The 57,671-nt window shown below is 53.1% G+C and carries 51 protein-coding genes (2 of these 51 cut by a window edge); 25 read left to right on the top strand and 26 right to left on the bottom strand.

Going from position 1 to position 57,671, the window contains the following annotated elements; translation table 11 throughout:
* Both gltB and EDC52_RS04690 read left to right on the top strand, forming a co-directional pair.
* Positions 1-3,240, top strand: the 3' portion of a protein-coding gene (gene gltB / locus EDC52_RS04695) for a glutamate synthase large subunit (RefSeq protein WP_131864192.1). 1,224 nt of this gene lie to the left of the window's left edge; only the last 3,240 of its 4,464 coding nucleotides appear in the window; its start codon lies off the left edge, out of view; the stop codon is at positions 3,238-3,240.
* A 10-nt stretch (positions 3,241-3,250) separates the two neighbouring features.
* Positions 3,251-4,669 carry a glutamate synthase small subunit gene (locus EDC52_RS04690; protein ID WP_131864664.1) on the top strand — a complete coding sequence of 473 codons (1,419 nt, stop codon included), beginning with the start codon at positions 3,251-3,253 and terminating at the stop codon, positions 4,667-4,669.
* An 88-nt stretch (positions 4,670-4,757) separates the two neighbouring features.
* Here EDC52_RS04690 and sspB read toward each other — a convergent pair whose 3' ends face one another.
* The 5 genes from sspB to zapE all read right to left on the bottom strand — a co-directional run bounded on the left by sspB (position 4,758) and on the right by zapE (position 8,407).
* The gene (gene sspB / locus EDC52_RS04685; RefSeq protein ID WP_131864191.1) at positions 4,758-5,243 is read right to left on the bottom strand and encodes a ClpXP protease specificity-enhancing factor; all 486 of its coding nucleotides are present in this window, start codon (positions 5,241-5,243) and stop codon (positions 4,758-4,760) included.
* 3 nt (positions 5,244-5,246) lie between these two features.
* On the bottom strand, positions 5,247-5,888 hold the full coding sequence (gene sspA, locus EDC52_RS04680; RefSeq protein ID WP_131864190.1) for a stringent starvation protein SspA: 642 nt from the start codon (positions 5,886-5,888) through the stop codon (positions 5,247-5,249).
* A gap of 316 nt (positions 5,889-6,204) precedes the next feature.
* Positions 6,205-6,597, bottom strand: a complete 393-nt coding sequence (gene rpsI / locus EDC52_RS04675; protein ID WP_131864189.1) for a 30S ribosomal protein S9 — start codon at positions 6,595-6,597, stop codon at positions 6,205-6,207.
* A 15-nt stretch (positions 6,598-6,612) separates the two neighbouring features.
* On the bottom strand, positions 6,613-7,041 hold the full coding sequence (gene rplM / locus EDC52_RS04670; RefSeq protein ID WP_131864188.1) for a 50S ribosomal protein L13: 429 nt from the start codon (positions 7,039-7,041) through the stop codon (positions 6,613-6,615).
* Positions 7,042-7,276: 235 nt separating this feature from the next.
* Positions 7,277-8,407, bottom strand: coding sequence for a cell division protein ZapE (gene zapE / locus EDC52_RS04665; RefSeq protein WP_131864187.1), 1,131 nt, complete (start codon positions 8,405-8,407; stop codon positions 7,277-7,279).
* Between the two features lie 216 nt (positions 8,408-8,623).
* Here zapE and zapG point away from each other — a divergent pair, with 216 nt between their 5' ends.
* The 3 genes from zapG (at position 8,624) to degS (ending at position 11,711) form a co-directional block, all read left to right on the top strand.
* Positions 8,624-9,025 carry a Z-ring associated protein ZapG gene (zapG, locus tag EDC52_RS04660; RefSeq protein ID WP_131864186.1) on the top strand — a complete coding sequence of 134 codons (402 nt, stop codon included), beginning with the start codon at positions 8,624-8,626 and terminating at the stop codon, positions 9,023-9,025.
* A 155-nt stretch (positions 9,026-9,180) separates the two neighbouring features.
* Entirely contained in the window at positions 9,181-10,557 is a 1,377-nt protein-coding gene (gene degQ / locus EDC52_RS04655) for a serine endoprotease DegQ (protein WP_131864185.1), read from the top strand.
* Between the two features lie 86 nt (positions 10,558-10,643).
* Positions 10,644-11,711 (top strand): outer membrane-stress sensor serine endopeptidase DegS, encoded by a 1,068-nt coding sequence (gene degS / locus EDC52_RS04650; protein WP_131864184.1) that lies wholly within the window; start codon positions 10,644-10,646, stop codon positions 11,709-11,711.
* Positions 11,712-11,773: 62 nt separating this feature from the next.
* Here the strand turns inward: degS and murA are convergent, their stop codons facing one another.
* The 7 genes from murA to mlaF all read right to left on the bottom strand — a co-directional run bounded on the left by murA (position 11,774) and on the right by mlaF (position 16,700).
* Entirely contained in the window at positions 11,774-13,033 is a 1,260-nt protein-coding gene (gene murA / locus EDC52_RS04645) for a UDP-N-acetylglucosamine 1-carboxyvinyltransferase (RefSeq protein WP_131864183.1), read from the bottom strand.
* Positions 13,034-13,087: 54 nt separating this feature from the next.
* Positions 13,088-13,342 carry a BolA family iron metabolism protein IbaG gene (gene ibaG / locus EDC52_RS04640; RefSeq protein WP_131864663.1) on the bottom strand — a complete coding sequence of 85 codons (255 nt, stop codon included), beginning with the start codon at positions 13,340-13,342 and terminating at the stop codon, positions 13,088-13,090.
* Between the two features lie 204 nt (positions 13,343-13,546).
* On the bottom strand, positions 13,547-13,855 hold the full coding sequence (mlaB, locus tag EDC52_RS04635) for a lipid asymmetry maintenance protein MlaB (RefSeq protein WP_131864182.1): 309 nt from the start codon (positions 13,853-13,855) through the stop codon (positions 13,547-13,549).
* Positions 13,848-14,480, bottom strand: coding sequence for a phospholipid-binding protein MlaC (gene mlaC / locus EDC52_RS04630; RefSeq protein ID WP_131864181.1), 633 nt, complete (start codon positions 14,478-14,480; stop codon positions 13,848-13,850). Before mlaC ends, mlaB begins: the two co-directional genes overlap by 8 nt.
* Before the next feature lie 12 nt (positions 14,481-14,492).
* Positions 14,493-15,095 carry an outer membrane lipid asymmetry maintenance protein MlaD gene (mlaD, locus tag EDC52_RS04625; protein ID WP_131864180.1) on the bottom strand — a complete coding sequence of 201 codons (603 nt, stop codon included), beginning with the start codon at positions 15,093-15,095 and terminating at the stop codon, positions 14,493-14,495.
* A 4-nt stretch (positions 15,096-15,099) separates the two neighbouring features.
* The gene (mlaE, locus tag EDC52_RS04620) at positions 15,100-15,882 is read right to left on the bottom strand and encodes a lipid asymmetry maintenance ABC transporter permease subunit MlaE (protein WP_131864179.1); all 783 of its coding nucleotides are present in this window, start codon (positions 15,880-15,882) and stop codon (positions 15,100-15,102) included.
* A gap of 8 nt (positions 15,883-15,890) precedes the next feature.
* The gene (gene mlaF, locus EDC52_RS04615) at positions 15,891-16,700 is read right to left on the bottom strand and encodes a phospholipid ABC transporter ATP-binding protein MlaF (RefSeq protein WP_131864178.1); all 810 of its coding nucleotides are present in this window, start codon (positions 16,698-16,700) and stop codon (positions 15,891-15,893) included.
* Between the two features lie 248 nt (positions 16,701-16,948).
* Between mlaF and EDC52_RS04610 the strand changes: the two genes are divergently transcribed.
* The 11 genes from EDC52_RS04610 to npr all read left to right on the top strand — a co-directional run bounded on the left by EDC52_RS04610 (position 16,949) and on the right by npr (position 24,946).
* Positions 16,949-17,905, top strand: a complete 957-nt coding sequence (locus EDC52_RS04610) for a calcium/sodium antiporter (protein ID WP_131864177.1) — start codon at positions 16,949-16,951, stop codon at positions 17,903-17,905.
* Positions 17,906-17,939: 34 nt separating this feature from the next.
* Positions 17,940-18,926 carry an arabinose-5-phosphate isomerase KdsD gene (gene kdsD / locus EDC52_RS04605; protein ID WP_131864176.1) on the top strand — a complete coding sequence of 329 codons (987 nt, stop codon included), beginning with the start codon at positions 17,940-17,942 and terminating at the stop codon, positions 18,924-18,926.
* A 13-nt stretch (positions 18,927-18,939) separates the two neighbouring features.
* The gene (gene kdsC / locus EDC52_RS04600; RefSeq protein ID WP_131864175.1) at positions 18,940-19,503 is read left to right on the top strand and encodes a 3-deoxy-manno-octulosonate-8-phosphatase KdsC; all 564 of its coding nucleotides are present in this window, start codon (positions 18,940-18,942) and stop codon (positions 19,501-19,503) included.
* Entirely contained in the window at positions 19,500-20,072 is a 573-nt protein-coding gene (gene lptC, locus EDC52_RS04595; RefSeq protein WP_131864174.1) for an LPS export ABC transporter periplasmic protein LptC, read from the top strand. The genes kdsC and lptC overlap by 4 nt, the downstream gene beginning before the upstream one ends.
* Positions 20,047-20,595 carry a lipopolysaccharide ABC transporter substrate-binding protein LptA gene (gene lptA / locus EDC52_RS04590; RefSeq protein ID WP_131864173.1) on the top strand — a complete coding sequence of 183 codons (549 nt, stop codon included), beginning with the start codon at positions 20,047-20,049 and terminating at the stop codon, positions 20,593-20,595. Before lptC ends, lptA begins: the two co-directional genes overlap by 26 nt.
* 13 nt (positions 20,596-20,608) lie before the next feature.
* Positions 20,609-21,334: an LPS export ABC transporter ATP-binding protein gene (lptB, locus tag EDC52_RS04585; RefSeq protein ID WP_131864172.1), complete on the top strand. Its 726-nt coding sequence runs from the start codon at positions 20,609-20,611 to the stop codon at positions 21,332-21,334.
* A 47-nt stretch (positions 21,335-21,381) separates the two neighbouring features.
* Complete coding sequence (gene rpoN, locus EDC52_RS04580; RefSeq protein WP_131864171.1) at positions 21,382-22,815, top strand: RNA polymerase factor sigma-54; 1,434 nt, start codon at positions 21,382-21,384, stop codon at positions 22,813-22,815.
* 23 nt (positions 22,816-22,838) lie between these two features.
* On the top strand, positions 22,839-23,126 hold the full coding sequence (hpf, locus tag EDC52_RS04575) for a ribosome hibernation promoting factor (RefSeq protein ID WP_131864170.1): 288 nt from the start codon (positions 22,839-22,841) through the stop codon (positions 23,124-23,126).
* Between the two features lie 106 nt (positions 23,127-23,232).
* Complete coding sequence (ptsN, locus tag EDC52_RS04570; protein WP_131864169.1) at positions 23,233-23,709, top strand: PTS IIA-like nitrogen regulatory protein PtsN; 477 nt, start codon at positions 23,233-23,235, stop codon at positions 23,707-23,709.
* A gap of 113 nt (positions 23,710-23,822) precedes the next feature.
* Positions 23,823-24,677 carry an RNase adapter RapZ gene (gene rapZ / locus EDC52_RS04565; protein WP_131864662.1) on the top strand — a complete coding sequence of 285 codons (855 nt, stop codon included), beginning with the start codon at positions 23,823-23,825 and terminating at the stop codon, positions 24,675-24,677.
* On the top strand, positions 24,674-24,946 hold the full coding sequence (npr, locus tag EDC52_RS04560) for a PTS phosphocarrier protein NPr (protein ID WP_131864168.1): 273 nt from the start codon (positions 24,674-24,676) through the stop codon (positions 24,944-24,946). Before rapZ ends, npr begins: the two co-directional genes overlap by 4 nt.
* A gap of 4 nt (positions 24,947-24,950) precedes the next feature.
* Here npr and EDC52_RS04555 read toward each other — a convergent pair whose 3' ends face one another.
* A complete protein-coding gene (locus EDC52_RS04555) occupies positions 24,951-26,273 on the bottom strand; it encodes an HdeD family acid-resistance protein (protein ID WP_230467958.1) in 1,323 nt (440 codons plus the stop codon).
* 498 nt (positions 26,274-26,771) lie between these two features.
* Positions 26,772-27,782 carry a class II fructose-bisphosphatase gene (glpX, locus tag EDC52_RS04550; protein ID WP_131864166.1) on the bottom strand — a complete coding sequence of 337 codons (1,011 nt, stop codon included), beginning with the start codon at positions 27,780-27,782 and terminating at the stop codon, positions 26,772-26,774.
* Between the two features lie 317 nt (positions 27,783-28,099).
* On the opposite strand from glpX, the gene EDC52_RS04545 reads away from it, so the two are divergent.
* On the top strand, positions 28,100-29,110 hold the full coding sequence (locus EDC52_RS04545) for a hypothetical protein (RefSeq protein WP_131864165.1): 1,011 nt from the start codon (positions 28,100-28,102) through the stop codon (positions 29,108-29,110).
* Positions 29,111-29,187: 77 nt separating this feature from the next.
* On the opposite strand, the gene aldA is transcribed toward EDC52_RS04545, so the two are convergent.
* On the bottom strand, positions 29,188-30,630 hold the full coding sequence (aldA, locus tag EDC52_RS04540) for an aldehyde dehydrogenase (RefSeq protein WP_131864164.1): 1,443 nt from the start codon (positions 30,628-30,630) through the stop codon (positions 29,188-29,190).
* Between the two features lie 658 nt (positions 30,631-31,288).
* Here aldA and EDC52_RS04535 point away from each other — a divergent pair.
* From EDC52_RS04535 to EDC52_RS04525, 3 genes are all read left to right on the top strand, one after another.
* Positions 31,289-31,870: a DUF2946 family protein gene (locus EDC52_RS04535; RefSeq protein ID WP_131864163.1), complete on the top strand. Its 582-nt coding sequence runs from the start codon at positions 31,289-31,291 to the stop codon at positions 31,868-31,870.
* A gap of 88 nt (positions 31,871-31,958) precedes the next feature.
* Positions 31,959-33,446, top strand: a complete 1,488-nt coding sequence (locus tag EDC52_RS04530) for a PepSY-associated TM helix domain-containing protein (RefSeq protein WP_131864162.1) — start codon at positions 31,959-31,961, stop codon at positions 33,444-33,446.
* A 161-nt stretch (positions 33,447-33,607) separates the two neighbouring features.
* Positions 33,608-38,056, top strand: a complete 4,449-nt coding sequence (locus EDC52_RS04525; RefSeq protein ID WP_131864161.1) for a leucine-rich repeat domain-containing protein — start codon at positions 33,608-33,610, stop codon at positions 38,054-38,056.
* Between the two features lie 139 nt (positions 38,057-38,195).
* Here EDC52_RS04525 and EDC52_RS04520 read toward each other — a convergent pair whose 3' ends face one another.
* Positions 38,196-38,483, bottom strand: a complete 288-nt coding sequence (locus EDC52_RS04520) for a hypothetical protein (protein ID WP_131864160.1) — start codon at positions 38,481-38,483, stop codon at positions 38,196-38,198.
* A 448-nt stretch (positions 38,484-38,931) separates the two neighbouring features.
* On the opposite strand from EDC52_RS04520, the gene EDC52_RS04515 reads away from it, so the two are divergent.
* Positions 38,932-40,017 carry a DUF1615 domain-containing protein gene (locus tag EDC52_RS04515; protein ID WP_131864661.1) on the top strand — a complete coding sequence of 362 codons (1,086 nt, stop codon included), beginning with the start codon at positions 38,932-38,934 and terminating at the stop codon, positions 40,015-40,017.
* Between the two features lie 116 nt (positions 40,018-40,133).
* On the opposite strand, the gene EDC52_RS04510 is transcribed toward EDC52_RS04515, so the two are convergent.
* The gene (locus tag EDC52_RS04510; RefSeq protein ID WP_131864159.1) at positions 40,134-40,841 is read right to left on the bottom strand and encodes a phage antirepressor KilAC domain-containing protein; all 708 of its coding nucleotides are present in this window, start codon (positions 40,839-40,841) and stop codon (positions 40,134-40,136) included.
* 342 nt (positions 40,842-41,183) lie between these two features.
* On the opposite strand from EDC52_RS04510, the gene EDC52_RS04505 reads away from it, so the two are divergent.
* A complete protein-coding gene (locus tag EDC52_RS04505) occupies positions 41,184-41,699 on the top strand; it encodes a phospholipase D family nuclease (protein ID WP_230467957.1) in 516 nt (171 codons plus the stop codon).
* Positions 41,700-41,815: 116 nt separating this feature from the next.
* On the top strand, positions 41,816-42,178 hold the full coding sequence (locus EDC52_RS04500) for a YibL family ribosome-associated protein (RefSeq protein WP_131864157.1): 363 nt from the start codon (positions 41,816-41,818) through the stop codon (positions 42,176-42,178).
* On the opposite strand, the gene EDC52_RS04495 is transcribed toward EDC52_RS04500, so the two are convergent.
* From EDC52_RS04495 to EDC52_RS04485, 3 genes are read right to left on the bottom strand one after another with little or no spacing between them, the layout of a single operon-like run.
* The gene (locus tag EDC52_RS04495; RefSeq protein ID WP_131864156.1) at positions 42,163-42,990 is read right to left on the bottom strand and encodes a PfkB family carbohydrate kinase; all 828 of its coding nucleotides are present in this window, start codon (positions 42,988-42,990) and stop codon (positions 42,163-42,165) included. The genes EDC52_RS04500 and EDC52_RS04495 overlap by 16 nt on opposite strands.
* Positions 42,991-43,001: 11 nt before the next feature.
* A complete protein-coding gene (locus EDC52_RS04490) occupies positions 43,002-43,979 on the bottom strand; it encodes an SIS domain-containing protein (RefSeq protein WP_131864155.1) in 978 nt (325 codons plus the stop codon).
* Positions 43,980-43,982: 3 nt separating this feature from the next.
* The gene (locus EDC52_RS04485; protein ID WP_131864154.1) at positions 43,983-44,762 is read right to left on the bottom strand and encodes an ABC transporter substrate-binding protein; all 780 of its coding nucleotides are present in this window, start codon (positions 44,760-44,762) and stop codon (positions 43,983-43,985) included.
* Positions 44,763-44,998: 236 nt separating this feature from the next.
* On the opposite strand from EDC52_RS04485, the gene EDC52_RS04480 reads away from it, so the two are divergent.
* Positions 44,999-45,760: a GntR family transcriptional regulator gene (locus tag EDC52_RS04480; RefSeq protein WP_131864153.1), complete on the top strand. Its 762-nt coding sequence runs from the start codon at positions 44,999-45,001 to the stop codon at positions 45,758-45,760.
* A gap of 64 nt (positions 45,761-45,824) precedes the next feature.
* Here the strand turns inward: EDC52_RS04480 and EDC52_RS04475 are convergent, their stop codons facing one another.
* The gene (locus EDC52_RS04475; protein WP_131864152.1) at positions 45,825-47,207 is read right to left on the bottom strand and encodes a glycoside hydrolase family 28 protein; all 1,383 of its coding nucleotides are present in this window, start codon (positions 47,205-47,207) and stop codon (positions 45,825-45,827) included.
* A 328-nt stretch (positions 47,208-47,535) separates the two neighbouring features.
* Here EDC52_RS04475 and EDC52_RS04470 point away from each other — a divergent pair, with 328 nt between their 5' ends.
* Positions 47,536-48,888, top strand: coding sequence for a cation:proton antiporter (locus EDC52_RS04470; RefSeq protein ID WP_131864151.1), 1,353 nt, complete (start codon positions 47,536-47,538; stop codon positions 48,886-48,888).
* A 67-nt stretch (positions 48,889-48,955) separates the two neighbouring features.
* Here the strand turns inward: EDC52_RS04470 and EDC52_RS04465 are convergent, their stop codons facing one another.
* From EDC52_RS04465 to EDC52_RS04445, 5 genes are all read right to left on the bottom strand, one after another.
* Complete coding sequence (locus EDC52_RS04465) at positions 48,956-52,690, bottom strand: filamentous hemagglutinin N-terminal domain-containing protein (RefSeq protein ID WP_131864150.1); 3,735 nt, start codon at positions 52,688-52,690, stop codon at positions 48,956-48,958.
* A gap of 140 nt (positions 52,691-52,830) precedes the next feature.
* Entirely contained in the window at positions 52,831-54,435 is a 1,605-nt protein-coding gene (locus EDC52_RS04460; RefSeq protein ID WP_165911657.1) for a ShlB/FhaC/HecB family hemolysin secretion/activation protein, read from the bottom strand.
* Between the two features lie 618 nt (positions 54,436-55,053).
* Positions 55,054-56,490 (bottom strand): N-acyl-D-amino-acid deacylase family protein, encoded by a 1,437-nt coding sequence (locus EDC52_RS04455; RefSeq protein WP_131864148.1) that lies wholly within the window; start codon positions 56,488-56,490, stop codon positions 55,054-55,056.
* Positions 56,491-56,504: 14 nt separating this feature from the next.
* Positions 56,505-57,290 carry an SDR family oxidoreductase gene (locus EDC52_RS04450; RefSeq protein ID WP_131864147.1) on the bottom strand — a complete coding sequence of 262 codons (786 nt, stop codon included), beginning with the start codon at positions 57,288-57,290 and terminating at the stop codon, positions 56,505-56,507.
* A protein-coding gene (locus EDC52_RS04445; RefSeq protein ID WP_131864146.1) for a dihydrodipicolinate synthase family protein crosses the window boundary here: on the bottom strand, positions 57,290-57,671 show its 3' portion. 557 nt of this gene lie beyond the right edge of the window; the window shows 382 of its 939 coding nt (coding positions 558-939); the start codon falls outside the window, past its right edge; it ends in the stop codon at positions 57,290-57,292. The genes EDC52_RS04450 and EDC52_RS04445 overlap by 1 nt, the downstream gene beginning before the upstream one ends.

Raw genomic sequence — 57,671 nt, 5'->3', positions numbered from 1 at the left:
GCGGAAAACGATGATGATCTGAAGAGCCGCCATCCCTATAAAGAGTGGATGGAAAAGAACGTCCTGCGCCTGACGCCGTTCGAAGATCTGCCGGATGACCAAGTGGGTTCACGTCAGCTCGACGATACCCTGCTGGAAAGCTATCAGAAACAGTTTGCCTATTCCAACGAAGAACTGGACTCCATCATCCGGGTGTTGGGTGAGAATGGCCAGGAAGCCACCGGTTCGATGGGCGACGATACCCCCTTTGCCGTACTGTCTAGCCGTCCGCGCGTGATTTATGACTATTTCCGCCAACAGTTCGCCCAGGTGACCAACCCGCCAATCGATTCCCTGCGCGAAGCCCATGTGATGTCGCTGGCCACCTGTATCGGCCGCGAAATGAACGTGTTCTGCGAAGCCGAAGGCCAGGCTCATCGCTTGGCGTTTAAATCGCCGATTCTGCTGTATTCTGATTTTACCCAGCTGACCCACCAGGAAGAACGTCATTATCGCGCCGACAAGATGGATATTACCTATCAGCCTTCGGTCAGCGGTATGGAAGAAACTCTGCTTCGGCTGTGTGATGAAGCCGAAGAAAAAATTCGGCAGGGCACGGTGCTGCTGGTGTTGACCGACCGGGCAATCGCTGCTGACCGCATTCCGGTGCCGGCACCGATGGCGGTCGGCGCAATCCATGCCCGACTGGTGGAAAAAAACCTGCGCTGCGACGCCAACCTGATTGTTGAAACCGCCAGTGCTCGCGATCCGCACCATTTTGCCGTGTTGTTAGGATTTGGCGCTACCGCGATATACCCCTATCTGGCCTATGAATCCCTGGCGGCGATGGTCGATAACGGCACCATCGAAAAAGAATATCGCAGCGTGATGCTTAACTACCGTAACGGCATCAATAAGGGCTTGTACAAAATCATGTCCAAAATGGGCATATCCACTATCGCCTCCTATCGCTGCTGTAAGCTGTTCGAGGCGGTGGGCCTGCATAAAGAGTTGTCTGAGCTGTGCTTCCAGGGCGTGGTCAGCCGCATTGGCGGCGCCAGCTTTACCGATTTTGAACAAGATCTGATCAATCTATCCAAGCGCGCCTGGCTAAAACGTAAATCACTGGATCAGGGCGGCCTGCTCAAATATGTGCACGGTGGCGAATACCACGCTTATAACCCGGATGTAGTGAACAGCCTGCAGCATGCGGTCAAGTCCGGTGAGTACAGCGACTACCAGCACTATGCCAAACGGGTCAATGAACGACCGGCATCGACGTTGCGCGACCTGCTGGCTATCAGGCCGGCCACTGCCGAAGCGGTAGCGCTGGACCAGGTTGAGCCGGCAGAAAACCTGTTCAAACGGTTTGATACCGCCGCTATGTCCATCGGCGCCCTGAGCCCGGAAGCTCACGAATCCCTGGCTATCGCCATGAACAGCCTGGGTGGATTTTCCAACTCAGGCGAAGGCGGCGAAGATCCGGCCCGTTACGGTACCAATAAGGTGTCTCGCATCAAGCAGGTGGCATCTGGCCGTTTTGGCGTAACGCCCGCTTACCTGGTCAACGCCGACGTTATCCAGATAAAAGTCGCCCAGGGAGCCAAGCCCGGTGAAGGCGGCCAGCTGCCCGGCGACAAAGTTACGCCGTATATCGCGCGTCTGCGTTACTCGGTGCCTGGCGTTACGCTGATATCGCCGCCGCCGCATCATGACATCTACTCGATCGAAGACCTGGCCCAGCTTATTTTCGACCTGAAACAGGTTAACTCCAAGGCCTTGATTTCGGTCAAACTGGTGTCGGAACCAGGGGTAGGCACCATCGCCACCGGCGTTGCCAAAGCCTATGCCGATCTGATAACCATCGCCGGCTATGATGGCGGCACCGGCGCCAGCCCGTTGTCTTCGGTAAAGTATGCCGGTAGTCCATGGGAATTGGGCCTGGTCGAAACTCAGCAGGCGCTGGTCGCCAATGGACTACGTCACAAAATCCGGCTGCAGGTCGACGGCGGACTGAAAACCGGCCAGGATATCGTGAAAGCGGCGATTCTGGGCGCTGAAAGCTTTGGCTTCGGCACCGGCCCGATGGTCGCGCTGGGCTGTAAATACCTGCGTATCTGCCATTTGAACAACTGCGCCACCGGCGTGGCGACCCAAGATGAAAAGCTGCGCCGCGATCACTACCACGGTCTGCCTGAGCGGGTGACTAACTACTTCCGGTTTATCGCCCGGGAAACCCGCGAAATCATGGCTGAGCTGGGCGTCACTCGGCTGGTCGACCTGATTGGCCGCACCGATTTACTGGTCGAACTGGATGGTTTCACCGCGCGTCAGAACAAGTTGGATCTGTCGCCGCTGTTGAAAACCGCTACCCCCCTTGCGGGCAAAGCGCTGTATTGCACTGAAAAAAGCAATCCGCCATTCGACCCGGGCCTGATGAATAAAGCCCTGTTGGACCACGCCACGCCCTATGTCGAGGCGCGGCAGAGCAAAACCTTCTACTACGACATCCATAATACCGATCGATCGGTGGGCGCTTCGCTATCGGGCGACATTGCCGCCCGCCATGGTGATCAGGGTCTTTCCTCAGACCCAATCAAAGTTAACTTCACCGGCACCGCCGGCCAGAGCTTCGGCGTCTGGAACGCCGGCGGCGTAGAACTTACCCTGACCGGTGATGCCAATGACTATGTCGGCAAAGGCATGGCCGGCGGCAGGATTGTCGTGCGCCCACCGGTGGGTTCGGCGTTCCGCAGTCATGAAGCGACCATCATCGGCAATACCTGCCTCTATGGCGCCACCGGCGGCAAGTTGTTTGCTGCCGGACGCGCGGGTGAACGTTTTGCCGTCCGTAACTCGGGGGCGATAACGGTGGTGGAAGGCGTAGGCGACAACGGTTGTGAATACATGACCGGCGGGATTGTCTGCGTTCTCGGCCGCACTGGCGTCAACTTCGGCGCCGGCATGACCGGTGGCTTTGCCTATGTGCTGGATGAACAGGGTGATTTGGCCAAACGAGTCAATAATGAGCTGGTTGAAGTTATCGAGGTCGCCGAACTGGCTATCCATGAGGAGCATCTGCGCGGCCTGATCACCGAACACGCCCAGTTGACCGGTTCCAGCCGCGCCGAGGAAATCCTGTCCGACTGGCCGGCCTGGGCCTCACGCTTTGCCCTGGTAAAACCCAAATCGAGTGATGTGAAGGCGCTGCTGGGTCACCGTAGCCGTTCTGCAGCTGAATTGCGCGTGCAAGCGCAGTAAGAGGTCAATGATGAGTCAAAATGTTTATCAATTTATCGACTTGCAGCGCGTAGATCCGCCAAAAAAACCGCTCAAGATCCGTAAAATTGAATTTGTTGAAATCTACGAGCCTTTTTCTGACTCGCAGTCCAAAGCCCAGGCCGATCGTTGTCTGTCCTGCGGTAACCCTTACTGTGAATGGAAGTGCCCGGTACACAATTACATTCCCAACTGGCTGAAACTGGCCAATGAAGGCCGTATTATTGAAGCGGCTGAGCTTTCGCATCAGACCAACAGCCTGCCGGAAGTCTGCGGCCGTGTTTGCCCCCAGGACCGTCTGTGCGAGGGATCCTGCACCTTGAACGATGAGTTCGGCGCGGTAACCATTGGTAATATTGAACGCTATATCAATGATAAAGCGATCGAAATGGGCTGGAAACCCAGCGTCGCCGGCGTGCAGGCTACCGGCAAGCGCGTGGCGATAGTGGGTGCCGGCCCGGCAGGTCTGGCCTGCGCCGATGTGCTGGCGCGTAACGGCGTGCAGGCGGTAGTGTTCGATCGTCATCCCGAGATTGGCGGCCTGCTGACCTTTGGTATTCCGTCCTTCAAGCTTGAGAAAGAGGTGATGATAAAACGGCGGGAAATATTCTCTGAAATGGGAATTGAATTCCGTTTGAATACCGAAGTCGGTAAAGACATTCAGATGAGCGATTTGCTGGGTGAGTTCGACGCGGTATTCCTGGGCGTCGGCACCTATCAGTCAATGCGCGGCGGCCTGGATAACGAAGATGCGCCGGGAGTGTTTGATGCGCTGCCGTTCCTGATTGCCAATACCCGCGAATTGATGGGCTTCGGCAACATCGAGCCTGCGCCCTATGTCAGTATGGAAAGTAAGCGGGTGGTGGTACTGGGCGGCGGCGACACGGCCATGGACTGTGTGCGCACGTCGATCCGCCAGGGCGCCAGCCATGTGATCTGCGCCTATCGTCGGGATGAAGCAAACATGCCCGGATCGCGCCGGGAAGTCAAAAACTCGCGCGAAGAAGGGGTTGAGTTCATGTTCAACCTGCAGCCGGTCAGCATTGAAGTCAATCATGCCGGCCGGGTCAGCGGCGTCAAAATGGTTCGGACCCAGATGGGCGAGCCTGATGCCCATGGCCGCCGGAAAGCGGAAATCATCGCCGGCTCCGAGCAGGTGATCGCCGCTGATGCGGTAGTGATGGCATTCGGCTTCCGTCCCCACAAAATGTCATGGCTGGCTGACTTCAGCGTTGAGCTGGACAGCCAAGGTCGGATCATGGCACCCGAGGACAGCGAAACGGCATTCCAGACCAGCAATCCTAAAATCTTCGCCGGCGGTGATGCGGTAAGGGGCTCGGACTTGGTGGTGACGGCCATTGCTGAAGGTCGCAAAGCGGCCGATGGCATCATGAACTATCTGGAAGTGTAAAAGGACAGGCCGGCGTCCGCCGGCTGTCTTATTGCTATCTCTGCGGGAGTCGGCCAGGGGCGCAACTCCAGCGGCAAATCAGTGACGATTACTTAACCACCCGAAGAGACGGCCGGCCGCCACGCGGTGGCGTAGGTGGCTCCTCATCAACATGGTCATCCTCGCTTACGTCCGGACGGTCACCGTCAATGACCTGCATGACGGTTTCAGGCGCCTCTTCAGCCTTGTCCTGGTTATCCTGCTCATAGGCAACCTCAGGCTCAAACATGGTACCGGCACCGTTTTCACGGGCGTAAATCGCCAGCACCGCCGCCATAGGGACAATCACTTCCCGCTCTATGCCGCTAAAACGCGCGTTGAAATGCACGCCATTGTTGGTCATTTCCAGGTTCCCCACCGCACGAGGGGCGATGTTGAGCACTATTTGCCCGTCACGGGCAAACTCCATGGGGACCTCAACGCCGGCAATCGTCACGTCCACCACCAGGTGAGGCGTGAGCTCATTGTCCAGCAGCCATTCATAGAAGGCCCGCAGCAGATAGGGACGACGGGGAGAGAGTTGAGAGACTTCCATGCATCAACCCCGCGTTTGCAGGCGCATTTCGCGCTCAGCTTCGGTCAGAGATGCCAGGAATGCATCCCGCTCAAACACGCGGGTCATATAGCCTTTCAGCTCTTTAGCGCCGGCACCGGACAACTCGATGCCCATTTGCGGCAACCGCCAGAGCAGCGGAGCCAGATAGCAATCCACCAGGCTGAACTCTTCGCTCATGAAATACGGCGCTTCGTTGAAAACCGGGGCGACTGCCAGCAGTTCTTCGCGTAACTGGCGACGAGCGCTTTCGGCTTCCTGTTGGCTACCCTGCTCGATTTTATGCATCAGCGTATACCAGTCGCTTTGGATGCGGTGCATCATCAGGCGACTGGTGCCGCGCGCAACCGGATAAACCGGCATCAGCGGCGGATGGGGAAAGCGCTCATCCAGATATTCCATAATAATGCGCGATTCGTAAAGCGTAAGCTCACGATCAACCAGTGTCGGCACTGTGCGATAGGGGTTCAGGTCAATCAGGTCCTGCGGCAGATTATCCATTTCAACCTGCTCAATCTCGACACTTACCCCTTTTTCTGCCAGTACGATACGCACCTGATGGCTAAAAATGTCGGTCGGGCCGGAAAACAGCGTCATCACCGAACGTTTGTTGGCAGCGACAGCCATGAAAACCTCCAAGTTTATTAAAGAAAATACCGCGAATAGCCCTGGGAAACTGGCTATTATCCTGAAATGTCTGACCGTTACCTATTGTCAGTCCGCCTGGCGCATCCGCTCACAGTGTGGGAAACGGAACTAAGGCAGGACTTCAGTTAAGTAAACAGGCACTAAAGTGTTGGATAGTTTATCAGATTTTGCCCGTATTGTGGGACGACAAGTGGCAAATCATCATCAATACATGGGAATGAGACATGAAATTTTAAGCGCCAATAAAAAAGCCCGGGCCATGCCGGGCTTTTTGTAGCTGGAGACCAGCCAGAAATTAACGCTTGGAGAACTGAGGACGACGACGTGCTTTACGCAGACCGACTTTCTTACGTTCAACCTTACGGGCATCGCGGGTTACGAAGCCGGCTTTACGCAGTTCAGCACGTAAAGATTCATCGTATTCCATCAGTGCACGGGTGATACCGTGACGGATTGCGCCTGCCTGACCAGAGATACCACCACCTTTGACGGTGATGTACAGGTCAAATTTACCAACCATGTCGACCAGTTCCAGCGGCTGACGAACTACCATGCGGGCAGTTTCGCGACCGAAGTATTGATCCAGTGTACGCTGGTTGATGACGATGTTACCGCTACCCGGCTTAACAAAGACGCGTGCGGAAGAGCTTTTGCGGCGACCAGTGCCGTAGTATTGATTTTCAGCCATTGCCTATAATCCCGATTAAATGTCCAGAACTTGCGGTTGCTGAGCCGAGTGGTTGTGCTCGGTACCAGCGTAAACTTTCAGCTTACGGTACATTGCACGACCCAACGGGCCTTTTGGCAACATGCCTTTAACCGCGATTTCAATCACACGCTCAGGGTGGCGGGCAATCATCTCTTCAAAGGTCGCTTGTTTAATACCACCGATGTAGCCGGTGTGGTGATAATATATTTTGTCACTGCGCTTGTTGCCAGTTACAGCGACTTTCTCAGCGTTGAGAACGATGATGTAATCACCGGTATCCACGTGCGGAGTATATTCCGGTTTATGCTTACCGCGCAGGCGTGAAGCCAGTTCGGTAGCAAGACGACCCAGGGTTTTACCGCTGGCGTCAACAACATACCAGTCGCGTTTGACGGTTTCTGGCTTTGCTGTAAAAGTTTTCATTAAAAGCTTACCCAATTTAAGTTACACGTTGGTGAACACCCAAACGCTTCAATGAACAGTTATGAGGCTCACACGGCTATCTAGTCCAGCAAACCTACCCCTTCGAATAAGCCGTTGCTGGCACGATCGAAGTTTCCGGGAAACAAAAACTTCGTTGTAACGTGGGGTCGCAAGATTATAGAGAAGTCGCCCCTAAAGATCGAACACTTTTTACAGTTAATACGATGTCCATTGTTTAAGGATGATGCGGCAGGCTCAGATACTCCTCGCTTTGCATCTCCTGCAGGCGGGACAGGCAGCGCCGATATTCGAATTTCAGCATTGCGCCGCTGTACAGCCGGTCCATCGGCACATCGGCGGCAATCACCAGTTTGACCTGGCGCTCGTAGAACTCATCGATAAGCGCCAGGAACCGCCGGGCGGTATTCTCATCCTGATTGCCCATGGCGTGCACATCATACAGCAGCACGCTGTGGTAGAGGCGTGACAGCGCGATGTAATCGTTCTGGCTGCGTGCCTCGGCGCACAGCACCGAAAAATCCAGCGCCACCACGCCCGCTACCGCACCGATGGTCTGCAGCGGCCGGTGGTTGACTATCAGCGGCTCCGACTGCTGGGGCAGATGGCTGCCCGCCAGACGGGAAAAAATCGTATCCATTTGCTGCCGGGTGTCGGCATTCAGCGGCGTCAGGTACAGATTGGCCTGGGTCAGCGTACGCATCCGGTAATCGATACCGGCATCGACATTCAGCGTCTCGCAGTGCTGCTTGATAAGTTTAATCGCCGGCAGAAAGCGCGAACGCTGCAGTCCGTTATGATAAAGATTGTCGGGCGGTATATTGGAGGTAGTGATAAGAGTGATGCCGCGGGCGAACAGTGCCTGCATCAAGGTCCCCAACAGCATGGCATCGGTGATATCGGAAACAAAAAATTCATCGAAACACAGGACATCCGCCTCGTGGCGAAAACGATCGGCTATAATTTCCAACGGGTCCTGATGTCCCTGCAGTTCGTTCATTTCCTCATGCACCCGCAGCATGAAACGGTGGAAATGAAGTCTCATTTTTCGCTCCGGCGGCAGGCTGCGATAAAAAAGATCCATCAGCCAGGTCTTGCCTCTGCCCACTCCGCCCCACATATATAAGCCAGTGACCGGCGCCGGCACCGGGCGGCTTTTACCCAGCAGCGATTTGCCGATTTTCGCCAGCAGACCGCCGGATGACGCCGACCGTTCGCTGCGTCGCGCTAAAAGCTGATGGTAGATGCTGTCCAGTTTACCGACCGCCAGGGCCTGCACGGCATCGGGTTTATATTCACCTTCCGTCAGCATCCGCTGGTAGAGGGTCAAGGGTGATGAGGCACTCATAAGTCGCTGACATTCCCTGGTAACAAATAGAAAGATAAGGATTTTAGCAAAACAAGCCGTTAGCAGTGCAGTATCAAGTGACACAATAACAGCAAATTACCGCACTTTGCCTGCTGTCACATTATCAGGATTCCACACTGACGCGGTAAACGGTTATAGTGAGTATCATAAGTGTGAACCCCCCGCGGGACAACGAAGTCAAATATAGGAGTCATTATGACCTGGGAATATGCGCTGATTGGATTAGTGGTGGGCATCATCATAGGTGCGCTCGCTATGCGGTTTGGTAACCGCAAACTCCGCCAGCAGCAGACGCTGCAAAAGGAACTGGATACCAGCAAAGCGGAGCTTGACCAGTATCGCAAGGAACTGACCGGGCATTTTGCGCGCAGCGCCGAATTGCTTGATAACATGGCCGATGACTATCGTCAGCTGTACCAGCATATGGCCAAGAGCTCAAATAACCTGCTGCCGGATGTGCCGGGCGAGCAGAACCCATTCCGCTATCGCCTGACCGAAGCGGAAGCCGATAACGACCAGATTCCGGTCGAGATGCAGCCCCGTGACTATCCGGAAAGCGCCAGCGGCTTACTGCGCACCCCGCAATCCCGTAAGTAGCGGTTGATTGCCGGGCGTAGACTACATACCGGCATAACCCCGCGCTTTGACTGAACTTTTATTGCGCGGGACCAGTCATAGGAGTTATTGGTCAGGTTTTTCAGGGTCCATGATTAATGGCTTTTGTAACGGATAACGAGCGAGTTCACAGTCGAATGAAAACAACACCTCTTTTCAGCACACTAGCACTTTGTATCGGGCTCGGGCTGGCACCGCTGGCGCCGGCAACCGCGGCGCTGCCCGCCACCGTCCCCGGGCAGTCCATGCCAAGCCTTGCGCCGATGCTCGAGAAGGTCCTGCCCGCCGTGGTCAGCGTCCATGTTGAAGGCACCCAGAAGGTGCAGAGGCCTAACCTGCCGAAAGAGTTTAAATATTTCTTCGGCCCTAATTTCCCCGGCAGTGGCGAACAAGGTGATTCACGGCCTTTCGAGGGCTTGGGCTCAGGCGTTATCATCAATGCGGCTAAAGGCTATGTCATCACTAATAACCATGTGGTGAACGGCGCCGACAAGATCAAGGTCCAGCTAAATGATGGCCGCGAATTCGACGCCAAGCTGGTCGGTCATGATGAGCAGACCGACCTGGCGCTGCTGCAACTGCCCTCCCCCAAGAACCTGAGCGAAGTCAAAATGGCTGACTCGGACAACCTGCGGGTAGGCGATTTCGCCGTCGCGGTCGGCAACCCGTTCGGCCTCGGCCAGACCGCCACTTCGGGCATCGTCTCCGCCCTTGGCCGCAGCGGTTTGAATCTGGAAGGTCTGGAAAACTTTATCCAGACAGATGCCTCAATCAACCGCGGCAACTCGGGCGGCGCGCTGATCAACCTTAACGGCGAGCTTATCGGTATCAATACCGCCATTCTGGCCCCCGGCGGCGGCAATATCGGTATCGGCTTTGCTATCCCGAGCAATATGGTGCAGGGCCTGAGCCAGCAGCTTATCGAGTTTGGCGAAGTCAAACGCGGCCAGTTGGGCATCAAAGGCAGTGAAATGTCCGCCGATATGGCCAAGGCGTTCAAAATTGATACCCAGCGCGGGGCGTTCGTCAGCGAAGTGATCCCGGGCTCGGCGGCGGCCAAGGCCGGCATCAAGGCAGGGGACATTATTGTTTCCATTGAAGGCAAGCCTATCGCAAGTTTCGCCGAGTTGCGGGTCAAAATCGGTACTACGCCTCCAGGTAAAGCGGTCAAACTGGGCCTGTTGCGCAACGGCAAGCCTCAGGATGTCAGCGTTACGCTGGACGACAGTTCATCCGCCACCACCAGCGCCGAAATCCTAACGCCGGCGCTGCAGGGCGCGGCGATGAGCAATGGCCAGCTCAAGGACGGCAGTAAGGGCGTACGGATCGACGACGTCACCAAGGATGCTCCGGCCGCACAAATCGGTTTGCAGAAAGGCGACGTGATTATCGGCGTCAACCGTGAGCGGGTAGAAAATATCACCCAGCTGCGTAAGATACTGGATGCCAAACCTCCGGTCATGGCGCTGAATATCGTGCGCGGTGAAGAGAGTATTTTCCTGTTATTACGTTGATTTGAAAAAAAATCGGACACCGGCACTGCGGTGTCCGATCAACTCATGCTATCCTGCCGCTATTTCCCACTTCCCGTTCGGACATCATGCTGGTTAAGCTCATACGTGCCATTATCTTCGGCTTTATCATTGCGGGTGTGCTGCTGCTGACGCTTCCGGGGTTGCGTTCAACAACCCGAGACCTGCTGTCTTCACCAAACGTAAGCGAAGATGAAGCGCCGTTAAGCTATAACAAAGCGGTGAGGCGGGCAGCGCCTGCGGTGGTGAATGTGTATAACCGCAGCGCTAATGCCAATTCCCATAAAGACCTTGAGCTTCGCACCCTCGGTTCCGGCGTCATCATGAACCAAAAGGGCTACCTGCTGACCAACAAACATGTCATCAATGATGCCGAGCAGATTATCGTGGCGCTACAGGACGGCAGAGTATACGAAGCCCTGCTGGTCGGCTCGGACAGCCTGACTGATTTGGCGGTGCTGAAAATCGATTCCGGCAACCTGCCGGTGATTCCGATCAATGTCGACCGGGCGCCGCATATAGGTGATGTGGTCATGGCTATCGGTAACCCCTATAACCTCGGCCAGACCATCACCCAGGGCATTATCAGCGCCACCGGACGCATTGGCCTGAGCCCCTCTGGACGACAGAACTTTCTGCAGACCGATGCCTCGATCAATCAAGGTAACTCGGGCGGCGCGCTTATCAATACCCTTGGCGAACTGGTCGGTATCAATACACTGTCATTTGATAAAAGCAACAATGGCGAGACGCCGGAAGGCATCGGCTTTGCCATTCCTACCGCGTTGGCCAGCAAAGTCATGGGCAAGCTTATCCGCGATGGCCGGGTTATCCGCGGCTACATCGGCGTCGGCGGACATGAGGCCCCTCCCCTTCATAGCGCCGGCAGCAGCCTGGACCGGATCCAGGGCATCATTCTTAACGAGATAACCCCCGGCGGTCCGGCGGCTCAGGCGGGTATCGAGCCGGGCGACGTGATTCTCAGCGTCAACGGCAAGCCTGCGGTTTCCGCTATCGAGACCATGGATCAGGTCGCCGAGATACGGCCTGGTTCGCAAATCCCGGTCGAGGTGATGCGTAACGGCAACCGGCTGTCGCTGACGGTGACCATACAGGAATATCCCGCATCGGGCTGAAAATGGCCCTGATAAAAAAAAACGGTCAGCTGCGGCTGACCGTTTTTTATTGGCAGGCAATATTACTCGCCGCTGATACGCTCGATATTGGCGCCCAGCTTGCGCAGTTTGGCTTCGATGCAGTCATAGCCGCGGTCGATATGGTAAATACGATCAACCACCGTCACACCTTCGGCAATACAGCCCGCCAGCACCAGGCTTGCGGAGGCACGCAAATCTGTCGCCATCACCTGGGCACCACTAAGCGTCGCGACGCCGTAGCAGATAACGGTATTGCTTTCGATTTCGGCATGAGCGCCCATACGAATAAGCTCAGGCACATGCATGAAACGGTTTTCGAAGATGGTCTCGGTAATAACACCGGTACCCTCGGCCACCAGGTTCAGCAGGCTGAATTGCGCCTGCATATCGGTCGGGAAGCCCGGATGCGGCGCGGTCCGCAAGGTTATCGCTTTAGGCCGCTGGCCATGCATATCCAGGCTAATCCAATCTTCACCGACCTCGATATCCGCCCCGGCTTCACGCAACTTCGCCAATACCGCATCCAGCGTATCGGGGCGGGTGGCATGACACATCACCCGTCCACCGGAAATAGCGGCCGCCACCAGGAAGGTGCCGGTTTCAATGCGATCCGGCAACACGCGATAGACGCCGCCGCCCAGCCGCTCAACGCCTTCGATGGTGATTCTGTCCGTACCGGCACCGCTGATTTTAGCGCCCAGGGTGATAAGGAAATTGGCGGTATCGACGATCTCCGGTTCACGGGCGGCGTTTTCAATAATAGTGGTGCCTTCGGCCAGGGTAGCTGCCGACATAATGGTCACGGTAGCGCCGACGCTGACCTTATCCATGACGATATGGGCCCCTTGCAATCGTCCATCGACCATCGCCTTGACATAGCCCTCTTCAAGGGTGATGGTCGCGCCCAGCTGTTCCAGGCCGGTAATGTGCAGGTCTACCGGACGGGCGCCGATGGCACAGCCGCCGGGCAGCGAAACCTGGCCCTGGCCAAATCGCGCCACCAGCGGACCCAGCGCCCAGATAGAGGCGCGCATGGTTTTAACCAGCTCATAGGGGGCACAGAAAATATCGACGCCGCTGGCATCCACATGCACCGAGCCATTTCGCTCTACCTTTGCCCCGAGCTGGCTCAGCAGTTTCATGGTGGTATCGATGTCTTTCAGATGGGGAACGTTCTGGATCTCAACCGGCTCTTCAGCCAGCAGTGCGGCGAATAAAATGGGTAATGCGGCGTTCTTGGCACCGGAAATAGTGACCTCACCGCTTAAGCGGGTCGGCCCCTGGACACGAAATTTATCCATTAAAACTGCTCTCTGTATAAAAAAATAACGCCATTGTCCACCAGGGCCAACAGCTTAAAAACCGTTCAGTTTACGATCACGCTGCCATTCATCAGGGGTATAGGCTTTGATGGAAAGCGCGTGGATACGGTTGTCTGAAATATATTCCATCAGAGGTGCATACACCGCCTGCTGCTTTTTCACCCGACTCATACCGGCAAATTGCTCGCTCACCACGATGACCTGAAAATGACTGCCGTCACCGGAGACATGTGCTTCAGTAAGCGACAGGGCGCTCATTAACACATCTTTGATTTCTTGGTTTTCCATTAGGGAGTATTCACTGTCTTGGGTCATGAAACAGACCGCTATCTTAGATGAAACCGCCGCGCTCTGAAACAGGCAATCAGATAATCAGGAATTCTTTACGTGCGATTTTCGAGGAGGCGGGGAAAAACCCCGGCGGCACGGGTTGAAAGCGCCGTCGGCCCCGCAGTATCGTTGCGGGGACAACGACGAATTCCAGCGCTGGTATTAACTGGCCAGCGGAGTATCGGTGGGCAGGATATCGTGGAGATTGTAAAGCGTAATCAGCGTCTTGAGTCGGTCGGTGACGCCCATCAGGCTCAGGCCATGGCCATTGCGAACCTGCATCTCACAAAGATGCAGGATCATCGCCACGCCGGCGGAATCGACGCGTTCCAGCCGAGAAACATCCAGATAGCGTATGCCTGACAATACGACAGAACGTTGATCCCACAGATCGAGCAAGGTTACTCGATCCAGTTCTCCCTGCAGAATAAGCGTGCTGTCACTGACCTGCCAGCTGAGCGCATCAGCCATTGTTGTTATCCAGCGTGATTTTCTGGCCGGCAGCGGCCTGCAATTGAGCGGTCAGGCCGTCGATGCCTTTCTGGCGCAAGGTCGATGCCCATTCGTTCTGCTTGGTGGTAATCATACTGACGCCCTCGGCAATCATATCGTAGGCTTGCCAGTTATTGGTCCGGCTGTTCTTGCGCCATTGGAAGTCAAGGCGTACCGGTGGACGTCCGCCTTTATCGACGATGGTCACCCGAATGGCGATGATGGTGGCGTCTCCCAGCGGTTTTTCCGGGGCAATCTGATAGGTCTGATCACGGTACATCGCCAGCGCCTGGCCGTAAGCCTGCTCAAGATAGGCTTGGAAAGCCTTGAAATAGGCTTCACGCTGGGCCGGGGTGGCGTCGCGATAATAGCGGCCCAGTACCAGCGCACCGGCATATTTCACCTGGACATAAGGCATCAGCTCCTCGCGAACTACGGTACGAAGATATTCAGGATTCTGCCTGATCTGGCTTTGCTGGCTCTTCAGGCGGGTAAAGGTTTTCTCCGCCGCTTCGTCCATCAATCGGTAAGGGTTGGTCTGATCAACCGCCTGTGCCAGTGGGGCAATCGCCAACAGCGCCACCAGTAAAAAACGTGTAAACATGCTTATCTCCTATTATTGTCCAGCCGCATGGGCCGGTGTCTCGCCGCTGTCGGCGGCGGGCAGGTGTGAAGCGCCGTTGCCGGGCGCGGCATCAGCAGGCGGTGTCTCTGCGCCGGGGGCCGTGGCAGGGGAACCGCTATCATCGTTGCTGCCGCTTTTATAAAGGAACTGGCCGATAAGGTCTTCCAGCACAATAGCGGATTTGGTGTCCTGCAGGGTGCCGCCCTCTTTAAGGATAGCAGTGCCCATGTCAGGGTCGTCAAATCCCATGTTCAGGGCCAGATACTGTTCGCCCAGCAAGCCCGAGGTACGGATAGCCAGGGAGCTGGTGTCGGGAATTTTATCGTATGTTTGCTCGATATCCAGGGTAACCCGCGGCAGATAGGTCTGTGGATCAAGGGTGATATCGGCTACACGGCCAATCACCACGCCGCCGACTTTAACCGGCGAACGCACCTTGAGTCCGCCAATATTGTCGAACACTGCGCTTATGCGATAAGTGGATACGCTGCCCATCGAACGGATATCCGCTACTTTCAGGCTCAGGAACAGGATGGCGCACAGGGCGATAACCATAAATACGCCAACCCAGATTTCACTCTTTTTCGTTTGCATTAACTCAATTCCCAAACATCAGTGCTGTCAGCACAAAATCCAGCCCCAGTACCGCCAGGGACGCATGAACCACCGTACGGGTGGTGGCACGACTTATGCCCTCGGACGTCGGGATCGCATCATAGCCATTAAATAACGCTATCCAGGTCACGGTGATGGCAAAAACCACGCTTTTGACCAGGCAGTTGACGACATCTTTGTGCCAGTCCACCGCCCCTTGCATCGCGGACCAGAAAAAGCCGTTGTCGATGCCCTTCCAATCAACGCCGACAATCGATCCCCCCCAGATACCCACCGCGACAAAAATCGCAGTAAGCAGCGGCATGCTGATGACACCGGCCCAGAAACGAGGCGCCACTATCCGCCGCAAAGGATCGACCGCCATCATTTCCAGGCTTGAAAGCTGCTCGGTCGCTTTCATCAGACCGATTTCAGCGGTCAATGCCGAACCGGCACGACCGGCAAACAGCAGAGCGGTCACCACCGGCCCGAGCTCGCGCAGCAGCGACAGCGCCACCATCATGCCGAGACTGGCTTCCGCACTGTAAGTGGTCAGGATAATGTAGCCCTGCAATCCCAGCACCATGCCGATAAACAGGCCCGAAACAATAATGATCACCAGCGACTGGACGCCGACGCTGTAAAGCTGCTTTATCAATAGCGGCCATTGCTGGCGAAAAGCGGGTCTGCCGACCAGCGCATTGAACAGCATCATGCCCGCCCGCCCGAAGGCATAGCAGACATTGATTCCCTTGCGTCCGATTGACGCGAATGCTTCAGATAGCATGTAGAAGGTTAACTCCCTGAACCTAAAAGCTGGGTTTTGTAGTCCCTGGCGGGAAAGTTGAACGGCACCGGACCATCGGCAATACCATCGAGAAACTGGCGAACTCTCGGGTCATCGTTGGCGCGAAGCTGAGCCGGGCTGCCCTCTGCTATCACGTGCTGCTCGGCAACGATGTAGGCGTAGTCGGCGATGCTCAGCACCTCCGGCACATCATGGGACACCACGATACAGGTCACCCCCAGCGCATGATTAAGCTCATCGATAAGCTTGACCAGTACGCCCATGGTGATCGGATCCTGCCCGACAAACGGCTCGTCGAACATGATAAGTTCAGGATCGAGGGCGATAGCGCGAGCCAGCGCCGCCCGGCGAGCCATACCGCCCGACAGCTCCGAAGGCATCAGGGATGCGGCGCCGCGCAGGCCGACCGCCTCAAGCTTCATCATCACCGTGGTCCGCAATACCTCTTCGGGTAAGCGTGTGTGCTGACGCAATGGAAAGGCGACATTCTCGAATACGTTGATATCGGTAAACAGCGCGCCGGACTGGAACAGCATGCTGATTTTTTTACGAACTTCATACAGCCGCCGACGTGAAAGCGCAGGAATATTATCGCCATCAAACCAGATCTCGCCTTTATCCGGCGGCAGCTGACCGCCGATCAGACGCAACAAGGTGGTTTTACCGATGCCCGATGGCCCCATGATTGCGGTGATCTTGCCACGCGGAACCTGGAGGGTGACATTATCAAAAATTTGACGATCGCCACGTCGGAAGCTGAGCCCGCGAATGTCGACCAGGTTGTTACTCTGGTTCATCTTTTAATGCCTTTGTGTTCCATTCTCAAACCCATTGCTGCAGATATTAAAGCAATGGAGCGAGTTCTTAAAACGATATACACAAAAAACCTTGCTCTCATTTTATGTCTAACGATGGACCTTGTTTTACTTTTTGGCCGCAGCCAGTCAAAATCAACGCTCGGTTACTTAAGGTTACCCGCGCAGCGCCATGCACCGCAGGATCATTAAGCAGGGACCGGAATTATCGCCAGATCAAGGGAATCCACATGATTTTTGCCGTGTCACTGTTAATAATTGGCCTCATTCTACTTGTCTATGGCGCTGACAGATTGGTATATAGTGCCGCGGTGATAAGCCGCTCGCTGGGAATGCCGCCCTGGCTGATAGGTTGCACCATCGTCGCGTTCGGCACGTCGCTCCCGGAACTACTGGTTTCAGTCACTGCGGCGCTGAACGGCCAAATCGATATGGCGGTCGGAAATACTATCGGTTCCAATATCATCAATTTTTTACTTATTGCCGGCGGTGCGGCACTGATACACCCCATTTGCTTCCGATCCGAGATTCTGCGCCGGGAACTGCCGCTGCTGCTGCTGGTCACTCTGCTGTGCGGGGTGGTACTGGCAGATCACCAGTTAAGCCGGCTGGACGGGGTGTTGCTGCTGCTGGCAGCCGCCGGCTATCTTACCGCCATGGTCAAAATTTCACGGCTGGCGCAGCATGAAGGCAGCGATATCCTTACTCGTGAGCAATTGGCGGAACTCCCTCAGGATAGCAGTAATACGGTTGCCGTGCTGTGGCTGACGCTGGCTTTTATCATTATGCCTATCTCGGCGCGGATGGTCATTGACAACGCCGGCGTGCTGGCGCGGTATCTCGGCGTCAGCGAACTGGTCATCGGCCTGACCATCGTGGCGGCCGGCACCAGCCTGCCGGAATTGGCTACGCTTATCGCCGGTGCGCTGAAGGGCGAAAATGATATTGCGCTGGGCAATCTGATTGGCTCGAATATATTTAATAGTGCTATTGTGCTGGGCATTCCGGCCCTGCTCTCACCCGGGCCCTTTGATCCCGCCGCCTTTACCCGCGACTATTGGGTTATGCTGGCGGCCAGCGTGATATTGACCGCATTTTGCCTCACAAAGCGACGCAGGATAAACCAGGGCATGGGTGGTCTGTTACTATGTGGTTTCGTTGTCTACCTGGCCCTGTTGTTTATCTAACCCGGAATGTTGTCGGGAATATCAGGATTATTTTATGTCACATATCGCATTACCGGCGGACTTTGATTTTCCTGCCGCCGGCAAACAGGTCCTCGCGACCGAAAGGGAAGGACTGGCGCAGCTTGATCAATACATCAATGACGATTTCCGCCGCGCCTGTGAAAAGATATTTAACTGCACCGGTAAAGTAGTGGTCATGGGCATGGGCAAGTCCGGGCATATCGGCCGCAAGCTGGCCGCTACCTTTGCCAGCACCGGCACGCCGGCTTTTTTCGTCCATCCGGCAGAAGCCAGCCACGGCGATCTTGGCATGGTGTCGCCGCAGGATGTGATTATCGCCTTGTCCAACTCCGGCGAATCGCATGAAATTCTGGCGCTGATTCCGGTACTGAAGCGACTGCGGATTTCCCTCATCTGCATGACCGGCAATCCGGAAAGCACCATGGGCAAGGCGGCGGATGTGCACCTGTGTGTCCATGTACCGTTTGAAGCCTGCCCACTGGGCCTGGCGCCTACCACCAGCACCACTGCGGCGCTGGTGATGGGCGACGCTCTGGCGGTTTCCCTCCTGCAGGCGCGCGGCTTTACCGCAGAAGATTTCGCCCTTTCCCATCCCGGCGGCGCGCTTGGCCGCAAACTGCTGCTGCGGGTCAGCGACATCATGCACAGCGGCAGCGATATACCGGTTACCCCTCTCGATGCCTCACTGCGCGACGCCCTGCTGGAAATTACCCGAAAAAATCTTGGCATGACGGTTATCTGCGATGACGACATGAATATCCAAGGCATTTTCACCGACGGCGACTTGCGCCGGGTATTCGATATGGGTATCGATTTGAACCAGGCCCGTATCGCCAGCCTGATGACCGCCGGCGGTATTCGCGTCAGCCCGGCGATGCTGGCGGTCGATGCGCTGAACATTATGCAGTCTCGCCATATCACTTCAGTGCTGGTGGCGGAGCACGACCGGCTTCTGGGTGTGGTGCACATGCATGATATGCTGCGTGCCGGCGTCGTTTAATAAGGAAAGCCTTATGGTTACAAGCTCTGCCATACAAACCTGTTACGGCCCCGTCGACCAGGCAATTCTCCGGCGCGCAAGCGACATCAGGCTGCTGATTTGCGATGTTGACGGCGTCATGTCGGATGGCCTTATCTACATGGGAAACCATGGCGAAGAACTCAAGGCGTTCAACGTGCGCGACGGCTATGGAATTCGATGCTTGCTGACATCACAGGTTGAGGTGGCTATCATTACCGGCCGCCAGGCGACGCTGCTGGAGGATCGATGCCGTACGCTTGGCATCAGCCATCTCTACCAGGGACAGTCGGATAAGACTTTGGCCTTTAGGGAACTGTTGGGTAAACTGTCCTTGACGGCCGAACAGGTCGCCTATATCGGCGATGACCTTATCGACTGGCCGGTCATGTCGCAGGTTGGCTTGTCTGTCGCCGTGGCTGACGCGCATCCCATGTTGCTGCCCAGAGCCGACTATGTGACGCATATCGCCGGTGGGCGCGGTGCCGTCCGTGAAGTGTGTGATTTATTATTATTGGCACAAGGGAAACTGGATGATGCCAAAGGGTTGTCCATATGAGTAAGACAAAAAAGTGGTTGACCCTGTTACTGGGATTGCTGGCGCTTGTTCTTATCGGCTGGAACATGACCGACAGCGACAGCGAACAGAGCCCGGTCGCGGCCGACAACGGTGAACCCACCTATCAGAGCGCCCAGACGCTGACCGTGGTATATAACCCGGCCGGCGGACTGAACTATAAACTGGTCTCGGAACAGGTCAAACACTTTGCTGTCGAACAGGTAAGCTGGTTTACCAAGCCGGTAGCGACCATGTACGATGAAAATAAAGTGGCAACCTGGACAGTGAGAGCAGATGAGGCCAAGCTGACCAATGACCGAATGCTTTACCTGTATGGACATGTTCAGGTGGACAGCCTGACCGACACCTCGCAGCTTGAGCGCATAACGACGGATAATGCGACGGTCAACCTGGTCACGCAGGATGTTTCCTCCGATGACCTGGTGACCTTGTACGGCACCGGCTTTAACTCTACCGGCATGAAAATGCGCGGAAATCTGCGAAACAAGACTGCTGAGTTAATTGAAAAGGTTAAAACCTCATATGAAATCCAACCGCAAAACCGCTAATGTCATCGTGACGGCAGCACTGCTGCTGACCAGCACCGGCGCTCTGGCCCTGAGCGATGACACCAATCAGCCGATTCAGATCGACTCGGCGCAGCAGTCTGTAGATATGACGTCCAATGTAGTGACGCTGACCGGGTCGGTAGTGGTTAAGCAGGGCTCAATAGACATCAGGGCTGACAAAGTAGTTATTACCCGGCCTAACGGCGCCAATGGCAGCGAAGTGGTGGAAGGCTTTGGTAATCCGGTGACCTTCTATCAGTTGCAGGACGATGGTAAACCGGTCAAGGGCCATGGACAGAAGGTGCGCTATGAGCTGGCCAACGATTTCGTGGTGCTGACCGGCAATGCCTATCTGGAGCAGCTCGACAGCAATGTCAAAGGCGATCGCATTACCTATCGCGTGAAACAGCAGCAGATGGAAGCCTTCAGCGATAAAGGCAAACGCGTAACCACTGTGCTGGTGCCTGCTCAGCTGCAGGACAAAAATTCGGCTTCCAAGCCTGCCAACACCGCCAAACCCTAAGAGTAAGTGACCCATGGCTACATTGATCGCAGAAAATCTGGCTAAAGCCTACAAGGGCCGCCGAGTGGTGGAAGACGTCAGTCTAAAAGTCAGTTCCGGCGAGATTGTAGGATTGCTGGGACCCAATGGCGCCGGGAAAACCACCACCTTTTACATGGTGGTCGGCATCATCCAGCGCGATGCCGGGCGCATCATCATCGATGATGACGACATCAGCATACTGCCGCTGCATACCCGCGCCCGCCGCGGCATAGGCTACCTGCCGCAGGAGGCGTCGATATTTCGCCGCCTGAGCGTTTACGACAACCTGATGGCGGTGCTGCAAATCAGAAATGATCTCACCAGCGAGCAGCGTGATGACCGGGCCAATGCGCTGATGGAAGAGTTCCATATTTCCCATCTGCGCGACAATCTGGGGCAATCGTTATCCGGCGGTGAACGCCGACGGGTGGAGATCGCCCGCGCCCTGGCGGCAAATCCCAAATTTATCCTGCTAGATGAGCCGTTTGCCGGCGTGGATCCTATTTCGGTCATCGACATCAAAAAGATTATCGAACATCTGCGCGACAGCGGCCTCGGCGTGTTGATTACCGACCATAATGTTCGTGAGACGCTTGATGTCTGTGAACGTGCCTATATCGTCAATCAGGGGCACCTCATTGCCCACGGTACGCCAGCTGAAATCCTGCTTGATGAGCAGGTTAAACGTGTTTATCTGGGCGAAGAGTTCCGCCTCTGATATGGTGTCCGCAGAAGCTTAATCCGCGAGGATAATTGACGCATTTTATGAAGCAAGGTTTGCAACTCAGGTTCAGTCAGCAATTAGCGATGACACCGCAACTACAGCAAGCGATACGTTTGCTGCAGTTGTCTACGCTTGAACTCCAGCAGGAAATTCAGCTGGCTCTGGAAAGTAACCCCTTGCTTGAACAAACGGATGCCCATGAAGAAATAGATGCCCATGAAAGCCCGGACAGCGAAGCGCTGGACACCCGGGAGGCCATGGAACAGAAGGATATGCCGGAAGAATTGCCGCTGGATGCCACCTGGGACGAAATGTACTCGGCGGGTACGCCATCGGGCACCGGTACTGATTACCGCGATGAAGAGCTGCCGGTCTACCAGGGTGAAACAACCCAGACGCTGCAGGACTATCTGATGTGGCAGGTCGAATTGACGCCCTTTTCGGATCTGGACATTGCAATCGCCACCTCAATCGTTGATGCAGTAGATCAAACCGGTTACCTGACGGTACCGCTTGAGGAAATCCTTGAGGGAATCGGCGACGACGATGTCACGATTGATGAAGTCGAAGCAGTGCTCAAACGCGTGCAGCGCTTCGATCCGGTTGGCGTGGCGGCCCGCGATCTGCGTGATTGCCTGCTGATTCAGCTTTCCCAGCTTTCGGCTGAATTTCCTCATCTGTCCGAAGCCAGGCTGATTGTCAGCGACTATCTCGACCTGCTGGCCAGCCATGATTTCCGCAGTCTGCTGCGCGTGACACGGCTTAAGGAAGACGCGCTTAAATCCGCACTGGCTCTGATTCAGTCGCTTGATCCGCGTCCAGGCCAGTCTATCAATACCGGTGATTCCCAGTATGTCATTCCGGATGTACTGGTAAGGAAAACACAAAAAGGTTGGGTCGTTGAGCTGAATACCGACAGTATCCCCAACCTGAAAATCAACCAGCAGTATGCGGCGCTGGGCAATACCGTGCGTAACGATGCCGACGGCCAGTTTATCCGTAGTCATTTGCAGGAAGCCCGCTGGCTGATAAAGAGCCTGGAAAGCCGTAATGACACTCTGCTCAAGGTCACACGCTGCATCGTCGAGCAGCAGGAGGCATTTTTCGAGCAGGGCGAAGAGTTCATGCGACCAATGGTATTGGCTGATATCGCCCAGGCGGTAGAGATGCATGAGTCCACCATTTCACGCGTGACAACGCAGAAGTACCTGCACAGCCCGCGCGGCATTTTCGAACTGAAGTACTTTTTCTCCAGCCACGTCAATACGGAAGGAGGAGGCGAAGCGTCATCCACCGCTATACGTGCCCTGGTGAAAAAACTTATCGCTGCGGAAAACCCGGCCAAGCCACTGAGCGACAGCAAGCTGACGACGCTGCTTTCGCAACAGGGGATTATGGTTGCGCGGCGTACCGTAGCAAAATACCGAGAGTCTTTATCCATCCCGCCGTCGAACCAGCGTAAACAATTGGTTTGACCTACCCAGAGAAGGAAGACACTATGCAGCTGAATATCACTGGTCAACGAGTTGACATCACCGATGCGTTACGTGATTTCGTCAACGGTAAATTTTCCAAACTTGAACAGTTCTTTGACCGCATCAATCAGGTATATATTGTACTCAAGGTCGAAAAGGTACAGAAAATTGCAGAGGCAACGCTGCACGTGAACGGTGGCGAACTGCACGCTACCGCTGAGGCTGACGATATGTATGCCGCAATTGATTTATTGATTGATAAACTGACGCGTCAATTAAATAAACATAAAGATAAGCTCAAGCAGTACTAAAATTCACTGTAGCCCTCTACGCTACTCAACTTCGCATCGGCTCGTTACCGTCAAAAGTAACGGGCCGATGAGTCTTAAAGGTGAAACAGCGCCTAAGTGAACTGAAATGAACAACGATACAGCAATGCAAATAAATTCAGTGCTGAACATTGAATGCACCAAGGGATCGATACACTGCCAGAGTAAGAAAAGAGCGCTTGAAATTATCAGCGAACTTGCGGCCCGGGAGCTTAACCTGCCGTCTCAGGTGGTGTTCGATGCGGTGCTGACCCGTGAGCGCATGGGCAGCACCGGTATCGGCAGCGGGATAGCTATCCCGCACGGTAAACTTGAAGAGGATACGTTGCGCGCGGTAGGCGTATTTATCCGACTCGAGCAGCCTATCGCTTTCGATGCCATCGATAATCAGCCTGTTGACCTGCTGTTTGCCTTGCTGGTGCCAGCGGAGCAGTGCAAGACCCATCTTCATACACTGTCGCTGGTCGCCAAGCGCCTGGCGGATAAAACCGTTTGCCGTCGCCTGCGTGCAGCCCAGAGTGATGAAGAACTGTATGAAATAATGACGGAAACGCCAGCCGAGTGACCTCAAAAAGCCATTGTGCCTTTGGTCAGGCATGGTAACGTATTAAGTGCCAATTGGCGAAATGAAGGAATGCTCCGCCAATGCGTCGGGGAAATTGTCAGAGGGGTGTCGTCATGGTGCTGATGATCGTCAGCGGTCGATCCGGTTCAGGAAAATCAGTTGCATTACGCGCGCTGGAAGACATGGGGTTCTATTGCGTAGACAACCTGCCTGTGGTACTGCTGCCTCAGCTTGCACTGACCCTGGCGGATCAGAATATGTCTGCGGCAGTCAGTATCGACGTGCGCAATATGCCCGAGTCGCCGGAAATTTTCGACGAGGCGATGAACAACCTGCCGCAGTGTTTTTCTCCCCAGCTGCTGTTTCTCGATGCTGAACGAAATACACTGATCAGGCGTTACAGCGATACGCGCCGCCTGCATCCCCTTTCCAGCAAGAGCCTGTCGCTTGAAAGCGCCATCGATGAAGAAAACAGCCTGCTGGAGCCGCTGCGCTCGCGGGCCGATCTGGTTATCGACACCTCTGAAATGTCGGTGCATGAACTGGCCGAAATGCTGCGCACCCGCCTCTTGGGCAAGCGCGAACGTGAGTTGACCATGGTGTTTGAATCCTTTGGTTACAAGCACGGCATACCTATCGACGCCGATTATGTTTTTGACGTTCGTTTTCTGCCCAACCCCCACTGGGACCCCAAGCTGAGACCGATGACCGGTCTGGATAAGCCAGTGATGGCCTTTCTCGATCGCCACACCGAAGTCCATAATTTCATCTATCAGACCCGCAGCTATCTGGAGTTGTGGCTGCCGATGCTTGAGACCAATAACCGCAGTTACCTGACGGTGGCCATCGGCTGCACCGGCGGTAAACACCGTTCGGTTTATATCGCCGAACAGCTGGCCGACTACTTTCGCGCGCGTGGCAAAAATGTGCAGTCACGCCATCGCACATTGGAAAAACGTAAAACATGACGGTCAGGCAGACGGTAGAAATCAAAAATCGCCTCGGTATGCATGCCCGGCCGGCGATGAAACTGTTCGAGCTGGTACAGAGTTTCGATGCTGAGGTTCTGCTGCGTAACGACAGCGGTACCGAAGCCGAAGCCAGCAGCGTTATCGCCCTACTGATGCTGGACTCTGCCAAAGGCCGAAGGATTGAGGTAGAGGCCAGCGGACCGGAGGAAATCAACGCCCTGAAAGCGGTGATAGACCTATTTGACTCCGGTTTTGACGAGGACTGAAGGCCTATCTCTGAATTGGCGTTTCCCGCCGCCATTGCTGGCGCAGTTCGATCATCCGACGGACAGACCAGCGGAAGGTATCTAACCAGGACCCTGACGGTTGCTTGTCAACCAATATGCTCAGCACCCTGGCATAATCCAGGATCAATCCAGGCGTCCATGCCATAGTTTCAGCGCGTCGGCGGATCTGCACAGCAATCCATAATTCAGGCCGCACTAAAAATTTGAAAAAGGTTTCCCAACCGCCGTGATGTCCGTAAAGCCGTTGCGATGCCCCCGCTAAGGCCGCTTCCAGTGCTCTTGCGACGGTGCTGGAGCAGTTTCGATGGGTCAAATTATAGGTATTATCCTTCTGGTACTGTTGCCAAAACAGTTTTAATCGCTGTTCGTCATAGTTCCGAATATGCACTTTCACCGTCGAATGACACCATTCTTCTGACTCTGTGTGATAATCGGGCAAAAACCTGCCCGGGACATTATTTTCACAGGTCGCCCTTAACAGTTGGATAAACGCTTCTGGTGAATGCTCAATCTCATCCTTGGGGTATAAGCTGATGTAAATCCCTTCCGGAGATTCCAGCGCGGCATGTCCAGTTGAAATCACGCCATTGTTATCCACTGCGGCTATATAGCGGCTGGTAATAGGCTGCCGTACCACGGCGCTGGCTGACGTACCGACGGGTGTCCAGATATGAATAACCAGCGCGCGCGCCTCATCAGAGCCGAGTCCGCTATTTGCACCGTCAACCGGGCCCTGCAACGAGCACGCTGTACCGCTAGGCGCGGTGGTTGTCTGTTCCGACATGCGGCACACCTTGTACGCCAGCATAATCATATTCCAACCGGCGAAAAGCAATGCTATGCCCAGGAAGTAAGGCACTGTGCCTTCATAATTGCTCGGGTAAGGCTGATAGAATGAAATCGCCACTGCTATTTCTACCAGACCGCCAAACATGACATAACGCCAGGCGGGATAGCGCACCAGATGGGCCGAAATGATCTGTAGCAGGCCATCGACCAGGAATAATGTGCCAAATACCAGTGACAGCACGATATTGCCCTCATGATGACCAGCCAATATCAGTAACGCCGCGATGATAAATGAACTGCCTTTGATGTAGCGCAGTGTTTTCTGCCCGCCCGCATCATTTAAAGCCAGCAGAACTGTGGCAATACCTTCAATTAATAAAATAGCCGCGAAAAAAGACAATGGAAAATAAAGCGAGTTATCCAATGCATCAATAGAGACGATAGCACCACAAAGAACACTCAGAAGACCGATAAACATCAAGCCGAACCAGCGGGCACGTAGGTAATTGATTCCCATTAAAACAATCGTGATGTGAATCATATGTTCTCACTCAATTCCGACGGCGGTTGATGACGGCTTTTAAAAAAAATGAACGAATATCATTAATTAAGTGTAGCTAGTATTCTTTCTGTAACTAATTTTTGTTGTCATATTAAGCATGATGTACTTTAAACGGTCGATAAATAAACATTAAGATGAAGCTTTCATTTTTAGCTTAAAAAGCAATAAACAAAAAATACTACATAATCATCTACATATAGTGGATGCAATTAATTACACCCTGTTCAACTAATTAATGTTTCGCCTTACACCGGCCCCAATCGGCGTATCGCCGATTATCTTTGATAATAGGAATTAATGATTTATCGGCCGTCGGCAGAGAGACCTTAATGAAACGACCCTGCAGGACGTTGATAAACGTCCTGGCAAATGGGATCAAGCGCACACTCTGGCTTAGGCGCTAACAGGCAGCGATACTGACTGCCAGCATCCGCGCGGAAATCTGCTCTGCGGTCAGATGATGAGTTCCAAGAGCGGGGGATCTTTACGATGAAGATAGTGGGTAGCGATAATTCGACGAATAGTACGGCTTTTCCCTCTGATGAGCAGGGTTTCGGTAGTCGCTATATCGCCGCGCCGAGAGACGCCTTTCAGCAGCTCGCCGTGGGTAATGCCGGTCGCCGAAAACACCACATTATCATTACGCGCCATTTCAGCCAGGGTCAGCACTTCACCGGCCTTTATCCCCATTAGATTACAGCGGGCAAGCTCCTTTTCGCCCAGCAGCCGATTGTCCGGCGTATTTCCTTTTACCTGATGCCGAGCCAGCAGGCGTCCCTGCATATCCCCGTCCATGGCGCGGATCACCGCAGCGGAAATAACGCCCTCTGGCGCTCCACCAATGCAATACATCACATCAACGTCACTGTCCGGCATGCACGTCAGAATGCTGGCGGCCACATCGCCATCAGGTACCGCAAATACCTTGACGCCCAGCTGTTTCATTTCCAGTATGACGGCATCATGTCGTGGTTTGGCAAGCGTGATGACCACCAGTTCCGCTAACGGCTTTTGCAATCGTTCGGCCACATTGCGCAAATTGTCCGCCAGCGGTAAGTGCAGGTTTATACTGCCGCGGGCCAGTGGTCCTACCGCCAACTTTTCCATGTACATATCGGGGGCGTGCAAAAACGTCCCCTGATCACCGACTGCCATGACCGCCAGCGCATTGGACTGACCCATGGCGGTCATACGAGTCCCGTCGATGGGATCGACGGCGATATCTACCGATGGACCATCACCGGTGCCCACTTTCTCGCCAATATAAAGCATTGGCGCTTCGTCAATTTCGCCCTCGCCGATAACGATGCGCCCATCGATCGCCACCTTGTTCAGTACCAACCTCATCGCCTGCACCGCAGCCCCGTCAGCGGCATTTTTATCGCCACGACCCAGCCACTTATAGCCTGCCAGCGCGGCCGCTTCGGTCACCCGGGAAAATTCAATCGCCAGTTCACGTTTCAAGAAAACACTCCTTTATCATTCAGGCGTAACTCACTCGGGGAGCCACCTGAATGCCATAATCATTAGGGCAGTGATTATACCTGTGACCAGTATCATTGCAGTCTTCTTATGCATAGGCCGTCGCAGTAGTTGCCAGGATTTATGCCGCTGCCTGCCCTTTACAAGCTGTCCAGGTCCTCTACAGTAATCTTAACGTATAAAGGCCCCTGCGGCTTTGCAGCATGCCATAGGGCACTGCGTTATCCTGCAGGCCTTGCGTAAGGGTTGACCGCCGCCTGGCCTGCCAAAAACCCATCATGAATTTAAGGATGCATCTGATGATTGATAAATGCTTATTGTCGGTATACCACGGCTGGAAAAAAATGATGAAGCCTACCGGCACGCCGCACCGACCAGCGTCGGATTATCTCCAGCATGCTCTGCCGCTTATCCTTAAACACCATTCCCTGCCCTATATCGAGCAGCGTGAAATTTATTACGGTGCGGTATACCGGGGTGGCGTTGTGGCAAGTTATCTGTTGGGGTTTGTGGCGGTTTTGTGCGCAGCCATACCATTATCAGCTTTATTCAGCGGCATATTGTTACTGAGCAGCCCCTATTTTTGGGCAATAGCGCAGCTTATAGCAATCGTGCTCATTATTATCATTAATCTTTGTGGCGGGAACAGCCGTATCGGTAAGAAACTGGCGGTGCTTGGCGAAACCTTTCCGGCGATAAAACTGAATCAGAACTGGAAAGAAAAGTGGCAGTTATATCGGGTTGCTGGGGAAATCCTCCGCTACCGGCAATTTATACTCTTTCTGTATTATCGTCATGGTGAAAAACAACCGTTTGTTAGCGATAATATCAATAGGATGATGGAAACGCTGATAGCGGATGAGCCGCTGATAACCTCAGAGCTATTGTTGATAAAGCTCAAGACCACGCTGCACCAGCAGATCACCACCACGCGCCAGGTCGCCGGGGAACAGTATGCTCTGGCCCACCGCCTGCACCGCAATACCGACATCGCCTTTGTACTGGCATTGCTTACCTGCGTACTGAACGTTGTTGTCCCATCGACGTTGCTGTCCTGTTTAACCGTCCTGCTGCCGGTATGGGGAGCGACATGCCACGGGCTGGTCTCTACGGGGGAGTACCTCAAACTGAGCAAACAATACCAGCTTACTGCCAATGAGCTGGAGGTGATAACGGCAAAACTTGATGCGCTGCCCAACGCGTCTGAAGATGATTTATCAGCCAATGTGACGGCGTTACTTGATCTGGTATTCCAGGATCAAAAATCCTGGCTGTTTTATCTTTCGGCAAGTCATTACTCTAAAGAGTAATCGACCACTGCAGGGAACGTCAGGTTATCAAGGCGGGAACATGACCGAATAGCGCCGGATTCCCGCCCATAGACTTATCAGGACTTGTATTGCAGATAGACAACGTGGGTTTGCAGATACTCTTCAAGCCCGTGACGACCATCAGCGCCGCCAATACCGGATTTACGCCAGCCGGCATGAAAACCCTGCATAGCTTCAAAGTTTTCGCGGTTGATATAGGTTTCACCAAACTTCAGCTTCTTCATAGCCGACATCGCGGTATTCAGATCATTGGTATAGATAGAAGATGTCAGGCCGAATTCGCAATCGTTAGCCATGGCAACCGCTTCATCAAGCGTGCTGAATGTCGTGACCGGCAATACCGGTCCAAAGGTTTCCTCATGCATGATATCCATATCCTGGCGGACATTGACCAGCAGGGTCGGCTGGAAGAAATAGCCCTTGCCTTCAGCGCGCTTGCCGCCAACCGCTACCGTCGCCCCCTGGGATACCGCCTTGTCAACTTTGGACTGGACCGCCTCAAGAGAGTTGGCATCAATCAGCGGGCCCATATCCAGCGCTTTCTCATTGGCAGGATTGCCATATTTAACGCCGTTGAACGCGGTAGTCAGACGCTTGATAAACTCGTCCTTGATACTGTCCTGGACATATACGCGTTCAGCACAGTTACACACCTGCCCGGAATTGATGACCCGTGAATCCACAATCGCTTTAACCGCCAGGTCAAGATCTGCATCCGCCATAACGATCGCCGGCGCCTTGCCACCCAGTTCCAGCGAAACCTTAGTGATATTTTTGGCTGCCGCCGTCATGGTCTGCTCGCCGGCAGCTACGCTGCCGGTCAGACTTACCATGCCAACTTTAGGGTTACCCGCCAGTTCATTGCCCACCACGGATCCCCGCCCGGTCACCAAGTTGAATACCCCTTTGGGCAGGCCAACCTGATGAACAATTTCAGCAAAGGCAACCGCATTATTCGGCGTTAACTGGCTAGGCTTTACCACTATGGTATTGCCAGTTATCAGGGCCGGAGCGGCCTTACGGGCAACCAGAAAAAATGGGAAGTTCCATGGCAATATACCGGTGGTGACGCCGATCGCCTTTTTGAAAACAAAAATGTTTTCATCCCGGCGATCGCTCTGGATTATTTCGCCTTCATAGCGGCGAGCCCATTCCGCCATATAATCGAGGTAGTCAGCAGTAAACAGCACTTCAGTGTTAGCCAGCCCCTGCGTTTTACCCCCCTCAGCGACAATGATATCAGTGAGTTCCTGTTCGCGATCCCGAATGCCGGCTGCAATTTTATGCAGCCAGACGCCGCGTTCATAGGCCGGTGTATCTTCCCAGGCCTGCTGAGCGCGTTCAGCCGCATCAATGGCCCGGCGCACATCATCGACACTGGCATCCGGTACGCGGGAGATGACTTCTTCGGTTGAAGGATTGAGCACCTCAATCCATTTATCGCTGGTATTCTGAACAAATTCACCCTCTATGTACATTTGTTGCTGTTTTATTGCCATAACTGCAACTCCTTTAAAAAGTTGTAGGATATATGTGAATTATTTCGTTAAAGTTTTTACTCCGCTGGCATTGATAATGCAATGACCTGACAAGGCACTGCCCCCCCATGTCAGACCGGAATAGAGAGCTGAGCAGGAAGCGGCTGATGTGATATCAATCAGGGATAAACTATCAATAGGTACATATAAATCATAAGGATATGCTCTAATCTTCCAGCAGATATCTTGGATTGGCCGCTTCGCCGCTTTTTCGGATAACCTTTAATCTTACTTTAATGAACACTCTTGCACCTTCATCTGGTTGCCAATAACTGAACACCGATGGCAATAATGTGAGCCAAGATATATTTTTCAGTGCAAAACACGTTAAACCGATAAAGAACCGGTGAAAAACACCCCCTGGAGCGATCTACTTCAAATAAAGCCTATTAAGTTGTAGAAATATGATCTACTTCACATCATTATAACTACCCAACTCATGATGTTTGTGAGCAATGACTTATGTGACACTCAAAAATTTCCCCCTGTGAGTTCAAGGTTACAGCCGGAAGTGGTCAACGATGATGTGAGTCGCGGTGAGAAGATCGTTATGTAAAATCATAAAGAGATTAAACGGTCCGTTATCTTCACCGTTCCGCTATAGATTACAGGAGCATGATTGAACAGTATCAGGCTATCTGAACAGCGGATTGCAGCTTGGCTAGGTATATTTGCGATATTGCTGATATTTATTGCTCCAGTGATTTCCCAATCACTGGAGCCTGTTGAACCCGGACAGCACGCTGTTGCGATGGAGCACAGTGCTTCGACTAAGCGCCCGGCCTCATCCTCGGTGATGAAGCGCCACGCCTCAATGGACGCCCATCCCTCCCCCGCGATATCGGTTTACCCGGTTCATCAGCACCGGTCGGCAGAGCACACTGAATATGATTATCCCGCAGCGCAAGCCGCCTGTCCGGACCAGCAGATGATCGGCACGACAATGCCGGCGCTGGGGCATAGCGCTCATTCTTCGCTGCACCATGCCGGCATGCTGATGGACAGCGATTTTGCCTGTGGCTATTGCGTATTGCTGATCCACCTGCCGATGCTTTTGCTGTTACTGGCAGTCCTCAGTTGGTTCAACACGCGTTTATCGCCGGCCGAAATCAGGTCCACAAGCCTGGATGTATCGCCGCTGCTGCGTTTCTCCCCTGCTCGCCCCCGGGCTCCGCCCACTCTGCTGAAGACCTGCTTTTAACATACTCATTTCCGCTCGGGCCGCTTAAGCGGCGAGCCTTTATGCGGTTGAACTAACATCAGGCACACCATTGAGTTGGGTAATAGATATGTCCTTAAAGAATAGCGAAGCCCTTCGGGCCATAGGCGCCCCTTCGGCTAAGACAGCCCTGTTGGCATTGTTGAAAAGACTGCATTTTACTATTGGCCTGTTTATTGGCCCGTTTATCTTTATTGCGGCATTAACCGGTACGCTTTATGTGTTGACCCCGCAAATCGAAGACTACCTTTACGCTGGTGAACTGTTTACCCCGTCACGAGGCGAGGCCCACCCCCTGGCTGCACAGATTGATGCGGCGTTGGCCGTCACTGGCCCGGATGCGAAAATTTCAGCCGTCAGGCCGGCTCCAACGGTCGGTGAGACTACCCGGGTGATGTTTGCCGAGCCCGGTCTGGCGGCATCCGAGACCCGGTCAGTATTTATTGATCCGGTGACGCTGCAGGTGCGTGGAGATATGACGGTTTACGGAACCAGCGGCATTCTGCCGTTCCGAACCTGGCTTAATAATATGCATCGCGGACTGCTGCTCGGCGATCTGGGACGCATCTACAGCGAATTAGCCGCCTCCTGGCTGTGGGTAGCCGCGCTGGGCGGCCTGGCCTTATGGTGGGTCAGTAGAGGCGAGCAGCAACCTGCCGTACGCAAGCTCCGCCGGCAAGGCCGGCAACTCAAGCGTGGCCGGCGCTGGCATACATTGCTGGGTTTAAGTCTACTGCTGGGATTAATGTTTTTTTCCGCTACCGGTCTTACGTGGTCGCAGTGGGCTGGCAGCAATATTGATCAAGTGCGTGCCGCCGTCGGCTGGCTATCTCCGTCGCTCAACACCTCCTTGATGGCATATCCCTCGCCAGCCGCTGCGGATCCTCATGCTGAGCATCATGTCGGCATGGAGATGACTGCAGAGCCCGCGAACAGCCATCTATCCGGTCTAGCTGAATCGTTCGGCGAGACTCATCACCCTCAGTCAGCGCGTACCCTGGATTCAGGCGTGCTACCCATGAAATTTGATGACGTCGTCAGAATTGCCCGCCAAGCCGGCCTTTCAGCTGACAAAATTGAAATCAAACCAACCTATGCGGCAGCACAGGCCTGGTCAGTAAATGAAATAGATAGGCGGTGGCCAACCCAGATTGATGCCATTTCGATCAACCCCCAGACCCTGGCAGTGGTGGATCATTTATATTTTGAGCACTACCCCTTGATAGCAAAATTGATACGCTGGGGCATCGATGCACATATGGGGATCCTGTTTGGGGTAGCAAATCAAATCCTGCTGGCCGCTTTTGGCAGCAGCGTTTGCGCCATGATAGCCTGGGGATATTACCTATGGTGGCTACGTCGTCCCAGAAGCGGTTCCGAACCACATCCGCTGTTAACGCTTACCCATGAGTGGAAACAGCTACCTGCCAGCGCGAAACTGGCGATAGAAATCCCGGTTCTTATACTGGCCATTACGCTGCCGGTAATGGGTTTCAGTCTGATACTTATAGTAGTGTCAGATTATATACGGTGGAAATTATCGCGCTCACATCATTAGGATAAATAACGCTAGGGGCAAGCCATTTTTATAACATCAGGCCTGCCCTTAATGACTTAAGCACAAATATGTTTATCCTAAAGTGCTATGCTGCCTGCAAAAAACCGAAATAATTATGTCTTTCCCAGAAGACACCTCGAGTTGACAGAATGAGTGATGTTATGTTGATTACTCACAGCGCTATACTCGTCAACGAACCAGACAATCAAGGAAGAATAATGCCTATATCTCTGGATACCTCCCGAAAAAATATAGGGATTTACCATAAAACCGAAAAAATCCCGCCTCCCAACAAACAACAAGAACGGATCGATTTTTTAGCAAAACATCCAGGAAATGAATTCAAGGCGGTAAGGGCAGAAGTATTTATTCGGCTATTAATGTTATTGACTAATGCAACCAGTCACCATATCTCGCCAATAAATAATAGGAAGGAATTAATAGGTATTAGCGATTTCAACCATTCAGCCAAATCATATTCATCATTAAAACAGATAAGTAATTCTTCTCGTATTGAAGATAGGGTTATCGTTTCACCGGCTATAGGAAAAAATTGTCGCCCTTCCGCTTCAGCCGCTTGGTATTCACGACAAAATGCGCTTTCCGACAATGTAAAAAAAGACCAGCAACCCATGTCGACACTATTGTCTGATAACCTGCTGCCAGACTCAAGGTCAGCAAGGTCAGCAAGGTCAGCAAGGTCAGCAAGGTCAGGTATCATTCAAACTCCGATAGCGACAAGCGTCAATGCAGCAATAAATCAGCCAACCAAGCAGGTCCAACTTCGTATGGAAAGAGACGTTGTCGATTCTGTGCCTCATAAAAAAAGCGTGATGACCAAACAGAAGCTAAGCATAAGCGTGCTTTTATCAAAACATTTTACCGCGAGAAATATAGACCACCACGACAACGCTTTACTTATTAATAGCTGTGTTGAATATATCCTTACCAAGGACGAGGGTCTGGCTATCGTTGCCCGGCATTTGAAAAGGACACTGGGCGAATTCGGCGGCCATCCAGCAGAATATCTGACGGTGGAAGAAAATTTCAATACCGTTAACCATTGGTTCTGTCAGTTGATATTTGGTTGCCCTGTCGAGCAGTTTATCCTCAATGTCCTTAATAGCTCCTTAAAGGCTGATCATGGCTCATTGACTGACGATCGCCACCTTACAGCCGCCTCATTACTCGCCGCCATCAATGCTGTTATAGATAAACCTCAATTAGGCCCAGGATCCCGTTATCTCTCGGCAGAAACAAAAACATGGATCATCAACGAGATTATATTTCCCATTATGCCGACGCTGAGCCTTGATGCAACCAAGGCATCTCTTTTCGCTGTTGGCACGTTGAATTGGGGCTATCTTCACGCCGGTATGCGTCTGGCAAACAGCCTGGGACTGGCGAACGAAGAGTGGAGCATAGAAGAAATGATACAGTTGGGATACTCTCTGGAGGATATGCTGGCTGAAGGCGCCCTGCCTGAATGGATGTCAATTTTCTTTGATCTCTCGGCACTGTTTTATCATATCTACTCAACGCCCCCGCAGTCTACTGAAGAATTGGCCGTTTTTTTTCAACAGAACAGTCCATTTCGGCAACGGGTGATTACCGATTATTTCTCAGCCAATAGCCAGTTAAAAGAATCCAGCAATCCATTCATTCTGTACCATAAAGCGATAGATAATTTCAAAACCCGAACGAAAACAGCAGAAGAAAAGCTGAAGTCTGATTGCCCATTAGCGGATGGCAGCGATTATACTCACTATATCAATCAGTATAAAAACGGCCCCATTTTCTGCCTAAGTAAACCAGATGGCACCAGTGGTTATTTATCCGACATCGACTCTATCTATTCTGACCAGATTGATAATATAGCCAGCCTATTCATACCGGTAGACGGGTTGCTGATAGCCCATGCATTCGAAAAATTGGCAGAAGCTGAACAAAATTTCATATCGAGCGCCGCTGTCTATACCGCTTCAGCCTATTTCAGCGCCAGAGGCAGCCTGCGTACGCAGCAAGCAATTCGGGTTATTCCCCGACATTCTTATACTGTATCTCTGTCTCATTCGGTTGACCTTTTCAGCGCCACTGCACAACAGGAAACCCGGATGTATGCGCTTGAATCAACTGCGCAGGGTTATACTCTGTCGAGGGTCGATGAAGACCAATCACTTTATTATGAGTTGATGGAAGATCCTCAAAAGTGCAGAACAGATAGTGACTATAAATTAAAAATTAATTACCACCGGTTAAAATCCAATAATTTAAAGGATAAAGTTGATAACGTAGAGGAGATGATAAGCCGCCTGGTTGAGCAGCATAAAAACTATCTGAAGACACAGCTGCATCAGCAGGGTTACGAAGAAACATCTCAACAGCATCTTAAAAGAATACTACTGCCTATATTTATCCCTTTTTACGGTTGTTACACCGACGCCCGTGACAGAAAAACTGAGGCCATACCAGCCTGCCTGGGGGATCTTATCAGCCTGCTGCCGGTCGGAGGAATGGCGGTAAGCCTATCGGCGCGCTTCGCCCAGAGAACAATGCTCGGCAGCATTGTTGCCTTTCGCCGCACCATCAGCTCATTAGCTGCCCGCCAGTCGTTATCAGTTGCGCTTAAATCTGCTTCCGGTCACTTGATAAAGTATGGTATTGCGCCGGCAATGAGCACGATTGACCGTAAGGCATTAACAGGAATTGGCATATCAACGTTTGACGCTGTGTTCCCAGGCGTAGGGTTAAGCGTCCGAATGGGACATAAAATCGTTAGGCAAATTATTAATCTTGCCAAGAAAACCAAGGGCAGGATTGGCGTATTGACAAAACTGCAGGCAAAGCTGGCACAGAGTACCGCACTGCGCACGCATGACATTGCACCTCATCACATGGCCCATTTTGCCGGTCTGGAGCAGCCCGTGCCGGTCGTCAGATTACTCGGACATCAGGCCGGTGGCCATGATGTCTATCTTAGAATTAATCCTGATACTAATACTCTTTATGGTACAAAATATACCTTATCGGCCGAGAATACATTGCAAAAAATTCCTCTGCCGCTCGCCAGAAGATTACATAATATTCTCCATTACGGCTTGAGCGGCCGAGGCGCCCCCAGAGCGGTTGAAGGTCTAGGCGCGAGGAATCAGCCCTCAGGATCTCAGGGAGTGCCTTTCCAAGATATCTCCGCAGACCAGCTGATAAAATGGGCAGAGTACCATGCTAAAAACAGCCCTGGGGATATGCCATCGTTCGCCATGAAATTAGGAATAACATTAAATCATCTGGAATACTTTGCACGTGCTGATGGTAGCCTGACGATTCATGGCCAAAGACTGTTGTCAAATGCTGGCATAGGGACACTGAATGAAATGGTGTATTTGCCACCAGAATTACAGAAACAAATCTTGTCTTATCTTGATCTTACCAGTTTGAAAAACGTTGTGCTGGCTCTGCCTGTACTCCCTCAAGAACTGATCCAGGTGACTAACCTTCGCGCTTTATCTCATGAGCGAATAAATTCACTTAGGTCATATTACTACTCGACATGGGAAAGCTGGCGCTCAATAGGAAGTCGTGGATCGCGCCGCTGGCTGGCTGGCAGCAGGATGAGAACTTGCCTTGAAAACGCCCAGACAGAGTTATCAATAGGCGGATTTAATCTCAGAACATTGCCTGTTCATTTTCCCCCGTCCGTCAGGAAACTGGACGTTAGCGCTAATCATCTGCCCGATTTGAACATAAATTGGCCGCCGGCCCTTGCCGAGGTAAATTTCAGCTTTAATCAGCTTAACTCTTTTCCTACACTTCCCGACTCTGTAGTAACAGTCCATGCACAAAGCAATAGGATAGCCAGTTTGGATGCCCCGCTACCTTTAAATTTAGTCTTTCTTGACCTGAGCAACAATAGGATATCTTCCTTATCCGTCAGCCTTCCTCCGATGCTGGCTCAACTTAATCTTAATGGTAATCAATTAACCACGTTTGATACCTCACTGCCGCCCATGCTGCGATCACTGCAATTGCAGAATAATCGCTTAACCCGCATTAGCGCAAGCTTACCCTCAGAGGTTTTATTTCTGGACGTGAGTAGAAATCTGCTGACGCAGATTAGCCATTTGCCTAAAAAATTAATACGGTTTATCGCAAACGACAACAACCTTCAAAACTTACCAACATTGCCGCTAACGTTAAAGCATCTCGACATAGCTAACAATAATGTGATGATTTTACCCAAACTCCCCAAGAAAATTCAATATGTCAACGCCGGGCATAATGTCATAGCATATATAGACTTGCTACCTGATGATATTACCGTATTGATGTTGCAACATAACATTATTATGAGAATTCGAGGTGACCTGCCGCTGAAATTAAAATCGCTAATTATCAATAACAATTTATTGGGTCAAATCCCTGCATGGCCGGCCAACCTGCAAAAGGCGATACTTTCCCACAACCACCTGACCTTGCTGCCAGAAGCACCCATTCCACCTTCGTTGAGATTGCTGGATGTCCGCCACAACTACTTGACAGCAATACCTGAAGGACTCCCGATCCACACCCACAGCCACTTCACCCCGCAACGTGCCTTGCCGCCTCAATAGCAACTTAGGGACATGTCCGTCGGCTCGAGTCGGCGGTCATTGTGCTGCCTGCTTTAAAATACGAAAAGTATTATTGCCCCCAGACCTAGGTAAAGCATTATCCTGACGCTCAGTTCTTAAGCTCGCTGGATCAGTTAAATTAATGTTCAGTGGCTTCGTGAGCGACGGCTGATATCGGCTCAGCATAGGTAAAAGTAAAGGTTTCAACCTCGCTTTCGCTGCCCGCCAACAGCATTTCTTCACCATTATCATCATAGCGATTCTCAAGCACCCCCTCTACCGTGCCTGATATCGGTTCCACCTGAACCACGCGATAAGTCTCCCTGAATTGAGAGGAAGAGCCTAGCTGCCTCAGTACCGAAAATTTATCGCCTAGATGAAATGGGTTAATTAAATATTGCGTATAATAGGAAACAGGTTCATTCATAGCCACCTCTCTTCCTTTAAATTATTTCTTTTACTGCAATTAAGTCAACCTATACGATTTATTGTTTCCAATAACGTGATCAAGTTCGTATTTTATTTAGCCATAATGAGTAATTGAATATAAATAAATATTAATAAATACAATTTTATATATTAAATATATAATTAATTAATTAATTAATTAATTAATTAGCCTTACAATTAATGAACATGTCGCTCCTGCCGAGATCACGTTATCTTGATGTCCCTGCCGGCCACAGGCTTACACTCAGGGAAGATGCCTTTTGACCTTGAGGAGAATGTCCGTTAACGTCTGTGGGGTAAATCACCCAACGCAATGGATGCAGCACAGAAAACCCATGCCTACACTTTATTCTACTTTACTTGCCTCACAGACACCGGCAATCAGGTGGTCCCGGGGCATTGTTGCATTCTGCGGCAACAACGGCATGTTGGCGATAGTCGTCATTGCATCCGCACTGCTCCTGTTTGGCTGCAGCAGCAATACGTTTAAGGATGCCGCCGACGCTAAACGACCCGATAAACAGGTTAAGATCATCAGTTTAATACCGGCTGATATTCCTGATCGTAAAGGCTGGGCAGCCGATATTACCGCCGCCTTCAATGCCCAACAGATCCAATTTACCGCCAGCAATATTTGTTCCGTACTGTCAGTAACGGCTCAGGAATCTACTTTCCAGGTGGATCCCCCGGTGCCCGGGCTGGCAAAAATCGCCTGGGATGAAATAGAAAACCGCGCGGCTAAAGTACATATCCCGGCATTTGTGGTTCGGACCGCCTTACTCATCAAATCGCCAAGCGGAAAGTCATACAGCGAGCGCCTGGATAAGGCGCGCACCGAGAAAGAGTTGAGCGCTATTTTTGATGATTTCATTGATATGGTGCCAATGGGCCAGACACTGTTCGGCAAACTCAATCCGGTTCGCACCGGCGGGCCGATGCAGGTCAGCATTGCCTTTGCTGAATCCCATAGCCAGAGTTACCCTTATCCAGTGGCTAACTCAATCCGCCAGGAAGTTTTCAGCCGCCGTGGCGGAATGTATTTTGGCATCGCTCATTTACTGGGCTATCCGGCAAACTATGGCGCGCCTTTATATCGTTTCGCTGACTTCAATGCCGGCTGGTACGCAAGCCGAAATGCCGCCTTCCAGCATGCAGTCAGTGAGCTATCAGCTATCCCTCTGGCGCTTGATGGCGATCTGGTAAACTACGGCTCGGATAAGCCTGGCGCTACCGAACTGGCGGTACGTGCACTGGCAAGCCGACTGGATATGGGCCCCTCAGCCATCAGACGTGCATTGGACAAAGGCGAGACTCTGGACTTTGAAGAGACCGGGCTCTACAAAAGAGTGTTCGCCCTGGCCGACAAAGCAGACGGTAAGCCAAGTCCTCGAGCAGTACTGCCTGGGATCCGTCTGGAAAGCCCTAAAATCACCCGAAAACTGACAACCGCCTGGTTTGCCAACCGGGTAGATGATCGATACCGTCGGTGTATGGCGCGCGCTGCACGCTAACGCTGCTTTGGCCACTGGATGATATGTCAACGTGGGTGCAGCCGTCCTGGTGGCATGGAGACCCGCAGAGGTTTCCAGTGCCAGGTAATCAAATACACCAGCAGATATTGGCACCGTCAAGCAGCGGCATTTTTCTTCTGCGCTGCAGCATGCGTCGCCCACAGTTCGGCTATCCACTTCACCCCTTTAGCAGTGAACCTTGCCTGAGAGAAGGTGTGACTGCGCTGGCTGGTACCGGTATGCACTTCAAAGCGGCCGGCGTCCAGGTGCTGCTGATAAGGGGTCAGCACGCCGGCCAGACGGTACATGATATGCCGCTCCAGCAAAAGATGCCGGAAATCAGTCTCTTTCGCCTGTAGCAGCTTGCAGACCTGGCGAAATCCCATGGCACCATTGACCGTAACATAGCGGTCAAAAAAATCAGCCTTTGAGCCAATAGCCGCAACCTGCCGTTCTGCGGCCTGACGGCGCTCATATTCCACAGCCCAGGCACGCGCGGCCACCGCCGGATTGGTAAAGTCCGGCAGATCGTGCATAAGTTCTCTCTCCTGCCAGTGATCCAGCACCATAGGAGTAAAGGCAGGCGACAAACGGGCGATAACCGTTAGTGAATCGCGCTGGTTTAGCTGGTATTCCTGATAACGCTGCCCGTCACGCTGGTACTCAGCCACTGCCATTGGCTGGGAAACGCGCCCGGTGGTTTCAAGGCTTTTAATCAAACGCTTTACCTCCGCATGGGACGTTCCGGCCATTTCTGCCAGTTCGCGGCTGCTCATTGAGGCCGTCTGATGAAGGGTTTCAAAACCCACTGCGGATATCATCATAATCATCACCACTTTAGTCAGAACGAGTTACTCCGAAGAGTTCATTAAACATACAACATCACTGTGTATTTATCCAGTTCTTTTTTTGACCAATGAGCAGTTCTGCTTAAGACTTGCGAGTCAGTGCGCGAATAGTCAGTTACCCCCTTCCGATACAGCCTTATCAGCCGATTGACTACGCTGGGGGTGAGTATCATCCTGCTGCAGCGTCTATTTCATCTCTGCCAGGCCGGTAGGCCTACGGCGTGTCGACGTCGCTTTACCCCGTGTCTCCCCTGACCAGAAAAGGATAATATTATCAACAATATTAATGTATATCGTGCTCTGATACTGTCAGCTCTGTTGACGGCGCTTTCCCCGACGCCAGCATGGACCGCCACTATCTCTTCCGATAATCGCAGCAACGGTGTATCGGTCGGTTTTTCACCCTCTGGAACGGCTATTGCGACCATTGTTGCCGCTATCGACAGCGCTTCACAGCGTATTTCTGTGGCCGCCTATGCTTTTACCAGTAAAAAAGTCGCTGCTGCGCTTACGCGTGCACACCTTCGAGGCATTACAGTTCAGCTGGTCGCTGATAAGAAAGCCGCCTCGGATAAATACACCGCCGTGACGTTTCTGGCGAATAAAGGTGTTGCCGTCAGACTTAATAATCGCTATGCCATCATGCACAATAAATTCATGGTCATTGACGGCAGAACCGTCCAGACCGGCAGTTTCAACTATTCTAATAGCGCAGATCGGCGCAATGCAGAAAACGTGCTGGTGCTGTGGAATGCGCCTGAAGTGGCGAATGAGTACCAGAAGGAATTCGAACGTTTATGGCAGGAGGGCCAGCCGCTTGCCAAGGCTTATTAACCCCCAGTCAACATATCGTGATGTAGCGGCTACAGGAATGCTGCCGCGCCTGTTACACTTACCACCAGCGATTTACATTATCGGGCGATCGTTGCCCGAACAGGCCTGGAAAAAATATGAAAGAAACCGAAAAAGCTGAAATCAAAAAGCTCAGTGATGCACTGGATGCGCTCAACCATAAAGAGGCAGCACTGCCGTTGATTGACAATCCAGAGCGGGTGGCCCAGATTCAGGCAGAAAGAGCGCGGCTGGAAGCCGAAATTGCTCGGCTGCAGGGCTTACGCGGGCAGAAGCTGAGCAAGCAGGCGCAGCAGTTGACCCTGCTTGCCTTTAACCGGCCCATAACCAAAAAAGAACAGGCGGATATGGGCGCGCTGAAGAAAAAAGTGCGTGGATTGATCGTGGTACACCCGATGACGGCTCTGGGGAGGGAAATGGGCCTGAAAGAGGTCACGGGGTACGCTCACAAGCCATTCTGAAAGTAAGGCATGCCGTCGCCGAATGCGCCCTCCATCAGGCAAATCTGCGCGGCAAAACCGGCGCCCCGGGCCAGGCTTTCAGCCTGTGTGCCGCCGCCGGCATGCGCCAGCAGGAATGCGGTAATGAACGCATCTCCGGCACCCAGCGTATCCACGGGAGTAATAAGCTCGGGCGCCTGCGTCAGCCAATGGCTGCCGTTAAACAGCAGCGCGCCTTCAGCACCGCGGGTGGCGATGGGCAGGCTGCAGCCAGCTTCCCACGCAGCTGCCAGTATCCGGCGGCTCTCCTCCAGGCTGTACTCGGCGCAGGAAAAGAAGCCATAATCCAGCCAGCGACACAGAAGTAATGCCTGGCCAAGGTCGAAATCATCTGAAAAATCATAAGATAAAAGACTAGGCAGTAGACCCAGGGCCGGTAGCAGGTGATCGGCATAACTGTAAGCGCTGGTGTGAATCAGCGCGAACTGGTTTAGCCATGGCATATCATTAAGCGCAAAATCCATGGGCGTGCTCTGGCGAATACCGCCGGCGTTAGAGCCCAGAAACCGACGATCCCCCTGTTCGATAGTCAGGCTGGCATGGCCATTTTCGCCTGGCGTCACCAGGCAGTGGGAAATGTCGATACCGCGCGCTGCCAGCACGCGCTGGATGTGATCAGCCGCCGGATCATTACCGAATACCCCAAGATACGCGGCCTCGGCAGACAGCAACCTGGCATAGACGCTGAAATTAAGCGCGTTGCCGCCGGGATAGCCGATGCCGGTATGGGTATATCTGTCGATGACGTTATCACCGAGCCCGAGCACTTTCATGTCGTTATTCCTCAGTAGGCGACCTGGCCCATATAGCGTCGTGTTTCCAGCGGGTGCTGGCGTACACTGGCCAAGGCACTGCGGTATTCGCACATCACGCTGTAGAACAGAACCGGGTTGAAATACTCTACGACACTCGGCGGCAGCACGCCCAGGCCCAATTCTCTGGCATCGACGATTTCGACTTTATCCCCATACTGACGCAGGAAGTCACGGACGCGTTCATCCAAAGGTCGGGTACGGCCTTCGTTCATCATCAGGATCCACGGCGTATTGCTGTCGGTCACTTCAAACGGACCATGGAAGTATTCACCGCTGTGGAGGGGGGCTGCGTTGAGCCATTGCATTTCCATCAGTGAACAGATGGCAAAGCCATAGGCGTGACCATATGAAGCACCGCTGGAAAGGATATAAAATAGCGATTCTCGAGCATATTTTTCAGCAAATGCCGCACTGCGCCCCTGAACCTGGCGACGCGCCCGGGCGATAATCCCATCAATCTGCGCCATTCCGGCCAGGAAATCGGCGTACCCGTCAAAACCTTCCGTCTGTTGCAACGCTTCGACGCACAAGCTGAGGATAAGCGCCATCGGATTGTTAATCACCTGACTGTCATCACCCCAGGCATATAGCAGGTTGCTGTCAGAGAATGCAATCAGTTGCGCATTTTCGTTGTGGGTTAAAGTGACGGTAACGCTGCCGCGACGTTTGGCAAACTCTGCCGCCGCCACTGACTCCGGCGTATTGCCGCCATGAGAGCAGACAATGGTCAGCGACTGGCTGCCTAGCGTTTTGGGCGCGGCATGAACAAACTCATTGGCGGTCATCATATAACTATGGAGGGTAGCTGACTCACTGTTGAGAAAATAATTTGCCGGGTACATATCCACCAGCGAGCCGCCGCAGGCCACCAGAAAAACCTGGCGCAGACCGCCCACGGATCGAAAGTGCTGGTTGATAAGGGAAGAAATGATTGCTGCTGTATTCATGGATTATTCGCCGTACACGTTGAAATTAAAATATTTTTTGGCCAGACGATCGTAGGTGCCATCACTGCGGATGGCCTTGATGGCGCCATTGAGCTGGGCCAGCAGCTTTTCATCCGATTTACGCACGCCGATGCCGGTGCCGGGTCCGAAGATGGCGTCATCTTTGACCTGAGGCTCTACCAGGCTGAAATCCTTGCCCGGCGGCTTTTGCAGCAAAGCTTCCGTCACCACCGTCGCGTCATCGAGGGTGGCATCCAGGCGGCCAACCACCAGATCGGCATATACCGCCTCGGCGCTGGGATAGGACACCAGCTCGACTCCCCGGGACTGCCAGTGTTTCTTGCCGTAGGCTTCGAATACCGATCCCTGCTGAACACCCAGGCGTTTTCCGCGCAGTGATTCCGCGGTGGGCTGCAGACCGCTGGTTTTCGCGGTCACCAGGTAAGCGGGGGTATTGAATAATTTATCTGAGAAATTTATCGCTTTTTTCCGCTCATCGGTAATCGATAAAGAGGAGAGGATGGCGTCGAATTTGCGCGCATGAAGCGCAGGAATCAGCCCATCAAAACCATTTTCGACCCATACGCATTTCGCCTTGAGGTTTTCGCATATCGCATTGCCTATATCGATGTCGAATCCTTGCAGGCGGCCATCAGCGGCTTTGGATTCGAAAGGTGGAAAGGTGGCATCGGTGCCAAACCGGATTTGCTGCTGGGCCGAGACCAGGCAGGACAGTGTGGCCATGGCCAGACCTAAAGACCACCGGGCAAGCGTTGTTGTCATGATGTATCCCCTAAAAGTGAACCATAAATTAGACCACATTAGCTATACTCCTGCGTCGAGTCCCTATCAACATCTATTTGTATTTTATTTGAATATAATAATAATTTATATCTTGGTGGTCTGTTTTCCATCAGGCAAAATGACCACAATTTAGTCAAGTGAACGATGACAAATCAAGGCGTAATCACGTATAGTGTCGCCTCCTAGCGGTCATATTCAGGACACAAAATCAGACCATGAGCGCACCTCACGAAAACAAGCGCCGGCCAAGAAAAGCCTATCTCGACGCCCGGCAGGCGCTACTATGTTTACTGAACACCCCTGAGTTTAATCATGGCGACCAGATTCCGCCGGAACGGGAGTTGTCAGCCCAGCTCGGCATCAGCCGGATGACGCTGCGCAAGATAGTTGATGAACTGATCGAGGCCGGGTTGCTGATACGGCGCGGCAATCAGGGCACCTGGCTTACCGATACCACGATTGAGCGACCGTTGACCCAGGCGATAGAACAGGGTATCAGCAAAATTACTGAGCTTAACGGTGCCGTGCCGGGTAGCCGGCTGATTTATTTTCAGGACACGGTAGCCAGTTGCCGCATTGCCCAATTACTGCACATCCGTACCGGTGATCCGTTGGTGATGATAAAGCGGCTCAGGCTTGCCGACGGCCGTCCCTTTTGCCTCGAAACCAGCTACCTGCCGCGAGCGCTGATGCCGGATCTGACCGCCGACAAGCTGGCGGAAAGCGGCTCGCTCTATCGTCTGCTGGCAGAGAACTACCGTATCCTGGGCGTGTCCGACGAAGGGACCTTACGGGTCGGCACCATGAATGAAGAAGAGCAGGCGCTGCTGGAGGCGCCGACGGACAGCCCGGCGCTGGTTTACCGTGGGGTGATTGCCGACCGCTTTGGACAGCCGATTGAATATCTGGTATCGGTGAATCACCCTCAGCGGGTATCGTTTCGCATCAGCCATCAGCCGGCAGCTGAACGCGGATAAGTCCAGTTACCGGCTGATGCCTCAGGCCCGCGGATAGATGCTTGCGGCGCAAAGCCCGAGTAGATTATTTATCGACAGTGGCTCCTTTATCCAATTGCAGAGGCTCACCGTTTTTGGCATTGATGGTCAGCTCGCGCGTCTGGAGCTGGGCATGGCGAATGCGGACTCCTTGTTCGCCGTCAATCTGTACATTACTGAAATGAATGCCGCTCAGCGGGGCTTCCGGTACACCAATAATGTAGGCCGCCGCTTTGCTATTGCCGGTCGATTTCAGATTCTCGATAGTAATATTGCTGAAATGGGGAGTGGTCACTTTATCAAACGGCAGCGCCGGGTCAGTATCGGGGGGATAGATTTGTTCACCCAGCGTAAATCCACCCGCTGCGACCAGTTTGTCGACCTCAGTCTGTACGATCGGCGCCGCCTTATAATATGCCGACAACACTAGCGGCACTTCTACATCGACCATGGTGTTATTGCGATATGTGATGTTCTTCACTTCCCCGCCTTTCCCTCTGGGACTTTTGATGCGGATGCCGTACATCGACCCTTTGAAGCTATTGTTCTCGACCAACACGTTATTGACGCCGCCTGACGTCTCGCTGCCTATCGAAATACCTCGCCCCTGATAAAGGGTGTTATGGGCAATATAGATATTATCTACTGCGCCGTCGGGATAGTTAGCGTCAGGCTTTTCCGATTTGATGGCGATATGATCGTCGTTGCAGTCAATGGTGTTATGGGTGATGCGGATATTGCGGCTGTCGATAGGATCAATGGCATCGGTATTGGGCGCATGCCAGGGAGCAATGATTGTGGTGCCGTTCACCACCACGTCCTGGGCATAGCGCATCACCACGTGAAAACTGGGCGAGTTGGTCAGCGTCACGCCATCTACTAACACATTTTGGGAACGGACGATGTAGATAAGCCGTGGGCGGTCGGTGCCGCCTTTTTTGCCGCTGGCCCGGATCGCGGCGCGCCATCGTTCCCACCAGACTGCGCCCTGGCCGTCTATGGTGCCCTCACCGGTTATCGCCACATTGGCAGCGTCGGCAATGCTGATGAAAGGCAGCCAGCCATTCTCAGCTGCCGCATAGCGGGTGGCGTCATTCGGCCGGTAGGCTGATTCCTCGGTAGACGCCACGATGGTCGCGTTTTTGGCCAGGTTGAGACGGATGTTATTTTTTAGAAACAACGGATCCACCAGATAATTACCCGCCGGGACCTGGACAGTACCGCCGCCACTGGCGGCACAGTCGTCGATAGCTTGCTGAAACGAGGCGGTGTTCAGCGCAATCTGCAACCGATGGCCTTCAGCGCCATACTGGGTCACATCGCAAATCTTGTCCGGGAACGACAGCTGTTCCGCTGCCTGCGCAAGTCCCAGGGGTAATCCCACCGCCATCAGCGATGTCATTAATGATAGGGTTATTCCTTTGCTCATAGCATCCTCTATTAATGAAACAATGTTTCATTAATCTATCTCATTGTTTAATAGAAATATGCTGCGACCGTCACGATTGTGAACAACAGTTCAATTTGCGACGAAAGCCAGCGTCCACGGAGGCTAACCGTCAGTCTGGCCAGCGATTCGCCAGGGATGGCACGCCCCCTTCTCTACCTGGCGGGGTGAGACTACCGGGTGTGGACTACACTCTATCCTTACTGAATAACAACAAGTTGAAATAGCCTATGCTGCAGCCTTGCCGGCCCTCGGTCCTGATGATAGCCGTACAAGTCTCGCAATTTCTCCGCCTACAGGATCAGCAACTATGGATTTTTTAGGATGGACCGCCGCCGCAGGCGGTCTGCTGCTGCTGATGTCGCTGGCATCGGCCTGGATACACCGTGGTCCGGTGACTTCATTCGGACTGTACCTGGCTGCAGGCGTGATCTGCGGTCCATGGGTACTTGATTTACTGCGGGTTGATATTGCCACTCACCCGGAGCTGGTTGGGCGTATCACTGAGATCGCTATGGCCGCCTCACTGTTCATCACTGGGCTGAAACTGCGGCTGCCGTTTAAATCCAGCAGTTGGCGCATGGGTCTGCTGCTGGCATTTCCGGCCATGATCCTGACCGTGGCGGGCATCACACTGGCCATTCATTGGCTGGCCGGCTTTTCATGGTCGCTCTCACTGGCGTTCGGTGCCATCGTTGCGCCAACCGATCCAGTACTGGCCAGCCTTATTTCGGTCAATGATGCCAGTGACGATGACAGTCTGCGGGTATCGCTTTCAAGCGAGGCGGGCCTGAATGACGGCACCGCCCTGCCGGTACTGATGCTGGCGGTAGCGCTACTGGCTTCTCATGGCGAGCTGTCACTGCCGATGTTCAGCCATTGGGCGCTGGTTGATGTCGCCTGGGCGCTGGTGGCAGGGCTGGCTATTGGCTACAGTATGGGGAGAATGGTCGGCTATCTGGCCGCCCGGCTGAAGAGTTGGCAAAATGATGTGACACCCAGCGATTTTATCGCTCTGGCACTGATTGCCCTGAGCTATGCCGCCGCCCAGAGTGTTGAGGCCTCCGGCTTCCTGGCCACATTCGCCGCCGGCGTAGGCCTGCGGCGCACCGAGCTAAAGGTGGTGAACCGCTATCCCCTTGAAGATCAGGAAAGCGGTAGCCACGGACCGGCAGAGGCCTTCGTCAATCCCAACCAGCGGCACGCCATCCATCAAGGCGGACCGGTCAAATCGGTCGGACTGGTCATTGGTGACGCGCTGTCTTTCGGCGATACCATGGAGCGATTGCTGGCCGCGGCCATCGTCATCATCCTGGGGATCACGCTGGCATTGCACTGGGAGCCGTTGGGACTGCTGCTGGCAGCTCTGCTGTTTCTGGTTATTCGGCCAATATCAGTTTACCTGGCTACTCTGGGCACCGAGGCGCCGGTGAGACGCCGGATGCTGATTGGCTGGCTTGGGATCCGCGGCATAGGCAGTATAAATTATATTGCCTATGCTTATACCCATGGCCTGACAGGTGCAGACGCTACCCGGATGACCGATATGGCGTTCACCTTGATCGCTGCAAGTGTGGTGGTGCACGGCATGACGGTATCTCCCTTGCTTCATCGCCGACAATCAACGTTGAGCGCGGCTAAAGCCCGCGATAAACATCATTGAGCCGAAACAAGAGGCATCCTTGGCCATTGAGCCATGCTCACCGACCGCCCCAATCGGCAAAACCCAGCTACACGCCACCAGCGCTGGTTTCTGCTTCCCTCTGGTTGACGTCAGGAGGGGCTATCAGTGTCAGGCCGCCCCCAGCGTTGACGTTTACTCTATTTTCCATCAAATAGGGCATATCGAATCTCAGGTTGCCTTTGACATCAATTTCACCCTGACCGATATCGCTCTGTTTGACAGACAGCATCATATTGCCCTCAGAGATGATGGCACCCTTACCGGTAAGTGATAAGCCCTGTAGCCAAAGCAAGTGGCCGGCTTTTAGCGATCCTTCAGTGTTGATAATGTTAAGCTTAGTTGGCTGTTCATCCGCTCCCAGCGTCAGAGTCCCCGTCGAAGTAAGCAGTCCGTTCTTGTTGTATAACATGCTTTTACAGATGATCGTCAGGTCACCGCTGGCAGTAATTAATCCTTGGGTGTTAAACAGCCTGTCGCTGAGAAGCTTCACTTCTGGAGCAATGATTCCTTGCTCAGGCATTTGAGTGGCGTGGTTGTTAAGCTGAACTGCACTGAGGTTTACTGCTCGGTGAGAGCGGATAAGTCCCATCGCGTTTTCTACCGGGCTGTTCGGCGTGTCAAGCTCAAGCCTGCCTGAGGCGTCCAACGCGCCATGCTGATTATTGAAGCCGGCGCTGGATATTTTTATAGGGCCAAGCGCTCTGACCATACCGCCCCTGTTATCTATCAAATGTTCTGGGGTATTCATTGATATTGACATTTCGCTCTGAATAACCCCTTTTTGATTCAGTAATTCACCTGCCAGAATTTGCAAATTGCCGCCACCACTGATTTGACCGCCCCAGTTGACTATGGGTTGTGATGGTGACAGCGTTTTAAGACTGAACTCTCTATTACCGATGAGCGAACCCTGTTGATTATCGACACGGCTACTGCTAATCGATAAGTCATTATAACTGCGAATATATCCCTTTCTATTATCAAGCGCCCCAAGCATCAGCAACATTTTTCCTGTGCTTTTTATTCCATTAATTTGGCTTTGGTCGTCGTTTGCACCCTCAGCGCAGTTGATCAGTGCTTGACCTTGGGTGTTAATTTCAAGCGCGCCGGTAGACTGGATGAGCCCATCGCTGTTATCCAATGTGCGAGTGCGCATAGATAAGTCTCCCTTAAACGCGCCAAAGATTCCTTTTCGGTTATGCAATTGATCCGCTTGGAGTAAAATACCGTGTTCTGAGGTTATTCTGCCGTAGGTGTTATATATATCTCCTGACTGTATTGTGATGAGATCACGGCTGATAATACCGCCATACTGAGCATTATCCCGACTGCTTATTGGGCTGCCGCGAGTATTAATGATTAAGGCTTTTCCCGATTTTATCAACCCGTTATCATTCTCCAACAGACCACTCTCCAGGCATAAAACCCCTTGGCTAATGATCCCACCCTGTTTAGCATTTTGTCGGTTAGTGATCGGGTGACCCATGGTATTAATTATTATTTGCTCTCCAGCCCTTAACAGTCCTTGATCATTATCTAAAAAACTACTGTTAATATTCAAGTGGCGGCTGGCGTCAATGATACCCTCTCGGTTGATAAGTGGCCTGTCACCGGTAATCAACACTGTTCTGCCCGCTATCATACCCTGGCGATTAGTTGCATTAGCACTGACTGAAACGTTATGTTTTTCAAGCAATGGATAATCGACAGCGACTGTTCCTGATGGGGAAGAAATCATTCCATATCGGTTATCCAATAACTGAAGGCTTCTGATATTCAAATCCCCCTTTTCTGTGTACAGAAACCCGGATTGATTATTGAGAATCTTACCATGCAGGAATATATCACCCTGGGATAGCATTACACCTTGGTTATTATTTAACTCTTGATTAAAATGGATGCGCATATCTTCGCTACCATGTTGGGTCATACGGCCCTTACGGTGATTGAATTTGTTCGCTTTTAGCATAATATTACTGGCGTCTATCGTAGCGCCATCGAACATCAGGTCATTGCCGGTCACTGTTAGCAAGCCATTGGAGGTAATTTTTGCATCCTTGAAATCAGCTTCGTTGGTATATATTCTGAGGCTCCCGGTTCCAGTATGGGTAATTTTACCTTTTTGGCTATTCAGCAAATGGCTATTTATCGATAGTGTTTCTCCGTCAGACTTAAGACTTCCATTTACATTGTCAAAGCTATCAAAACCCGCCAGCACCCATTCTTCATCGCCTGTATGAATTATACTTCCATGGCGATTCGATATATTAGGTGCAGCAAAGGAAATGGCATGACCGGTCAAGGTTCCATTATCATTGTTAACTTCAACGTCGCTAAGGACAGATAAATTTTTGATGGCTCGAACTTGCGTTGCTGCAGTTGATAATGTTCCCTGCCCGGTGTCCAGTGTTACATTCTGAGCCTGAACTTCACCGCCTCTGGCTGATATCCCATTTGCCTTCATCGCCACATCTCCGGCTGCCAGTATGAGGCCGCGGGCAGAAATAACGCCTGACGTTTCAACCAAGATATTACCCTCTGCCGCTGGAAGCCCACCGCGGCCAATCCCCGCTATCATGATAGCGCCTTGGTCAAGGTTAAGATTGGCAGCATTTATCCGTATGTGCTTACCAGAAGTAATACTATTACGGTTAACAAAATCGTTGCCGCTGGCCAGCATGACATCGTTTTCTGACAGCAGCGTTCCGCTGTTCAGGATCTCAGCCTGGGAAGACACGATAAGATCGCCGGTACTCTTCAGGGTGCCACTGTTCTCTATACGGCCTTCAGACGTCAGGATTAGCGCACCGGAGTGGGCGGCGATCTCGCCGTTCAGAGAAAATCCATTACTGACTCCGACGCCTTGCCTGGTGCCCCTTAGCCTGATTTTACCGGCATACATACCTCCCAGGTCGGACACATCCAGCCCCCAGTCCGGGCCAGTCCCATTATCGCCAGTGAGCGTATGATGGTGTTCATGCAGAGCATCTACCCGATTCCGACCGCTCGTCACTTTTAGATCATTCGCCCACAGGGCGGCATTGATAGTGACGCTGCGCGCGATGATATCGGTATAATCTTGAGCAGAAGATAGCCATCCATCACCCTGAATTGCAATATTCCCCTTCTCTACCTGATAACCCGATAACATCCCCTCGGTGAACAGCGTTCGCCCGGTGGTAAGCGTGGCCCGGTGCGCATTGATAAATTCGCAGCCATCACAGGTAATTCCGCTGGGATTGGCGATGATGACCTGGGCTTTCTGACCGACAACTTCTATATGACCGTTGAGCCTGCTTGGATCAGAGGAGTGGACTTCATTCAAAATGATATCGGCTGCCCCGTTCGCCAAGTGGGGATTGCCATTAATATGCAGACCTTGCTGGGTCTTGGCCGGGAGGTATGAATTATTGAGGACAGCACCGCGGTTATCAATATCAAATTGACTATACATGTTGCGTGAAACGCCGCCAGGCCCAGGGGTTTGAATATCAATCTGTGGCGTTCCGCTGTCGCTGCTGATAATGTTGGGCTGATTTTCTGGCGGGGAGGTCATATCACCCACTATCTGGGCATTGACGCTAGGGATAATGCTATTCAGCACGCAAAACATGCCTATCCCCCATAATCTGAAAGCCGAATGGCCGTGACCGAATATTTTTTTCAACCCTATTTCACCACCTAGGTCCAGATTATGACCTTTTCTCCCGTCACTGCCCTTATTCCCCCTCAAGAGGGAAAATTTAATTTTGTCGATAATGCGATATTGATGCTTATTCACGAATGAGTTTCCTTACTCTAAACGAAAAAAATGCCCTACATGTAAAAGGGAAGCAAAATAATATGATGCCCGCGTATTAATGGTGCTAATTGAGCATGAAATGGCATGCCTGACATTGCAGGTTTACGGTAATCATTGAGTTAATATTGCCAGTTGAGGCTAAAGCCGCTTGTGAAATCGTCTGTCTTAAAACCGTCAGGCTTAACATAAGGAACCCCGGCAAAAAGATCATAGCCTGTGTTGAGCCATCGTCCTTTTAAGCCGACAACGCCCCCAGCCAGCGCCTGAGTAGGCGAAATCCCAACGTTATTTCCCCTGACTTCACCGTAATCAATGCCCACATAGAGTGCCTGATCACTGAAAGGGGTACGCCAGGTTAGACTGTTGCGTATATACCAGCCGCTATCGGCCATCAAGCTGTGTTCTCCGTCAAAGCCGCGGACGGTCCAGCGATTGCCGATCGAAAACTTTTCAGGTGGCGTCAGTGGGGCAGCACTGAACTGTTGCCGATAGTTGAAGCCGTAGTGCCAGCCCTGGCGGAGTAGATGGAAAGGAATGTCCAGCTGTAGGGAAAGGTCAAAATACCGGCTTTTCGCTGTCCCTTGGCCGAATGCTTCCTCTGCTGCCGGTAGAGCGCCGAACCATCGGGTGCCTTGGTGATAGCTGATACCTGAGTCAATCATGGCACGGGGAAAATAATGGCGGCGAGTCAGCGTCAGGCGCCAACCTGCGACGCGCCTGCGCTGCACGTCGATCCGTTGATCATTGGCAAAGAAATCAGACTGTCCCGCAAGCACAGCATAGCTCAACGTTGTTTTCTGGTCGCGGTTGCGGTCTAGAACCCGGCTTACCTGGAACGCCAGATTGCTCATCTTGCCGCGGTAATGAATAAGTTGATTTGCGGCGCTAAGCCGGTGACGATAACGGACTTGGCTGGCGGTGATCGCCAAAGCCCAGTAGCCAAAAGGTGCTGAATAATGAGCCGTAACGCCGCTATTGGCTTTACCACTGCGCGCATCCAGCCCTGAGCTGGCTGACATATAAGCGGAATCAGCCACCCTTAGAGGGTTATTCACAGAGAACAGCAGGGCTCCCTGGTAGCGTCCGGTGGACTGAGATCCGGCATCATTAAGCATCGCGCCCACTCGCCAGCCGCGCGATTGTTTCCAGCGTAGGTAAATATCGCTTTCTCCGAGCCTATCACCCGGCGCCAATTCCATACTGGCAGCCATGCCCGGCAAACGCTGAAGGTTCTCCAGACCTTGCTCAATGTCCCTTAGGCTAAGCAGCTGCCCTTCATTCAGGCATAACGTGTTGCTTAGCCTGATAGTGCGATCGCTATCAGGCGTAAAGTGGATATGCCTTAAGGTGCCAGGTATGATCGTTAACGTCAGTCGACCGGTGGTCAGATCCTGGGGTGCCACCACCACGCGGGTGGTGATGAAGCCATGCGCTATCAGCTTGTTTTGCAGGTCATTCATCAGCATGCTGATACCTCGACTGCCGAGACAGTGACCCGCTGCCTGGGAAGCGTAACGTTTTAATGACAGCCAGCGGGGCAGCTTTTCGCTGCCATCAAGCACCACCTGATCAATATCGACACAGGGGCTTTCCAAGGGAGAATGCAGCTGATGCCAACCGGACGCCGGCACTAACAGCCCACTCCCACGGTCTGGTGACAAGAGTATTTTTTCAAGCGCCTGCTGTTGCTGCCGATGGGGGTTGATAACACTGCCTTGATTCATGTTGGTCCAAAAATCAGCTTGCAGAGGAAACTTGCTGGCTGCGGCATGCGTCTTTAGACCATGATTCATCTCCAGCAAGAGACAAACGAGAGATATTCTGGTGATTCCTACAACACTCAGGCGCATATTAATATCTCGCTTGACAGGACGTAAAAGTGAACCACAACAGTTGATTATTTATCATTATGTCCGCCGGACTTCAGGACGCAGGCATTCTCCGCTATGATCATTCGATATAAATTAGCGTTGAATTGGATACAATTTATTTCCAGTAGATATGAAAAATAATTTTTTATTTATCAATTTAAATATCTTAGATAAGTTATTTAATTCACTTTATCATTAAAATAATTTAATTTAATAAATGCACTGTTATTCTATAATTCCAACCCTAGATTAATATTCATAATTGATTATTTCAATAACGAATCTTCATCCCTTAAAGGTTTATATTGATGGAAAGAATAACGATAAGCTTTATTAAAAACAAGGCGACGGAATCGGTTCTGCCTCAATTGGCAGGAAAAAGACATTTCCCGCGAAGCGTTGAAAACCGGGCCGCCTGGAACGGCCCGGTAGAGGATAAGCAGCTCATAGCCTTCAGCTATCGGCGTGAATTTATTGCCGACTGCGTCGAATCACCTTGCCGGCGGCGGCCTGTCTGATATCGCCATCAGCATAGGCCAGCCGGCCATTCACCCAGACCTTCTCAATACCCGCTGCCCGAGTGCGTGGTTCGGCGAAGCTGGCGCTGTCCAGAATGGACGCAGGATTGAACAGCACCATATCAGCATAGCAACCGGGCGCAATTCTTCCCCGATCCTGGATACCCAGTTCGGCTGCCGGCAGCCCGCTCATCTTCCTTACCGCAATGTGTAGGGGGAACAGCCCCAACTCACGACCATAATGTCCGAGTACGCGCGGGAAAGTGCCCCACTGACGAGGGTGGGGATGCTCGTCGTGCGGCATGCCGTCGGAACCAATCATCGTCGGTGGAAATGCCAGAATGCGCTGCACGTCCTGTTCATCCATCATGAAATAAATGGCCCCGGCCGGCATCAGCTTTTCTGCCGCCTGCTCATCACTGATATGCCAGTCAACGGCGATCTCGGCCAGCGTCCGGCCGGCCTGCTCCGGATGCGGCGTGGACCAGCTGACCAGCACTTTGGCCGCTCGAGCGATAAAGGCCGGGTTCAGCGTGGTGGAAGAAGCATTGTACGGGTAACAGTCCAGCGATACCGGCTGCCGGGCCATCGCCTGGCTTATCGCCGCCAGTGTCTGCACTGAGCGGCCGTGGTTATTGACCCCGGCCAGCTTGTGATGGGAAATCACCACTCTCACCCCTAAGCGCCGCCCGATGGCAAAGGTTTCTTCCAGCGAATCGATTACCGCCTCGGCTTCATTACGCATATGGGTAACGTAAATCGCCCCATAGCGCGCCAGCGGTTGGGCTACCGACACGATCTCGTCGATATCCGCGGCGCTGGCCGGTGGATAGAAGGTGCCGGTAGAAAAACCGAATGCCCCGGCGGCCAGCGAGTCCTCAAGCATGGCGCGCATTTCGTCACGCTCCCCCTGGCTGGCGCTGCGGGCCAGATCCTTGCCCATTACGCTTGCACGAAGGGTAGTATGGCCCACCATACAGGCAGCGTTAACCGCAATACCCTGCTGCTCCAGCTCGGCCAGATAATCCGCAAACGCGGGAAAACGCAGCCAGCCCGGGGCGGCAATCAAATCCAGCGGTGCCGGAATATCGGTCAGGCGTGCCGGCGCCAGGCTGAGTCCGCAGTTGCCGGTAATGACGGTGGTCACCCCCTGGGAAAGCTTGGCGGTCATCAGACCAGGCATCAGCAATGCCCGGTCGTCATGGGTATGGACGTCGATAAATCCCGGTGCCAGACTTAATCCTCTGGCGTCTATCTCCACGGCATCCGGCTGCGGCGCCACCTCGCCCACCTGGACGATACGGTCGCCGGCCAGGGCCACATCGGCAATGAACGGCGGTTGTCCGCCGCCGTCAAAAACCTCGGCCTGGCGAATAATAGTGTCTATCATCTGGCCTCCCGGCATCAGAGAGCGGGGATCAACCCGCCGTCAATGCGCAGCACGGCGCCGGTAATATAAGCAGCCTGCTGGCTGGCGAGAAAGGCCGCTGCCGCACCATACTCCTGGGGATCACCATAGCGACCAACGGGAATTGAGGCGATGCTGTTGGCTTTTACCTGTTCTTGGCTACTGCCTTCGCGGCCTGCCCGTGCGGCATCCAGTTGTCCGACGCGATCGGTCGCGATGCGGCCCGGCACCAGGATATTGGCGGTAATCCCCTGGGAAGCCACTTCGCCGGCGAGCGTTTTAGACCAGCCCAGCAGCGCCAGGCGCAAAGTATTGGAGATGCCCAGATTAGCAATCGGTGCTTCGACGCCAGAGGAGGTACTGGTGATGATGCGCCCCCAGCCGGCAGCCCGCATATCGGGCAGTACCTGGTCGGTCAACTGGATAAGCGAACTGACCATGGTATTGAACTGCTGTTGCCACACAGCGGGAGCCACTCCGGCAGCGGTTGACGGCGGCGGTCCGCCGGAATTATTGACCAGAATGCCTATCGGGCCGGCATGGCGGCGAATATCATGCAATACGCTATCAAACTCGTCCGGCCGGGCCAGATCGAGCGTCCAGGCCTGGGCTTTTCCCCTTTGGCGTTCAATCAGCTGCACGGTCTGGTCCAGCTTTTCCCGGCTGCGCCCGGTTACCGCCACCGTCACGCCTTCGGCGGCCAGCGCCAGCGCCATAGCGCGCCCCAGACCGCTGCCTGCGCCGCACACCAGCGCCACTTTACCGGCTATCTGCAGATCCATCAGTTCACTCCTCTGTCGGTTAATCGTTGTTCAAGCCGGCTCATCAGCCCGGTCAGCTCTGCCAAATCGATGCTGTCCAATACCGGACCGGGCTGACGCACCGCCGCGCTGCTAATTACCCCTCGGCGACGCAGCGCTTCCTTTCGCAGTCCCAGGCCAATGCCGTACTGGAATTCATGGCGCAGCAGCGGCAGATAGCAATCAAAAATATCTTCGCCACGTTCAGGGTCGCCTTGCGCGTAAGCCTGGCAGACCTGCACCAGCATCTCCGGCCAGGCAAAGCCGGTCATTGCGCCGTCGGCCCCGCGAGCCAGCTCCTGCGGCAGAAATAAACCGCCATTGCCGACCAGGATGCTGATGCGCCGCAGTCCCTGTTCCAGA

Source organism: Biostraticola tofi, assembly GCF_004343195.1.
Taxonomy (GTDB): Bacteria; Pseudomonadota; Gammaproteobacteria; order Enterobacterales; family Enterobacteriaceae; genus Biostraticola; species Biostraticola tofi.
The sequence above is the reverse complement of the archived record's forward strand: the minus strand, read 5'-3'. Positions and strand labels throughout refer to the sequence as shown.

Coding starts and splice junctions, on each gene's coding strand:
- EDC52_RS04690 (WP_131864664.1), top strand. CDS start 3,251: ATGAGTCAAAATGTTTATCAATTTATCGACTTGCAGCGCGTAGATCCG.
- sspB (WP_131864191.1), bottom strand. CDS start 5,243: ATGGAAGTCTCTCAACTCTCTCCCCGTCGTCCCTATCTGCTGCGGGCC.
- sspA (WP_131864190.1), bottom strand. CDS start 5,888: ATGGCTGTCGCTGCCAACAAACGTTCGGTGATGACGCTGTTTTCCGGC.
- rpsI (WP_131864189.1), bottom strand. CDS start 6,597: ATGGCTGAAAATCAATACTACGGCACTGGTCGCCGCAAAAGCTCTTCC.
- rplM (WP_131864188.1), bottom strand. CDS start 7,041: ATGAAAACTTTTACAGCAAAGCCAGAAACCGTCAAACGCGACTGGTAT.
- zapE (WP_131864187.1), bottom strand. CDS start 8,407: ATGAGTGCCTCATCACCCTTGACCCTCTACCAGCGGATGCTGACGGAA.
- zapG (WP_131864186.1), top strand. CDS start 8,624: ATGACCTGGGAATATGCGCTGATTGGATTAGTGGTGGGCATCATCATA.
- degQ (WP_131864185.1), top strand. CDS start 9,181: ATGAAAACAACACCTCTTTTCAGCACACTAGCACTTTGTATCGGGCTC.
- degS (WP_131864184.1), top strand. CDS start 10,644: ATGCTGGTTAAGCTCATACGTGCCATTATCTTCGGCTTTATCATTGCG.
- murA (WP_131864183.1), bottom strand. CDS start 13,033: ATGGATAAATTTCGTGTCCAGGGGCCGACCCGCTTAAGCGGTGAGGTC.
- ibaG (WP_131864663.1), bottom strand. CDS start 13,342: ATGGAAAACCAAGAAATCAAAGATGTGTTAATGAGCGCCCTGTCGCTT.
- mlaB (WP_131864182.1), bottom strand. CDS start 13,855: ATGGCTGATGCGCTCAGCTGGCAGGTCAGTGACAGCACGCTTATTCTG.
- mlaC (WP_131864181.1), bottom strand. CDS start 14,480: ATGTTTACACGTTTTTTACTGGTGGCGCTGTTGGCGATTGCCCCACTG.
- mlaD (WP_131864180.1), bottom strand. CDS start 15,095: ATGCAAACGAAAAAGAGTGAAATCTGGGTTGGCGTATTTATGGTTATC.
- mlaE (WP_131864179.1), bottom strand. CDS start 15,882: ATGCTATCTGAAGCATTCGCGTCAATCGGACGCAAGGGAATCAATGTC.
- mlaF (WP_131864178.1), bottom strand. CDS start 16,700: ATGAACCAGAGTAACAACCTGGTCGACATTCGCGGGCTCAGCTTCCGA.
- EDC52_RS04610 (WP_131864177.1), top strand. CDS start 16,949: ATGATTTTTGCCGTGTCACTGTTAATAATTGGCCTCATTCTACTTGTC.
- kdsD (WP_131864176.1), top strand. CDS start 17,940: ATGTCACATATCGCATTACCGGCGGACTTTGATTTTCCTGCCGCCGGC.
- kdsC (WP_131864175.1), top strand. CDS start 18,940: ATGGTTACAAGCTCTGCCATACAAACCTGTTACGGCCCCGTCGACCAG.
- lptC (WP_131864174.1), top strand. CDS start 19,500: ATGAGTAAGACAAAAAAGTGGTTGACCCTGTTACTGGGATTGCTGGCG.
- lptA (WP_131864173.1), top strand. CDS start 20,047: ATGAAATCCAACCGCAAAACCGCTAATGTCATCGTGACGGCAGCACTG.
- lptB (WP_131864172.1), top strand. CDS start 20,609: ATGGCTACATTGATCGCAGAAAATCTGGCTAAAGCCTACAAGGGCCGC.
- rpoN (WP_131864171.1), top strand. CDS start 21,382: ATGAAGCAAGGTTTGCAACTCAGGTTCAGTCAGCAATTAGCGATGACA.
- hpf (WP_131864170.1), top strand. CDS start 22,839: ATGCAGCTGAATATCACTGGTCAACGAGTTGACATCACCGATGCGTTA.
- ptsN (WP_131864169.1), top strand. CDS start 23,233: ATGAACAACGATACAGCAATGCAAATAAATTCAGTGCTGAACATTGAA.
- rapZ (WP_131864662.1), top strand. CDS start 23,823: ATGGTGCTGATGATCGTCAGCGGTCGATCCGGTTCAGGAAAATCAGTT.
- npr (WP_131864168.1), top strand. CDS start 24,674: ATGACGGTCAGGCAGACGGTAGAAATCAAAAATCGCCTCGGTATGCAT.
- EDC52_RS04555 (WP_230467958.1), bottom strand. CDS start 26,273: ATGGGAATCAATTACCTACGTGCCCGCTGGTTCGGCTTGATGTTTATC.
- EDC52_RS04545 (WP_131864165.1), top strand. CDS start 28,100: ATGATTGATAAATGCTTATTGTCGGTATACCACGGCTGGAAAAAAATG.
- aldA (WP_131864164.1), bottom strand. CDS start 30,630: ATGGCAATAAAACAGCAACAAATGTACATAGAGGGTGAATTTGTTCAG.
- EDC52_RS04530 (WP_131864162.1), top strand. CDS start 31,959: ATGTCCTTAAAGAATAGCGAAGCCCTTCGGGCCATAGGCGCCCCTTCG.
- EDC52_RS04525 (WP_131864161.1), top strand. CDS start 33,608: ATGTTGATTACTCACAGCGCTATACTCGTCAACGAACCAGACAATCAA.
- EDC52_RS04520 (WP_131864160.1), bottom strand. CDS start 38,483: ATGAATGAACCTGTTTCCTATTATACGCAATATTTAATTAACCCATTT.
- EDC52_RS04515 (WP_131864661.1), top strand. CDS start 38,932: ATGTTGGCGATAGTCGTCATTGCATCCGCACTGCTCCTGTTTGGCTGC.
- EDC52_RS04510 (WP_131864159.1), bottom strand. CDS start 40,841: ATGATGATATCCGCAGTGGGTTTTGAAACCCTTCATCAGACGGCCTCA.
- EDC52_RS04500 (WP_131864157.1), top strand. CDS start 41,816: ATGAAAGAAACCGAAAAAGCTGAAATCAAAAAGCTCAGTGATGCACTG.
- EDC52_RS04495 (WP_131864156.1), bottom strand. CDS start 42,990: ATGAAAGTGCTCGGGCTCGGTGATAACGTCATCGACAGATATACCCAT.
- EDC52_RS04490 (WP_131864155.1), bottom strand. CDS start 43,979: ATGAATACAGCAGCAATCATTTCTTCCCTTATCAACCAGCACTTTCGA.
- EDC52_RS04485 (WP_131864154.1), bottom strand. CDS start 44,762: ATGACAACAACGCTTGCCCGGTGGTCTTTAGGTCTGGCCATGGCCACA.
- EDC52_RS04480 (WP_131864153.1), top strand. CDS start 44,999: ATGAGCGCACCTCACGAAAACAAGCGCCGGCCAAGAAAAGCCTATCTC.
- EDC52_RS04475 (WP_131864152.1), bottom strand. CDS start 47,207: ATGAGCAAAGGAATAACCCTATCATTAATGACATCGCTGATGGCGGTG.
- EDC52_RS04470 (WP_131864151.1), top strand. CDS start 47,536: ATGGATTTTTTAGGATGGACCGCCGCCGCAGGCGGTCTGCTGCTGCTG.
- EDC52_RS04460 (WP_165911657.1), bottom strand. CDS start 54,435: ATGAATCAAGGCAGTGTTATCAACCCCCATCGGCAGCAACAGCAGGCG.
- EDC52_RS04455 (WP_131864148.1), bottom strand. CDS start 56,490: ATGATAGACACTATTATTCGCCAGGCCGAGGTTTTTGACGGCGGCGGA.
- EDC52_RS04450 (WP_131864147.1), bottom strand. CDS start 57,290: ATGGATCTGCAGATAGCCGGTAAAGTGGCGCTGGTGTGCGGCGCAGGC.